Below are 57,671 nucleotides of genomic sequence, written 5' to 3'. Positions count from 1 at the left end.
ACGCCGTCTGCAACCGCCCGGCCGCGGTGAGCGCGATGCTCGCACCGAGCCGGGAATTCGTCGGCCAGACAGATTCCTTGACCGCCTCGCGGTACTCGTGCCCGAAAACCAATTGGCGAAAGACCACTTCGCCCTGGAAGAACTCCCCGCACCAGCTGACTTCGCCGTGTGTGCGCAGGGACAGATCCCGCAGATGCGGCGGCGCGACCACGGAGAGCCCCTCCTCGATCACCGCGCGGAATCCGTAGTAGGCCAGCCGCGTACCGAGCCGGTAACCCCGCGGATCGAATTCCAGAACATTGTGGCGCACAAGATCTTTGGCGATTCGCCGGACAGTCGCCTTGGGCAGCCCGGTCTCGCGAGTGAGTGCCGCGAGCGACATCGCCCCCGACGCGGCCGCGACCGCGTCGGTGATCGCGACGACGCGACCGACCATCGTGTGATCATCATCGGACATGCACGACCACCCGGCTTCCCCGAGAACATGCGGTTCGGTCAGTGTGCGATCGGACACCGACGGTGTCAACGCGATTCGGCCGTTGAGATCCGGTCGGCGCAGGGGATCCTCGAGCCGCACGACGACCGGGAAGAGACCGCCGCCCGGAGACGGCGGAACCTCCGGTCGCGGTGCCGCGCCTCAGCGGTAGCGGCAGTACGTCTCGATCGGCACATCGCTGTAGTGCAGGCCCTTGTCCGCGCAGTCGCGGTACATCCAGCGCAGGCGCGGGGTATCGTCGCCGGGCGTGCCCTGGGCGACCGCATTGCCGATCGCCGAGCCGATGGCCCAGCCGGCGAGCGCACCGATCGGCAGGGTCACGAATACCAGTACGACTCCGATGATTCCGATCAGCCCGATGAGTGCGCCGATGACCGCGCCGATCGCGCCGCCCATCTCGGTGGTCACATTGATGTTCTCCTGTTTCGGCGAGATCATCTCCCAGCCGACCGTTTTCAGCACCAGCTGCTTGCCGGTCGAATCGATGGTGGGCAGCAGTCGCACACCGTGATCGTCCACGTCGATATTCAGCGGGAGGTGCGCGATCCGGGCACCCGTTCGGCTGATCGCGACGATCGCGTCGTCGACCACCGCGAAGGTGCCGTCCACGAGAGTCGCGGTGACTCCATCGTCGGATTTGGTTACGGTGTAATCGATTCCGCCGTCCAGACCGGTCACGACGGCTTCCGGTTGCGCACTCGGATCCGGCGCGCCGTGCGCGAATCCCGCCGTCGCCAATGTCGCCGCAGCGGTCAAGAACACTGTCGCTGTGGCGTGTTTGATGTTCATCACGAACTTCCTCCCCGTGTGCTCCGCCGGGCCGACTGCCGCGGACGCACGGCCGTGATGTTATCGGCCCGGAGCGGGGGAGCCGGCGACGGTCCAGGTCCTCCGAAAACAACTCGCCCCCAACCGGATTCCGGTCGGGGGCGAGTGTCTTGCGCGGAAGGATCAGCCGACGGGGGCGGGCTCCTTCTTCAGGCTGGTGGCCTCGCGGTCGCGCTGCTGCAGCTCGCGCAGCTTGGTGCCCTCGACGTCGATATCGGGGAGAACCCGATCCAGCCACTTCGGAATCCACCACGACCACTTGCCCATCAGAACCAGCAGCGCCGGGATCAGCACCATGCGCACGATGAACGCATCGAGCAGAACGCCTGCGGCAAGGGCGAATCCGAAGGACTTGGCGGTCGCGTCCGATTCCAGGATGAAGGAACCGAACACCGAGATCATGATGATCGCGGCCGAGGCGACCACGCGGGCCCCGTGGTGGTAGCCCGAGACCATGGCCTCCTTGGGTGACTTGCCGTGCACAAACTCCTCGCGCATGCGGGTCACCAGGAACACCTGGTAGTCCATGGCCAGGCCGAATACCAAGCCGATCAACATGATCGGCAGGAAGCTGACCAGCGGATGCGGATCCGCGATGAGGCCCAGCTTGCCCTCCTGGAAGATCAGCACCGTCGCGCCGAAGGTGGCCGCGATGGACAGCAGGAAGCCCAGGGCCGCGGTGAGCGGAACCAGGATCGAGCGGAACACCAGGATCAGCAGCACGAATGCCGCGCCGGCCACGATCGCCAGGTAGGGCACGATCTTGCTGAGCAGCACATGGTCGACGTCCGCGTAGATGGCGGTGGTGCCGGTGATGCCGTATTCCATGCCGTACTTGGCCTTGAGCGTGCCTTCGGCGTCCCGCGCCGTGCTCACCAGATCCTTGGTGGCCTGGTTGTTCGGTCCGGACTTCGGGACCGCGCTGAGCATCGCGCCCTGCTCGTCCTTGCTGAATTCCGGCGCGGTCACGTACTTCATGCCGTCGTAGGACTCCAGCGTGGTGCGCAGCTCGGCGGCCGCGTCCTTGCGCTGGTTCTCCGGCACGTTGCTCAGGTCGGCGACGACCATCAGGGTGCCGTTGCTGCCCTCGCCGAATCCGGCGGTGCGCAGGTCGTAGGCCTTACGCACGGTCGAGTGCGTGGGCAGACTGTCGTCACCGGGCAGGCCGAGGTTCAGGCCCGCGGCCGGTGCGGCGAGCAGACCCAGCACCACGACGCTCAGCGCCAGCGCGGCGGCCGGGTACTTGCCGAGCAGGCGAGCGAAGCGCTGGCCGTTGGTGACCGAATGCTCGTCCTCGGGATCGTGCTGAGCGACCACCGGCAGCTTCGGCTTGAACAGCCACTTGCCGAAGGCGCCCATCAGAGCGGGCATCAGGGTGATGGCGGTCAGCACCGCGAACACCGCGGCGATCGCGCCGCCCAGGCCCATGAAGGTCATGAACTCGACGCCGACGATGGTCAGGCCACCCAGCGCGATGATCACGGTCAGACCCGCGAACACGACCGCGGAACCGGCGGTGCCGAGCGCGACGCCCGCTGCTTCCTCCGGCGAATCCTGCACTGCGAGTTCGTGTTTGTATCGCGAGACGATGAACAGCGCGTAGTCGATCGACAGCGCGATGCCGATCATCGAGGCGAGGAACGTGGTGAAGCTGGGTACCTCGATGATCGAGGTGCCCAGGAAGATCACCGAGGTGGCCGCGCCCAGGCCGATGATGGCGGTGAAGATCGGCACGAAGGCGGCGACGATCGCACCGAACGCGACCATCATGACCACGAGCGCCACGGCCATGCCGATCATCTCGGACTGGCCGCTCGGCTGCTCCTGCTTCATCGCGATGGAGCCGCTGACCTCGACGGTAAGACCGGCGTTGCGGGCTTCCTCGGCCACCTTGTAGGCGGCGTCGCGGTCCTCGTCCTTGATGTCGTTGAACTTGGCGATGGTGAACGGCACATTCAGGACAGCGACCGCGTCCCGCTCGGTGTCGCTCAGCACGTTCAGCGGCGCGGCGGTGCAGGCGGACTGGTCGGGCTTGTCGACCAGGCAGCCCATCTTGTCCGCCTTGGCGACCGGGTTGGTCAGCGGCTTGCCGTGGTCGACGATGCCGAGCTGGTCGAGCTTGGTGATCAGGCCGTCGATCGCGGCGCGATTGGCCGGATCGGTGAGCTTCTGCCCCTGCGGCGCGGCGATCACGTAGGTGCCGGTGACGGCCTCGAACTTGAAGGCGTCGGACGCTCCGGGGAAGTGCTTGTCGAGGATCTCGTTGGCGCGAGCGGACGGCAACTCGGGCATGCTGAAGTCATTGCTCATCGGCTGCTTGAGCTGCGCGCCCAGGCCACCGAGAATCAGGAACAAGACCAGCCACGCGGGTAAAACGATCCACTTTCGGCGGAAGGCGAACTTGCCCCACCGATAGAGGTATACGGACACGAGAAGTCTCCTGCGTTTGTGGGTGGAGCATGCTGAGAATGGGCGCGTAGACAGCACTGCTTGCGGGTGCCCTGCAGCACTCCGCCTCCACGGACGTTTCTGCCTACCGTGCGGTAGGTAGACTACCGAGTCGGTAAGCGGAGGAACAACCTCGGTTTTTTGTGGTCTAGCTCGCACAACTGCCCGGAGTGAGAGGATGAGAGTATGGTTGTCCAGGCTGTATCCGAGCCGGTTGTCGCAGGTAGAAGCACTAAAGACGCGATCCGCGACGCGGCGATCCGGCTATTCTCGAGTAAAGGATTCGAGCAATCGAGCCTGCGCGAGGTCGCGGATGCGGTGGGAATCACAAAAGCCTCCCTCTACTATCACTACGCCTCCAAGGTCGATCTGCTCGACGCCATCATCGAGCCGATGTTCGAGGACATGCAGGTTCGCGTGGACGCCCTCGCCGGCCTCGAGCATTCGCCGGACACGGTCCGTGACGTGCTCACCTCGCATCTGCGCGCGATGCTCGCGCACCGCACCATCGGCGTGCTGTGCATGCGCGACACCGTCGCCATCGTCAACGCCCTGGGCAAACGCCATCCGGACATGATGGAAAACCACCGCACCATGTGCGAATGGCTGGCCGGCCCGGACGCCGACCAGGAGACGATCCTGCGTTCGGCCGCGGCCATGCAGGTTCTCGGGGCGGCGTTCATGTCGAAGGAGGGCGTGCCGGATATGAGTCTGGACGGCGTCGAGCGAGTGCTGCTGGAGGCGGCGCTGAGTGTGCTGAACCGGAAATGATAAAAAAGGGCACAACTGATTCCGGAGAGGCGGCACAGTGCACATCACCGCGAAGGTCGATTACGCGGTGCGCACACTCGTCGAAATCGCCAAGGCACAACCGGATTCGGTGAAGGCGGACGCCATCGTCGCCGCGCAGGACATCCCGCCGAAGGTGCTCGAATCGGTCGTCGCGGATCTGCGTCGCGGAGCTCTGGTCACCAGTCGCCGCGGTCCGGACGGCGGCTACCGGCTGGCCCGCCCGGCCACCGGGATCAGCATCGCCGACGTGATCCGCGCCGTGGAGGGTCCACTCGCCTCGGTGCGCGGCGCGCGACCGGAGGACGTCAACTACGCGGGCGCGGCCGAACCGCTGCAGCGGGTCTGGATCGGACTGCGGGTGAACATTCGCGCGGTGCTCGAGCGCGTCACCATCGCCGATATCGCGCACGACCTGCTGCCGTCCTTCCTGGACGAATTACTCCACGATCCGGACGCCTGGAATCGGCGTCCGGTCGACCGCGGTGGCAACGCCGAATGGCTCGATCTGGACCGACCAGACATCTGACCAAAATCTTCGCGCGGTCTCCCGGGTACAGGCGGTAACCTGCGAAGCATCATGTTGATCAGACTTCTGCGCACCTTCCTGGCGCCGTATCGCACCCAGCTGGCAGGGGTCGTGGTGCTTCAGCTGATCTCGGTCATCGCCATGCTCTATCTGCCGAGCCTGAATGCCGACATCATCGACGGCGGCGTCACCAAGGGCGATATCGGCTATATCTGGAGCACCGGCTTGATGATGCTGCTGGTGACCGGCGTGCAGATCATCGCCCAGTCCTTCTCGGTCTATCTGGGCGCGCAGGCGGCCATGCGCGCGGGCCGCGACATGCGCGCCGCGCTGCTGCACCGGGTCGGCACCTTCTCCGCCCGCGAGGTCGGCGTGTTCGGCGCTCCCTCGCTGATCACCCGCAATACCAACGATGTGCAGCAGGTACAGCTGCTGGTGCTGATGAGCGCGACAATCCTGGTGATGGCCCCGATCATGTGCGTCGGCGGCATCATCATGGCGCTGCGCGAGAGCCTGAGCCTGTCGTGGCTGCTGCTGATCGCGGTACCGGCGCTCGGCCTGTCGATGGCCTTCATCATCGTGCGCATGGTGCCCGGTTTCCGGCGCATGCAGGATCGCATCGACGCGGTGAACCGCGTTCTGCGCGAACAGATCACGGGTATCCGCGTGGTCCGCGCGTTCGTGCGCGAACGGCAGGAGACCTGGCGATTCGGCGTCGCCAACAACGAGCTGACCGATCAGGCGCTGTACGTCGGCCGCTATATGGCGCTGATGTTCCCGCTGGTCATGTTGATCTCCAATCTGACCGCGGTCGGCGTGATCTGGTTCGGCGGTCACTCCGTCGACGACGGCACCCTGCAGATCGGCTCGCTCACCGCGATGCTGTCCTACATCATGCAGATCCTGACGGCGGTCATGATGGCCTCCTTCCTGGCGATGATGGCGCCTCGCGCGGCCGTCTCCGGTGAGCGCATCAGCGCGGTGCTGGACACCGACTCCTCGGTGGCCCCGCCGCGACTGCCGCAGACGTTTCAGGGCGATCCGGGTTCGGTGAGTTTCTCCACCGCCGAGTTCAAGTTCCCCGGCGCGGAAAAGGCTGTGCTGCGCGATATCTCGTTCCAAGTGCGGCCGGGAACGACCACCGCGATCGTGGGCGCGACCGGTTCGGGCAAGACGACCCTGATCAATCTGATTCCCCGGCTCATCGACGTCACCGACGGTGCGGTCTACGTGGGCGGCATGGACGTGCGCCAGCTCGATCTGGAACTGCTGCGCAGCCGGATCGGCCTGGTGCCGCAGAAGGCGTACCTGTTCTCCGGCACCATCGCCTCCAATCTGCGCTACGGCAAACCGGACGCCACCGACGAGGAACTGTGGGAGGCGCTGGAGATCGCGCAGGCCGCCGACTTCGTGCGCGAGATGGGGCAGGGCTTGCAAACGCCTGTGGCACAGGGTGGTACGACGGTGTCGGGTGGTCAGCGGCAGCGACTCGCGATCGCTCGCGCGCTGGTCCGCCGCCCGAACATCTACCTGTTCGACGACTGCTTCTCCGCGCTGGACGTCTCGACCGACGTGCGCGTGCGCGACGCCCTGAAGCCGGTTGTCGGCAAGTCCGCGGTCATCACCGTGGCACAACGTATTTCGACCATTCGCGATGCCGACCAGATCGTGGTGCTCGAAGACGGCGCGATGGCCGGGATCGGCACCCACGACCAACTGATGCGGGACTGTTCGGAGTACAGGGAGATCGTGGAATCCCAGTTCAGCGCGGAGGAGGTCCGATGAGGCCCGGTGCCCCCAGTCCCGGTGCGCCGGACGCGAAGGCGAAGTCCTTCGGCCCCTCGCTCAAGCGCCTGCTCCGTAACCTGGCGCCCGAGCGGTTCTATCTCTCGGTGGTCATGGCGCTGGCCGTGGCCTCGGTGGTGCTCAACACCCTGGGTCCCCAGATCCTGGGCAAGGCAACCAATCTCATCTTCGACGGTGTGGTCGGCAAGCAGTTGGGCCAGGGCCTGCCGCCGGGCACCACCAAGCAGCAGGCCGTCGACGGGCTGCGCGCCTCGGGCAACGACACCTTCGCCGACATGCTGGGCAGCATGAACGTCATTCCCGGTGTGGGAGTGGACTTCTCGGCCGTCGGTCACGTCTTGGCCTGGGTGCTGGCGCTGTACATCGGCGCGTCGGTGTTCGGCTGGTTGCAGGCGTATCTGCTCAATATCGTCCTGAACCGCACGGTCAAGCGGATGCGCGGCGAGATCGAGGACAAGATCCACCGACTGCCGCTGAGCTACTTCGATTCCATGCCGCGCGGCGACGTACTCTCACGCGTCACCAATGACGTCGACAATGTCGCACAGTCGTTGCAGCAGACCATGAGTCAGCTGATCGTGTCGGTGCTGTCGGTGTTCGGCATCCTCGGCATGATGTTCTGGATCTCGCCGCTGCTGGCGCTGATCGCCCTGGCCACCGTGCCGCTGGCGGTCGTGGTGACCGCGCAGATCGCGAAGCGGTCCAAGCCGCACTTCGTGGATCAGTGGAAGCTCACCGGCGAGGCCAACGCGCAGATCGAAGAGGCCTTCACCGGCCACGAGGTGGTCAGCGCGTTCGGTCGCGTCCGGGAGGTCGGCGAGAAATTCGACGAGACCAACGAGAAGCTCTACGACGCGTCCTTCAAGTCGCAGTTCATCTCCGGCCTGATCATGCCCGCCATCATGTTCCTCGGGAACCTGAACTACGTGCTGATCGCCGTGGTCGGCGGTCTGCGGGTGGCCTCGGGTCAGCTGTCCCTCGGTGAGGTGCAGGCGTTCATCCAGTACTCGCGTGGTTTCACCCAGCCGCTCACCCAGATCGGTTCGATGATCAACCTGCTGCAGTCCGGCGTGGCATCGGCCGAGCGCATCTTCGAGATCCTGGACGCGAAGGAGCAGATCCCCGATCCCGAGGACGAGGACACCCGCCCGGTGGAACGCGGCCGGGTCGCCTTCGAGAACGTCTCCTTCCGCTACGAGCCCGAGACGCCGGTCATCGAGGAGCTCTCGCTGGTCGCGGAGCCGGGGCACGTGGTCGCCATCGTCGGACCGACCGGTGCGGGCAAGACCACGCTGGTGAACCTGCTCATGCGCTTCTACGAGGTCGATTCCGGCGCGATCACCATCGACGACGTCGACATCACCCGGATCACCCGCGACCGCCTGCGCTCGCGGATGGGCATGGTGCTGCAGGACACCTGGCTGTTCGGCGGCACCATTCGCGAGAACATCGCGTACGGCGACCCGAACGCGACTCCGGAGCAGATCCTCGCCGCCGCCCGCGCCGCGTACGTGGACCGCTTCGTGCACGCGCTGCCGATGGGCTACGAGACGGTCATCGACGAGGAGGGCTCCGGCGTCAGCGCCGGTGAGAAGCAGCTCATCACCATCGCGCGCGCCTTCCTGGCCAAGCCGTCCATCCTGATCCTGGACGAGGCCACCAGCTCGGTCGACACCCGCACCGAACTCCTGGTCCAGCAGGCGATGGCGGCGCTGCGCCGCGACCGCACCAGTTTCGTCATCGCACACCGTCTTTCGACGATCCGCGATGCCGACACCATCGTGGTGATGGAGAAGGGCAAGATCGTCGAGCAGGGCACCCACGAGACCCTGCTGCGTGCGCGAGGGTCCTACTTCCGCCTCTACAACGCCCAGTTCGCCGCCGCCATCACCGACGGCGAGGGCGAGGGCATCGAGTTCGACGAGGACGCCGTCTCACTCGGCAAGAACTGACCGGTCACCACGCCCGGCACCGACTCGGCCCGCACCCCACGGTGCGGGCCGAGTCGTTCCGGCTGCGAGTATGGGGGCGTGTCTGCTTCCGAGTTCTCCTTCAAGGTCGGTACCCGGCTGGACGGTCATCACGGCCGATCCGGCCTGATCAGCACGCCGCACGGGGACATCGCCACGCCGGCGTTCATCCCGGTCGGTACCAAGGCCACCGTCAAAGCGGTGCTACCGGAGACCATGAAGGAAATCGGTTCGCAGGCGCTGCTGTCCAACGCCTACCACCTGTATCTGCAACCGGGTTCGGACGTCGTGGACGAGGCGGGCGGCCTGTCGAAGTTCATGAATTGGCCCGGGCCGACATTCACCGACAGCGGCGGCTTCCAGGTCATGTCGCTGGGCGTGGGCTTCAAGAAGGTGCTGGCCATGGAGTCGGTCGGCGTGCAGAACGACGATGTGATCGCCAAGGGCAAGGAGCGGCTCGCGCACGTCGACGAGGACGGCGTCACCTTCCGCTCGCATCTGGACGGGTCGAAGCATCGTTTCACCCCCGAGGTGTCGATGGGTATCCAGCATCAGCTCGGCGCGGACATCATGTTCGCCTTCGACGAGCTGACCACGCTGATGAATACCCGTGGCTACCAGGAGGAATCACTCGAGCGCACCCGCCGCTGGGCGCAGCGCTGCCTCGACGAGCACGAGCGCCTCACGGCGGTTCGCTCGCATCGCCCGTATCAGGCCCTTTTCGGTGTGCTTCAGGGCGCGCAATACGAAGACCTGCGCCGCAAGGCATCTCGCGATCTGGAGGCGCTGCGTGGTTCCGGCGGAACGGAATTCGACGGATACGGCATCGGCGGCGCGCTCGAGAAGCACAATCTCGGCACCATCGTGGGCTGGTGCTGCGACGAGCTTCCCGAGCGCAAGCCGCGTCACATGCTCGGAATCAGCGAGCCGGAGGACGTTTTCGTCGCGGTGGAGAACGGCGCGGACACCTTCGACTGCGTGAATCCCTCACGGGTGGCGCGCAATGCGGCCATCTACGTCGACGCGGGCCGGTTCAACATCAACACCGCCCGCTTCAAGCGCGACTTCACGCCCATCGACGACACCTGTGACTGCTACACCTGCGCGAACTACACCCGCGCCTACCTGCACCACCTGTTCAAGGCGAAGGAGATCCTCGCCGCGACGCTCTGCACGATCCACAACGAACGATTCACCATCCGCCTGGTGGACCGGATTCGCGAGAGCATCGACTCGGGCGATTTCCAGGCGTACAAGACCGAGTTCCTCGGTCAGTGGCAGGGGCGAATCAAGGCCCCTGCCAACTGATCTCAACTCTCGAGCGCCGGAACGCCCAGCGGCTGGTAGCTCGGTTCGTGCTTCTTCAGGAAGGCGATCACGCGATAGGTGATCGGCAGCACGATGATCTCGGCCAGCGTCTTCCAGACGAAGCCCACGATCACATAGTTGATGAACTGACCCCACGAGTCGATGCCGATGGCGGTGGCCGCGATCGAGCAGAAGATCAGCGTGTCACCGAATTCGCCGACCACGGTGGAGCCGATGAGCCGCGCCCACAGGTGCTTCTCCCGGGTGCGCTCCTTGATGGCGACCAGGGTCGCGGAGTTCAGCATCTCGCCGACGAAGTAGCCGCACAGTCCGGCCAGCACCAGCTGCGGGGTGGAACCCAGGACGGTGTGGAACGCCTCCTGGTTCTCGTAGAACCCGGCGGCGGGCAGGCCGATGGCGATGGCGAAACAGCCGGTCATCAGCAGCAGGATGGCGAAGCCCATGTAGATGGCCCGGCGGGCGGCCTTGAAGCCGTACACCTCGCTGAGCACGTCGCCGATGATGTAGGCCAGGGGGAACAGGAACCAGGCGCCGTCGGTGGTGATCGGCAGCAGTTCCAGCGGCCCCAGCTTGAAGGACTGGTCGCCGAAGAATTGGACGCCCTTGGTGGCGCAGATGTTCGAGATGATCAGTACTGCCGTGAACAGTGCCACGACCGGTGTGTAGTAGCCCCCCGCGGCCGTAGCGAATGCTGCGTGCTCGGGCGCGGGGTGTCCAGATCGGTCCGAATCGACCGTTTTCGTATCGCTCACCCGAAAAGTATCCCCGGAGTCATGGATGGTTATGGGCTGGTGGGGTGCCCTAGGCTGAGCGAATGACGAATTCCGGCGGTTCCGACGAGTGGTGGAAGCAGTACGGCGGTGAGGGCGTGTCGCCCGACGCCACACCCTCGACGCCGCAGCAACCGGTGCCGCCTCCGGCCGGCTATTCCTCCGCTCCGAATCTCGACAAGTCGGCGATGACACCGCCGCCGCAGTCGCCGTATCCGAGTTACCCTCCGCCGCAGGCGAATCCATCGGGCGGATACCCGCAGCAGGCCCCGGGCGGATACCAGCAGTCCGCGCCGGGCGGATATCCGCAGCAGCCCTCGGGCGGTTTCGGGCAGCCTTCGGGCGGCTTCGCGCAGCAGCCCGCCGGCGGGTACCCGCAGCCGGGCGGTGGATATCAGCAGCCGGGCGCTCCGGCTCCGGGCTACGGCTATCCGGGTTACCAGCCCTACGGCTATCAGCAGCCGTCGACGGGCACCAACGGCATGGCCATCGCCTCGCTGATCGTGTCGATCCTGGGCTTGACCACCCTGTTCTTCTGCTTCCTTCCGATCGGTTCGCTGGTCGGCCTGGTGCTCGGCGTGATCGCGAACAATCAGGTGAAGACCAGTGGTCAGGAAGGCCGCGGCCTCGCGCAGGGCGGTATCTGGGTCGGTGCGGCCGGTTTGGCGCTGGGCGTGCTGATGTGGATCTTCATCGGCGCGGCCTTCCTGGGCAGCTCCGACTTCTGAGTCGAACCCGACGCGAAACGAACAAGCGGGTGCGCATCCGAATGGATGCGCACCCGCTGTGTTCTTGCCCGGCGGATCACATTCGCCGGTCGAAGGCTTTCAGCCCTTGACGACCTGCGTGCCGCCCGCGAACTTGTCGTGCCAACCCTGCTTGTTCGGGTCCTGCTCGATGGTGACCGCGATGTAGATCTGCGCGCCGATGCCGATCAGCCAGCCGAGGCACGGGATCAGCTGGATGATCACGAACAGATTGCGCTTGGCCGATGTGGCCGGGTCGATGCTCGGGGCACCGCCGGGCGCGAGGACGCGCAGGCCGAGCAGCTTCTTACCGAAGGTCGTGCCCTGAGACGTCTCCATCAGGATGAAGTATCCGAACATGATGACCGGCAGCAGGACTTCCCAGACCCAGCCGAGCTTGCCGGGCAGCAGCGCGTAGATGATGCCGCCGGGGATGCCGATGATCAGCCCGTCGATGATGCGGGCCGCGAAGCGGATCCACAGATCACCCGGTACCGCACCACCGAATCCCGGTGCGCCGTAACCCTGCTGGCCCGGGAACTGCGGCTGCTGGCCGTAGGGCTGCTGCCCGTAGCCCGGCTGCTGGCCGTACGGCTGCTGCTGGCCGTACGGGTCGGACTGCTGCCCGAACTGCGGCTGCTGGCCGTAAGGATCGGAGGGCTGCTGCTGGCCGTAGCCCGGCTGCTGCTGCCCGTAGGGATCGGGCTGCTGGCCGTACGGCTGCTGCGGCTGCTGGCCGTAGGGGTCGGACTGACCGTAGGGCTGCTGCGGCTGCTGCCCGTACGGTTGGCCCTGCGGGTACGGCTGCTGACCGTACGGCTGCCCGCCCTGCGGATACTGGTTGGGGTCGTACCCACCGCTCGTCATTGTGTCGCCGTCCTCGTTAGAATTCTGGTTCGGGTCTCTGGTCGAGTGCGTACGTTACGGACACGTACTGGGTTGCCTCAAGCCGTTCGGGTCGAGTGTCCAGGGTTCTCGGGGAAGGTTTTCCGGTTGGAATTGCTCGAGTAACCCACTGCTCGAGTTTGCGCCTCGATAACCCAATGATGCGGCAAGCAGCCCCACCACGTCTTCTCGAGTTTCCCCGAGTGCCAGTCGATCGCGCAGGGTGACCGCGCCGTCACGTTTTGCCAGGCGTTGACCGGCGGTATTGAGCACCAGCGGTACGTGCGCGTAATTCGGCACCGCGACGCCGAGCAGAGTTGCCAGATACGCCTGGCGCGGTGTGGAAGAGAGCAGGTCGTCGCCGCGTACCACCTGATCGATGTGCTGATCGGCGTCGTCCACGACCACTGCCAGGTTGTATGCGGGGGTACCGTCGCCGCGGCGCAGCACCAGATCGTCGACCGCGCCCCGGTAGAGGCCGTGCAGCTCGTCGGTGATCTCGAATTCGGTGACGCCCGCGCGCAGGCGCAGCGCTGCGGGCCGGCCCTGGGTCCGCCGCTGGGCCCGCTCGGTGTCGGTGAGATCGCGGCAGGTTCCGGGGTACGCGCCCATCGGTCCGTGCGGCGCGGTCACCGCCTGTTGAATTTCCTTTCGCGTGCAGAAGCATTCATAGGTGAGTCCGGCGGCGGTCAGCCGGTCGATGGCGGCTTCGTACAGCGGCGAACGCTCGGATTGGCGGACCACCGGCGGATCCCAGTTCAGTCCGATGGCCGCGAGGTCCTCCAGCTGGCGTTCGGCCGATCCGGCCTTGACGCGATCGAGGTCCTCGATCCGCATGAGGAAACCGCGGCCGGTCGATCGCGCGAACAACCAGGCGAGCAGCGCGGTGCGCAGATTCCCCAGGTGCAGATCTCCGGACGGGCTGGGCGCGAAGCGCCCGTATCCACTCGCTCGCGCGGCCGGGGACGGTTCGGCGGCGGTCGCGACCGTCGGCGCCGCGGGGGAGGTGCGAAGTTTGCCGGGGGACACGTCAGCCCATGCTAGGCGGCGAGTCGCAGGCCCGGCTCTCCGCGCGTGTTCGCACCCTTCGCAGGGTGTCGTGCGTTGTTGCGATTGCGTCGCTTCGCATCGTGCGTGTGCGCGGACAGTGCGTCTGCGCGGTCAGTGTGAAGTTGTGAGTCGGGGCCGAAGTTCCTCCTCGGCGATGGATTTCCCCTGGTCGATCGCGGTGAGCAGCGCTTCGGCGCGACTCACCAAACCGGCGGAATCGATGTGGTGCGGCGGCGGGCCGTACTCGGTGAGACGCAGCGTCGCGCGCGTGAGAAGCGTGCGAGCGCCCTTCGGATTTCCACGTTGAATGTGGGTCAGGCCAACGGCGTACTGTGCGAGGCCCTGCCACAGCGACTTCTCCGCGAATGGGCCGTTCTTCCACGCGGCCTCGAGCACCTCGTGTGCGTTGAACGCGAGACCCTCGTCGAGCAGGCGTTGGGCGTACTCGAGCGTCTCGGGAGCGGAAAGCTCGAGGTCGTCCGGTATCCGTGGGATGCCGGTACTACCCGCCGGAAGAGGTCGCCCGAAACGGTCACGCGGTCGGGCATTTCGGGCACGTCCGACATCGTCGCGGTCGCGTTCGGGGTTGTCCTGCGCGTCATCGGCCATGGGTCCATGATCCCGGACGCGCTCGCGGGCCCCGAATCGGCAGTTTGCCCGAAGGTCCGCTAATGCACCGACAACAATTTTGCGACTTTCAGTTCGAGTGTTATTAAGTCCTCCGCTATTTTTCTGCAAATGATTTGCTGGCTAACCTTGCCCTAAATTTGCTGGTTGAAAACGAAAGAATGCGATCTCCTAATGACGAACCCTGCTACTCTCGAGCGCGGGAAACGCCATCGGGGGTGCATTCCCATCGTGAAGTGCAGAAAGAGGGTTGTACGGGGAGGTTGCGTGCAGCCGTAGGAGCACAAGTGGCTCTGCGAATCCGCAGGATCTCAGAGTCGCCAAGATCGATGCCAGCAATGTTTCGTGCTTGACGCAGCAAAGGAGCTAGAACCGTGAAGGTGGATTGGTCCAGCGCCGTTTGGCGCAAGAGCAAACACAGCGGCCCCAACGGCAACTGCGTGGAGGTCGCGTTTCTCGGAGACGGAAACGTAGGCGTTCGCGACAGTAAGGACGACGGCCGTGGACCGGCTTTGGCTTTCACCCCGGGTGAGTGGGATGCGTTCCTCTCGGGCGTATCCGACGGGGAGTTCAGGAGGGCCTGAGCACGGCTCAGTCTGAACAGGGAACAGGAGCCCCGGGTCGCAGAGGACTCGGGGCTTTTCGCTGTTCTAGGCGCAGCGCCGTGCAGAGCGCGGCGATCTTCTACCTGTGATGCCCGTTCCCGGACTCGACCTCCTGCACCCGTCGCAGCACGGCCAGCTGCTGATGCTCCGCCGCGTGGTCGTTGACCCGGTTCGTCTCGATCTCGGCCGGTGGATCGGCGCGGAAGAAACTCCCGCTGCCGGGTCGGCCGGCGATGCCCAGCTCGTTCATCTTGCGTGGCACCCGAGCGCCCTGATACTCCAGCGGAATCGGGTGCCCGTGCTCGTCGACGGGCCCGAGCGGCTGATGGATTTCGATGTACTCACCGTGTGGAAGCCGTCTGACCACACCGGTTTCGATCCCGTGCTCGAGGATCGCGCGGTCGCCGCGTTGCAGGCCCAGACACAGCCGGTAGGCGATGAAGTAGGCCAGCGGCGGCAGCAGGAGCAGTCCTATCCGGAATATCCAGGTCGTCGCGTTGAGCGAGATGTGGAATTGCAGCGCGATGATGTCGTTGACACAGGCCAGGGTGAGCACCAGGTAGAAGCTCAGCGCCATGGCCCCGATCGCGGTGCGCACCGGCACATCTCGTGGTCGCTGCAGCAGGTTGTGCCTGACCTCGCGGTCGCCGGTCAGCCGCTTCTCGATCCACGGGTACGCGATGAGCAGTGTGAATATCAGCGGCATCATCAATGCGACGGAGAACGATCCGGGAATGGTGTGCCCGAAGATGTAGATCTCCCAGGCCGGGAACAGGCGCAGGAAGCCGTCGGTCCACATCATGTAGAAGTCCGGCTGGGTGCCCGCGGAGACCTGAGAGGGGTTGTAGGGACCCAGGTTCCAGATCGGATTGATCTGCAGCAGGCCGCCCATGATCGCCAGGATGCCGAGCGTGAAGGCGAAGAACGCGCCCTGATCCAGCGAGAACACCGGCACGATGCGGGTGCCGACCACATTGCGTTCGGTTCGGCCGGGGCCGGGGTACTGGGTGTGCTTCTGGTACCAGACCAGCGCGATGTGAGCGCCGATGAGCGCCAGCATGATTCCGGGTATCAGCAGCACATGCGCGATGTACAGCCGCGGAATGATGATGGTCCCGGGGAAGTCCCCGCCGAACATCAGCCAGTTCAGCCACGTCCCGATGATGGGGGAGCCCATGGTGATTCCGGAGAACGCGGCCCGCAGCCCGGTGCCCGAGAGCAGATCGTCCGGCAGCGAGTAGCCGAAGAATCCCTCGAACATGGCCAGTATCAACAGGATCGCGCCGATCACCCAGTTGGCCTCGCGTGGTTTGCGGAACGCTCCGGTGAAGAAGACGCGGCACAGATGGATGATCATGGACGCGGAGAACAAGAGTGCGGCCCAGTGGTGCACCTGGCGCACGAAGAGGCCGCCGCGCACGTCGAAGGAGATGTCGAGCGCGCTTTCGTAGGCGCGGGACATGGTCACGCCGCGAAGTGGTTGAAAGGACCCGTTGTAGCGGACTTCGGTCATCGACGGGTCGAAGAACAAGGTCAAATACACGCCGGACAGCAGCAGAATGATGAAGCTGTAGAGCGCGATTTCTCCGAGCAGGAAAGACCAGTGCGTCGGAAACACCTTGTTGATGGATCTTTTGAGGAATGGCGCCGCGCGATACCGCTCATCCGCCGAATCGGCCTGTACTGCCAGACGTCCGGCAGTTCGGTGTGGAGTTGCCATTGCTGTCACCCCGCCCCCGGGAGAGTTCTGAAAGGCTTCTACTACACACGGTAGCACCCGGAGTGACCGGTCAGTACAGCGTTTCGCTATGGTCGTCCGGTGAATTCTCTGGCGCCGCGGGACGCCACCATGTACTGGTTGTCCGCGCGAACCCGCAACGATCTCTTCCTGCTCTACGCCTTCGCCGATGCCGGTGAGTCCGATGCCGCGTTGCGCCGAGTCGTTCACACCCGGGTCGCCGGAATTCCGGATTTGCTGACGCGCGTGCTGGACACCCCTGCAAACATTGCGTATCCGATATGGGTGCCTTGCGAATTCGCCGACACCCAGTTCGTCGTCCATTCGCTTCCCGATCCGACCTGGTCCGCCGTGCGGGACGCCCTGGGTGCGCTGCTCGCCACCGGCGTCCGCGCGAACGAGCGCCCGTGGCGACTGCACGTATTCCGCGACGTTCGCGACGCACCGGGATTCGCCTCCGGCGAGCCCGCTCTCATCGCGGTCCTGCAGCTCTCGCACGCCCTCGCCGACGGCCGCCGCGCCTCGGCCCTCGCCCGAGCGCTCTTCGGTTCGGGCACAACCGATTACGTCCTCGACGGTGCTGGGCGCGAGAAACGTGGCGAAGATGCCGTCGTCCTCACAGCTGTTGCGAACGCACTTCTGCGATTCCCGATCGCCATGGCCCGCACCGTCATACGCGGCCTGAACGCCGAACGAGCCCGCCGCGAACTGGCGGCGCTGACGCAGGCGGGGGAGCTGCCGCCGCCCGCTCCGGGCGTGCCGCCCAACCTCCTGAACGGCGACGGATCGGACCCGTCCACCCACGCCGTTCGCATGATCGTCTGCGACGCGGACCGCCTGCGCACCCCCGGCCACACCGTCACGACGACGGCCCTGACCGCGATTTCCCTTGCCCTGCAACGCTATCTGGCCCGCCACGACGCCCCCGCCGACTCGCTGCGCGCCCAGGTCCCCATGGCCGCCACCGCGCCGGGCCCCGAGCGCAACACCTACCGCGACCTCTCCATCGACCTGTCCGCCGACATACCGTCCATCCCCGATCGGGCCGCCGCGATCGCAGCCGCCCTGGCCTCGGCCCGCACGCGCGCACAACACCCGCTTCAGCGCGCCCAGTCCCGCGCCACCGATGCCATCCCCGCCCCGATCCTGCACCGCGACGTCACCCACTTCCCCGTGCACGCCCTCCCCGAACAACTCTCGGGCCACACCGTGGTCTCCAGCGTGCACCGCGGCCCCGCCGACCTGAGCTTCGGCGGCGGCCCGGTCCGCTTCACCGCGGGCTTCCCCGCCCTGGGCGCGGTCATGCATCTCACGCACGGCATCCACGGCCTGGGCGACACCATCACCCTCTCCCTGCACGCCGACCCGGCCACCCTCCCGGACCTCGACGCCTATGCCGCACTGCTGGAGGAGGCCGTTGGAGAGGTCGCCGTCGCGCTGCGGTCCGGCTCGCCCGATTGACCGAGAGCCCGATCGGTCGAGCAGCGGTGGAGGTCGCGAACATCACGTGCGCGCGCGTATTCGACATCGGTCACGACCGGGCGCGGATTGTCGAGTGCGTCACGGCTGATGCCCGGATGCGGGAATGACGAAGGCCCCGGCTCGGACTGAGTCCGGCCGGGGCCTTCGTGAGCGGAGGATAGGGGATTTGAACCCCTGAGGGCGTTAACCCAACCCGCGTTCCAGGCGAGCGCCATAGGCCACTAGGCGAATCCTCCGTGGAGCAATATACCGGCTGACCCCCCGAACTCACCAAACGGGGTGGTCGGAGGACGGTTCTGGGGGATTTGCGCTACTTCTTCCTAGGCCCGTCCGCTACTTCTTCTTCAGCCCGTCGAGTGCCTGCTGGGCCTGCTGCTTGGCGACCTGGGCGACCTCGTCCTTGCTCAGGTTCTCGCCCTGGCCGAGGCGGATGCGCAGGTTCACCTTGACCGAGGCGTTGTCGTCCTTGGCGGCGACGGTGTAGTCGATCGTGGTCCAGTAGGTGTAGTTGTCGGTCTGCGAGGCCCAGTACGCCTCGGTGCCGAGTCCAGCGACGTCTCCGGAGGCGCGGCCGCTGCCGGTGGTGCCGGTGTCGAACTGCTTCCAGGTGTCGTAGCTGGGGCGGTTGTAGGCGCTGGAGGAGCCGCTCAGGAAGTCGACGTCGAGGGTGAGGTCGGCGGTGTCGGTGGTGTATTTGTCGGTCGGACTCTGCTTTTCGTAGCCGGCCTTGCAATCCATCCGGCCACCCGAATAGTCGGTGGGCTGGGTCTCGGAGTGCTCCGGGGTGCCCTTGGAGTTGGTGGCCCACTTGGTCAGCACCGTGGGATCGACGATGCTGCACGCGTTCGTGATGCCGCTCATCGAGTACTTGCCGTCGGCGCTGTTCTTCTTGTCGTCACCGAACGGGTTGACCGACTTGTCCTTGCCGGTCAGTGCGAGCACGCCGATGCCGATGCCGACCAGTACGACGAGGCCGATCGCGCCGCCCACGATCCAGCCGGTCTTGCTGCCGCCGCCTCCGGGCGGCGGCGGAGTCGGATAGCCGTAGCCGCCGCCGTTGGGCGGGGGAGTGGCGAACTGCTGCTGCGGGGCGAACTGCGGCTGCGGTGCGGAGAACTGCTGTTGCTGCGGCGCGGAGTACTGCGGTTGGGGCCCGGAGTACTGCTGCTGCGGCGCCGAGTACTGCTGCTGCGGCGCGGAATACTGCTGCTGCGGTGCGGAGTACTGCTGCGGTGCGGGCGGAATGGGCTGTGCGGGAGGCTGGTACGGCGGCGTCGTGGCCGCGCCGTAGTTCATCATGGTCGGGTCGGTGCCGGTGAGCGGCGCCGAGGGCTCGCCGCCGGTCGGCGCGGTGGCCCACCACTGTGCGGTTTCCTGATGCTGTTCGGGATCCTGTTGGCCGCCCGATCCTGGATTCGCGCTCGTCACTTGTGGTTTTCCCCTCCGTACTGAGCGGGTTCCCCCGCAGTCCGGACAGATCGTAACGACCCGGCGCGACGCGAGCATCCGTGAGCCGCTACACTGGCCGACGGATCCAGCGCGGCGCGCATCCTGTGAACTCCCCCAGGGCCGGAAGGCAGCAAGGGTCAACGGGCTCTGCCGGGTGCGCTGGGTCCCCTTCAATTTCACGGGGGTTCGGTCCCGTATATACCTGACAATTCAGCTCAGCCCCCTAGTAACGTGGGCGGTCGGGCCGCGTACGCGCGGTCCGCACCAGATTCCCCTCGCCCTGGAAAGGCTGTCAGGATGCCTCGGCAAACGCAGATCGGTTTGATGAGCCATGCGGAGCTCGTGTCGGAACACGAAACGCAGACCGCGAACTACGCGAAGCTCAAGACCGAGAAGCTCACGCTGGACATCACGCGCGGTAAGCCCGCGCCCGAGCAGCTGGACCTGTCGCTGGAGCTGCTGTCGCTGCCGGGCAATGACGACTATCGCGATGCCAACGGCACCGACACCCGCAATTACGGCGGCCTGCACGGTCTTCCGGAGTTGCGCGCCATCTTCGGTGAACTGCTCGGCATCCCGGTCTCGAACCTGCTGGCCGGCAACAATGCCAGCCTGGAGCTGATGCACGACGTGATCGTGTTCTCCATGCTGTACGGGAACCCCGATTCCGAGCGCCGCTGGGTGGACGAGCCGGTGCTCAAGTTCCTCTGTCCCGCACCGGGTTACGACCGTCACTTCGCGATCACGCAGGCCCTCGGCTTCGAGATGATCCCGATCCCCATGGGCCACGACGGCCCGGACGTGCACGCCATCGCCGAACTGGTGGCCTCGGATCCGGCGATCAAGGGTCTGTGGGCGGTGCCCAACTACTCCAACCCGACCGGCGTCACCTTCTCCGAAGCCGTTACGCGCGAACTGGTTTCGATGCCGACGGCGGCGCCGGACTTCCGGCTCTTCTGGGACAACGCCTACGCGGTGCACCCCCTGGTCGACGACGCGGATCCGGTCCTGGACGTGCTGGGCATGGCCGCGGCGGCCGGAAACCCCAACCGCCCCTACGTTTTCGCCTCCACCTCGAAGATCACCTTCGCGGGTTCGGGGGTGAGCTTCTTCGGCGGCTCCACCGCCAACCTGGAGTGGTACCTGAGCCATGCGGGCAAGAAGAGCATCGGCCCGGACAAGGTGAACCAGCTGCGGCACCTGCGCTTCTTCAAGGACGCCGCGGGCGTGCGCGCACACATGCAGAAGCATCGCGAAATCCTGGAGCCCAAGTTCAAGCTGGTGCTGAAGATCCTCGAGGATCGCCTGGGCGCCTCGAAGGTGGCGTCCTGGACCGAACCCAAGGGCGGGTACTTCATCAGCCTGGATGTGCTGGAGGGCACCGCTGCCCGGGTGGTGGCTCTGGCCAAGGAGGCGGGTATCGCCCTCACTCCGGCCGGTTCGTCCTACCCGTACGGGAAAGACGTGGAGGACAAGAACATTCGCATCGCGCCGAGCTTCCCGTCGCTGTCGGATCTGGAGAAGTCGATGGACGGGGTGGCGACGTGCGTGCTGCTGGCCGCCACCGAGAAGGTGCTGGAGACCCAGTCGTAGGTCGTCTCGAACGATGAAGGCGCGCACCGGATCACGGTGCGCGCCTTTTCGTTTCGAGTATCAGGCGGGCTTGTGCGCGGAGACGGCGAAGATGGTCACCGACAGGTGCGCGTCACCGCTCGCGGCACCGGCGGCCAGATCGGCGAGCAACTGATCGCGCTGCTGCTCGGTGATCGCCCCGCGTGCCACCGCCATCTCCGCGATGCGGGTCACGAGCGCTCCCGCGCCCACGCCGGTGTCCTGTACCAGCGCGTGCGAGCCGATGTCGTCCACGACCAGCCCGGCGGCCGTCAGCTGTCCGGCGAGGCGTCGTCCGGCGAAGGGGTTGGTGGTTCCGGCGATCATGGTCTCGATGACCTCGTGCACGACGTGCCGATCGCCCGGATGCACGATGGCGGTGCCCCAGTCGCTGTCCATGACGACCACCCGGCCGCCCGGCTTGAGTACGCGTGCGATCTCCCCGGCCGCGCGGGCGGGACCGGTCAGATGCTGGAAGACGCGCTCGCACAGCGCCGCGTCGAAGGTGTCGCTGCCGAACGGCAGCCCGTAGGCGTCGCCGGAGACGAATTTCGCGGTGGAGTGGTGCTGCTGGGCGCGACGTTCCGCGGCGGCCAGCAGACCGGGGTCGGGTTCGACGCCGACCGCGGTGCCGCTCGGTCCCACGGCGTCGGCGAAGACCAGTGCCTCCGAGCCGGTTCCGGAGCCGATGTCGACGGCGCTCTCGCCGGGTCGCACCGCGAGCGCGTCGTGCGCCCAGGTGCGGAGCCTGCGGATTCCGGGTAGCGCCGCCTGCAGATCGTGCACGTCGACCAGTTGGTCCTGGCCGTCGCGGTCGAAACGGTCCGGTCGCAGTCCGGCGCTGTCCGATGCGCCTGCGCTGCGCTCCCGCGAAGAGACGCCGGATTGCGGCGAAGATCCCACTGAAGAATTAGCCATGATGTCGGGCATGCGGCCGAGCCTAGTCTTTTGCGCGCCGCCGCGTGACCCGCGTCACCTGGGACAGGGGCGGATGGGATGATCTGTCCATGGTGAGCCGCACAGTGTGTATTGCGCAGGATCCCGACGCCGACGCGCTCCTTTCCACGGACGATTTCGCCCTGCTGGTCGGCATGGCCCTGGATCAGCAGTTCCCGATGGAGCATGCGTTCCGAGGGCCGCAGAAGATCGCCGACCGCATGGGCGGGTTCGATATCCGCAAGATCGCGGCCGCGGATCCCCAGGAATTCGAAGAGCTGGCGGCCACTCCGCCGGCCATCCACCGTTACGGACGTTCCATGGGACGCCGGGTGCAGGAACTCGCCCACTTCATCATCGATAATTACGACGGCGACACCTCCGCCCTGTGGACCTCCGGCGACCCCGACGGCAAGGAACTCCTGAAGCGTCTCAAGGCCCTGCCCGGCTTCGGTGATCAGAAGGCCCGGATCTTTCTGGCGCTGCTGGGCAAACAGGAGGGCATCGAGGCGAAAGGCTGGCGCGAGGCGGCCGGCGCCTACGGCGAAGTCGATTCCCGCCGCTCGGTGGCCGACGTGACGGACGCCGAATCCCTCGCTCAGGTAAGGGAATTCAAGAAGCAGGCAAAGGCCGCGGCCAAATCCAAGTGACCCCCCCGAACGGGCCCCTATCGGATCAAGCTGGTTTTTAACCTCCAACAAGCTGTGGATTTGCTTAATGCTTTGCCGCGTTCGGGTTTGTTCTACAGCGGCGAGGAAGCAGTACCAAATGAAGATGAGGAAGTTCGCCGGGGTTGCGGCACTGGTGATCACGGCGCTCGGCGCGGCGACGGGCACAGTCAACGCCGCTCCGGTCACAGCTGATGACGGAGTCATCAACTACACCAACACCATTACCGAGAAGAACGCCATCGTCACTACCGATGCGGGTTCGCTGGTGGTCGAGGACGGTGTGTTCAAGGTCAAGGCGGCCAACGGCACCACTGTCGCGGGCACCGAATTGAACTTCCGGCTGGACGATTTCGTCTTCCCGATCGCGGCGGAGATCTCCGATCACACCGCGATCCTGACCCCGCAGTTCGACGAGGCGCACGCGGTCTACAAGCCGGTGGCGCTGCCTTACGAGAACCAGGCTCCCTGGAAGAACGACTACGACCGTGAGGTCGCGGCCTGGTCCCGTCTGACCAGCACCATCTCCGCGGGTGCGACCATCGGCACCCTGGTCGGTGGTATCGGCGGCGCGGCCCTGGGCTGCGTCATCGGCTTCGGTCTCGCGGGTGTCGCGACCGCTCCGCTGGCCGCGCTGTTCGGCGCCGGTCCGATCGCCGGATGCCTCGGTGGCGCGGCGGCGGTCGGTTTCCTCGGCACCGTGGCGGGCCAGGTCTTCGTGACCGCTCCGGTCGCGATCCTCGCCGCTGTGCAGTACTTCTCCACGATCAACCAGCCGTCGATCCAGCCGGCCAAGTAATTCCAGGCGCACCACGAATTCGAAGGTGGCCCGCGGAGCCCTCGCAGATGTTCATCGGCGAGGCGCCCGCGGGCCACCTTTCGTTCGTGCGGTCAGGATTCGATTCTCGGGTTCCACCCTGCGGAAGAACCTGATGAGGAATCTGAACACGATGCTGTCGAAGAAATTCGCCGCGACCGCGGCACTGTTGATCGCTGCCCTTGGTGTCGCGTCCGGAACCGCGGGAGCGGCTCCCGAGGCCGCCGACGCCGGCGTGATCAACTACACCTCCACCAACACCCCGACCAACACCATCATCAACACCGATGCCGGTTCGATGGTCGTCGAGGATGGAATCTTCAAGATCAAGGCCGCCAACGGCACCACCGTTGCCGGCACCGAGCTCAAGGTTCAGGTCGACGATTTCGTCTTCCCGATCGCGGCCGAGATCAAGGATCACACCGCGATCCTGACCCCCGAGCTGGACATGAACAAGGCCGTCTACAAGCCGGTCAACCTGCCGTTCGAGAACGTTGCGCCGTTCAAGTCGGAGTACGACCGCGAACAGGCCGCCTGGAAGCGCATGGTGGACACCATCTCGATGGGCGCCACCGTCGCGACCCTGGTGGGCGGTCTGTCCGGTGCGGCTCTGGGATGTGTCGCGGGCGCTGCCCTCGGCGCGACACTGACCGGCGCGCTGTCGCTGATGTTCGGCGCTCTGCCGGGCGGAATCGCCGGTTGCGTCGCGGGTATCGCGGCGGTCGGTTTCCTGGGCACCCTCGCGGGCCAGCTTTTCATCACGGCCCCGGTCGCGATCATGGCCGCGGCGAACTACTTCATCACGATCAACCAGCCTTTCGTGGCTGCCAAGTAAATACCGCGATATTCGCGGAACAGCGACCTCCGTCCGCCATGCGCCGGACGGGGGTCCTCGCTGTCACTTGTTGAAATCAGCCGGATTTCAAGACTCCCGCCTGCTTCCCTTTTGCTCGATTATTGCGGCCGCACTGCATGAGAGATGAGGGAGCAGTCGAAGTGAAGATGAAGAAGTTCGCCGCTGTAGCGGCACTGGTTTCCGCCACGCTCGGAGTTACCGCCGGGACCGTGAACGCGGCCCCGAATTCCGATGCGGGCGTTATCAATTACACCGCCGAGAACACCGAGACCCAGGCGATCATTCGAACCGATGCCGGTTCCATGGTGGTCGAGGACGGTGTATTCAAGGTGAAGGCCGCCGACGGCACCACGGTCGCGGGCACCGAATTGAGTCTCCGGGTCGACGATTTCGTCTTCCCGATCGCGGCGGAGATCTCCGATCGCACCGCGACCCTGACCCCGCAGATCGACGAGGCGCACGCGACCTACAAGCCGGTTGCCCTGCCGTACGAGAACCAGGCCCCCTGGAAGAGCGAGTACGACCGTGAACAGGCCGCCTGGAACCGCCTGAAGGACACCGTCGCCCTGGGCGCCACCATCGGCACCGTGGTCGGCGGCATCGGCGGCGCGGCAGTCGGTTGCGTCATCGGCTTCGGCCTCGCGGGCGTCGCGACCGCTCCGCTGGCTGCCCTGTTCGGCGCCGGCCCGATCGTCGGCTGCCTCGGTGGCGCTGCGGCCGTCGGATTCCTCGGCACCCTCGCGGGCCAGATCTTCGTCACCGCCCCCGTAGCCATTCTGGCCGCCGTTCAGTACTTCACCACCATCAACCAGCCCTTCGTGGCCCCGGCCAAGTAGCCTCGGCCCGAACCTCACGAACCCGCCCGGTAGTCCCACCGGGCGGGTTTCGTCGTCTGCGGCTTCGGCAGGGGTGTTAAGGCTCAGGGTGAGTCGAAATCTGTTGTGGGAGGGGCGCGAGTGTTGTCCTGGAAGGAGCCCGGTGTCGGTGCCGGGGATCGGAAGGGGCTGTTATGGGTGAGCTCACGGTGATCCGCGGCGCGGCGACGGCGCTGGAGTCTGTGGACGGGCACGATTTGCGCAAGACGTTCGGCCACTTTCCGTCCGGAGTGGTGGCGGTGTGCGCGCAGATCGGCGGAAAGCCGCACGGGCTGGTGGTGAGCACGTTCGTTCCGGTGTCGCTGGATCCACCGCTGGTGTCGATCTGCGTGCAGTACTCCTCGGAGACGTGGCCGCGGCTGGAGCAGGCGAGTTTGATCGGGCTGAGTCTGCTCGGGAGCGAGCAGGAGGAGGCCGCGCGGAACCTGAGTTCCCGTAGCGGGGATCGGTTCCGGAACGTGGATCTGCACACCGGTGACGGGAACGCGGCGTTCATCGGCGGGGCCTCGGCGTGGTTGGAAGCGTCCGTGTACGAGCAGGTTCCGGCCGGCGATCACGCGGTGGTGCTGCTGCGCGTGCATCGGTTGAGCACCCATCCCGATACCGAACCGCTCGTGTTCCATCGCAGTGCGTTCCGGGCTTTCGGGGCTCCGGACTCCCGCCATATCGCCAGCTGATCAGCCGCGCTGATCCCTTGAACGCCCGGCTCGCCGGGGGACACCTCGAACCCGCCCGGTCCGCCGCTTCCGGGCGGGTTCGTCGTATACCCGGGGCCCTGCGTATTCCCGCACACCGCAATTGAATTCACGATGAGCATGACCGGCGACACGGACCACGCCGCTTCGTATCGTCGTCTTCACCATCCAGAGCGATCGAGAGACCTGGCTCGCAGACGTCGCAGCAACCCCCTGAACGTAGGTGTCGGGTGCTTCCCGCCAGGACCGATGGAGGAAGAATCCATGAGCACCCTGGCCGCATCCACCGGTACTCGGGCGGAACCGCCCGAGCGATCGGCGGCGACCGAGCCCGAAGACGACGACTCCGCATTGCCGGTCGCCCGCACCCGCCACCCGTGGCGGTGGGTGACGGGCGCGATCGCGCTGATCCTGGTCGCACAGTTCGCGCACGGCCTGATCACCAATCCGGGCTGGGACTGGTCCACCTTCGGGCAGTACATCACGGCCTCCTCGGTGCTGGCCGCGCTGAAGGTGACCCTGGAGCTGACCCTGTGGGGAACTCTGCTGGGCTTCTTCATCGGCATCTGGCTCGCCATCGGCCGTCTGTCCAAGAACCCTGTGCTGCAGGTCATTTCCTGGATCTACATCTGGGCGTTCCGATCGATCCCGCTGATCGTGCAGCTGCTGTTCTGGTTCAACCTGGCGTACCTGTACAAGACGGTGTCCCTGGGCATTCCGTTCGGCCCGGAGTTCGTGCACTTCGACACGAACAATGTGCTGAGCGGCTTCACCGCCGCCGTCATCGGCCTGGCGCTGCATCAGGCCGCGTACTCGGCGGAAATCATTCGCGCCGGCATCATCTCGGTGGATCAGGGGCAGTGGGAGGCGGCCAAATCGCTCGGTCTGCCGTGGCGTCGCCAGTTCTTCACGATCATCGCGCCCCAGGCCATGCGCGGCATCCTGCCGAACGCCGCGAACGAGGTGATCAGCCTGTTCAAGGGCACCTCGATCGTCTCGACGATGGCGATCGCGGAGTTGTTCTACCAGGTGCAGGTGATCTTCGGCCGCAACGGCCGGGTGGTGCCGCTGCTCATGGTCGCGACGGTCTGGTACATCGTGCTCACCACCGCGCTGAGCATCGTGCAGTACTACATCGAACGGCACTACGCGAAGGGCAGCGTGCGCGAACTGCCGCTCACCCCGTGGCAACGGGTGCGCGCGTCCTTCGCCGGAATTCAGCGGAAGGCGGCCGCACGATGAGCGAGTACGCGGTCGAATTGCGTGGCATCAGAAAGTCTTTCGGCGCGCAGGAGGTGCTGGGCGGAGTGGATCTTTCGGTCCGCTCCGGCGAGGTCACCGTGATCCTGGGCCCGTCCGGCTCCGGTAAGTCGACCCTGCTGCGCACCATCAATCACCTGGAGAAGGTGGATGCGGGCACGGTCCGGGTGGGCGGCGAGCTGGTCGGCTACCGCCGTAAGGGCGATCGCCTGCACGAGCTGCCCGAACGCGAGATCCTGCGGCAGCGTTCGCGCATCGGCTTCGTGTTCCAGAACTTCAATCTCTTCCCGCATCTCACGGTCCGGGAGAACGTGGCCCTCGCGCCGATCGCGTCGCAGCATCGGCCCAAGGCCGAAGCGCAGGCCGAGGCCCTGGAGCTGCTGACCCGAGTGGGCTTGGCGGACAAGGCCGACGAGTACCCGCGCCGCCTCTCGGGCGGTCAGCAGCAGCGCGTCGCGATCGCCCGCGCCCTGGCGCTGCGACCCGAGGTGGTGCTGTTCGACGAACCCACCTCGGCGCTGGATCCGGAACTGGTCGGCGAGGTGCTGGACGTCATCCGCGATCTGGCGAGCGGTGGCGCGACCCTGGTCATCGTCACCCACGAGGTCGGTTTCGCCCGCGAGGTCGCCGACACCGTGGTGCTGCTGGACGCCGGCCGCATCGTCGAGCAGGGCCCGCCGCGGCAGGTCCTGGATGCCCCCGAGCACCCGCGCACCAAAGCCTTTCTCGCACACGTGCTCTGACGCGTTCGAACACCAAGTTAGGAAATCCAATGTCTTTGTCGAGCCGTCGTAGACGGATCACCGCCCTGGCGGCGCTCGCCGTGATCGGCCTGTTCGCCAGTGCTTGCGGCAATGGCGACGGTGGCGGCGACACCGTGCGCACCGCGAACGGGCACACCTATGATCTGTCGCCGGAGCAGCCCGGCCGTATTCACGCCGCCAAGGTCGACTCGATCGCGGCGCAGGTCCCGGCCGCCATCCGCGATCGCGGGACGCTCATCGTCACGGGTGCGGCGCAATCGTCGCCGCCGCTGCGCTCCTACGCCACCGACGATCGCACCGTGGTGGGCTCCGAGGTGGACTTCGCGAACCTGTTCGCCGACATCCTCGGCTTGAAAGTCGATCTGCGAACCGCGGATTGGGCGCAGAACTCGGTGAAGGTCGATTCCGGCGAGGTGGACGCGTTCATCTCGAACGTGACGGTCACCGAGGAGCGCAAGGAGAAGTTCGACTTCGCCACCTACCGCCTGGACAATCTCGCCTTCGAGGTGCCCAAGGACGCGAACTGGACCTTCACCGGCGACCGGAAGGTGCTGGCGGGGAAGCGAATCGGCGTCAGCGCGGGCACGAATCAGGAACAGCTGCTGGTGAAGTGGGACCAGGACAACGTCGCCGAGGGCCTGCCCAAGGTCGACATCGTCTACTTCCAGCAGGTCACCGACTACTACCTCGGCCTGTCCTCCGGGCGCCTCGACGCCTACCTGGGGCCGAACCCGTCCGCGCAGTACCACTCGGCCACCGCCGGTCAGACCAAGGTGGTCGGCAATATCTCCGGTGCGGGCGATGCCCTGCAGGCCGAGATCGGCGTCCTGACCAAGAAGGACAACGGCCTGATCGGCGCGGTACAGCAGGCGATTCAGTACGCCATCGATCACGGCACCTATCAGCAGGTCATCGAGCGCTGGGGTCTGAACGACGAGACCGTCGCCCAGTCCCGGATCAATCCGCCCGGCCTACCCAAGCGGAAGGGCTAGCGGCGTGAAGTTTCTCCAGCTCACGCTGATCACACACACTCCGGATCCGGTCACCGGCGTGACCGAGACAGCGCGTCAGCGGCTGCGCCGTGCGGTCGAGAGTGCCTGTCTGGCAGAGGAACTCGGCTACGACGGGTTCGCGGTGGGGGAGCGGCACGAGGATCCGTTCATCTCGGCGGCTCCGCCGGTGGTGCTGAGCCACATCGCGGCCCTCACCCAGCGGATCGCGCTGTTCACCGGCGTCACCACGCTGAGCCTGCTGGACCCGGTGCGGGCCTTCGAGGATTACTCCACGCTCGACAATCTCTCGGACGGCAGGCTCGAGCTCATCATCGGCAAGGGCAACGGTGCGGCGCAGGCGCAGCTGTTCCACGTCACCACCGATGACCAGTGGGACCGCAATCGCGAAGGGTACGAGCTGTTCCGCAAGCTCTGGGACAGCGAGAACGTCACCTGGAGCGGTCGTTTCCGGCCGTCGCTGACCGAGGCCAAAGCCCTGCCGCGCCCGCATCAGCCGCGCCTGCGCATCTGGCACGGCAGCGCCACCAGCCGCGAATCCGCGGATTACGCCGCGCAGCACGGTGATCCGCTGTTCTCGGCGAACGTCACCTATCCGATCGACTCGTACGCGGAACTGGTCGACCACTACCGCGAGCGATGGGCGGCCTACGGGCACGATCCGGCCGAGGCGCTGGTCGGCGCGGGCACCGCGGGCTTCCTGATCACCCCCGATTCGCAGACCGCGGTGGACGCCTACCGCCCGATCTTCGAGGCCAGACAGGCGGTGGCGCGAAAGTTCAACCAGCCCATCGTGTTCGAGTCGGTGGAGGATTTCGTGGCGCGCTCCTCCGCGCTGATCGGCAGTCCGCAGCAGGTGCTGGACAAGCTGTCCCGCTACCACGAGCGGCTCGGTCACGAGGTGGTCCACTTCAGCGCCGACGGTGACGGTCGCACCGAGAAACAGCACCGCGAAAGCCTCGAACTGTTCCAGGCCCAGGTCGCACCAGAGCTGCGCCGCCGCATTCCGAGCCGTTCGCTCGGAGCCGATCGTTACCCCTCCGGAGATCTCACGTGAATCGTTCCATCGTCCAGGCCGCCAAGCGCCCCATCGCGATCGCCGGTGCGCTGGCCGCCACCCTCACCCTCGCCGCGTGCGGCGGGGACAGTGGCGGCAGTGCCGACGACGCCGGTCCGCCGCAGTCCGGCGGCACCCTGCGCTACGGGCTGTCGCTGCCCGCGACCTGCTCGGACCCGGCGCAGTCCACCGCGAATCAGACCATCTACGTGGTGCGCCAGGTGGTGGACTCGCTGCTGGATCAGGATCCGGAGACCGGGGCGCTGAAGCCGTGGCTGGCCGACAGCTGGTTCGTCAGCGCGGACGCGAAGTCCTTCAGCTTCCACCTCAAGGAGAACGTCACCTTCAGTGACGGCACCCCGCTCACCCCGGACGTGGTGCGCCAGAACTTCGACTCGGTCGTCGCGCTCGGCAGTGTGAAGTCGCCGTACGGCGCCACCTACCTCGCGGGGTACGCCGGTGCTACCGCGGTGGACGCGCGCACCGTGCGGGTGGACTTCAAGTCGCCGAACGCGCAGTTCCTGCAGGCGGTCTCGACTCCGCAGCTGGGCATCCAGTCCGCGGCCACCGTCACCAAGTCGGCCGATGACCGCTGCCTCGGCACCAACATCGGCACCGGCCCGTTCACCTACGCGGAGTGGAAGCAGAACACCTCCGCCACGCTGGCCAAGCGCACCGGATACACGTGGGGCTCTTCGGTGTTCGCCAACAAGGGCGACGCCTACCTGGACAAGATCGTCTTCACGGTCGTCCCGGAATCGGGCGTGCGCACCGGCAGTCTCTCCTCCGGGCAGCTCGACGCCATCAGTGACGCACTGCCGCAGGATGTCCCGCAGATCGAGGGCGGTGGCGGCAAGGTGCAGTTCACCGCCAACCCGGGTATCCCGTTCGGCCTGCAGCCCAACGTGACTCGCGGCCCGCTGCGCGATTCCGCGGTCCGGGCGGCCCTGCTGACCGCGATCAACCGCCAGGAACTGGTGGACACCGTCCTCGGCCCGCAGTTCAAGACCGCCACCAGCGTGCTGGCCTCGCGCACCCCCGGGTACGTGGACCTGTCCTCGCGCCTGAAGTTCGACCAGAGCGCTTCGAAGAAGATCCTGGACGATGCCGGCTGGGTGCCCGGTAGCGACGGCATCCGCGTCAAGGACGGGCAGCGACTGTCCGCGAATGTGGTCTTCTCGGCGGTGTTCGCGGGCAATCAGGCGATCCTCGAATTGATTCAGCAGCAGCTGCGCCCGCTCGGCTTCGAACTGAAGCTGGAGCCGGTCTCGCAGGCGGAGAACACCGCCCGGCAGAACAGCAAGGACTTCGATTTCATCTACTACAACACCAGCCGCGCCGACGGCGACATCCTGCGTACCTTCGCGGTGGACGGGCGAAACCTCAATGCCCGCGGCCCGTCGGAGAAGCTGGACACGCTGCTGACCCAGGAGCTGGCGACCACCGACGCCGCCGCGCGCACCCGCATCATCAACGACACCCAGGGCGTGGTGCTCGACGAGGGCCTGTGGATCCCGACCATCGAACTCTCGCAGGCCATCGGCGTGGCCAAGGGCGTCGCCGGAGTGAGTTTCGACGCCTCGGCGCGCCTGCAGTTCCACGACACCTGGGTCAGGCGGTAATCCCGTGCGCCGGTACGTGATCGGACGGATCCTGCAGGCGGCGGGAGTGCTGTGGGCGGCTTTCACCCTGTCGTTCCTGGTGCTCTTCGCGCTGCCCTCGGATCCGGTGGCCATCGCCGCGGACTCCGCCCCCGGGACCCCGGTGGACGCGGCGGCCGTCGCGGAACTGCGCGCCAGATACGGTTTCGATCAACCGATCTGGGTGCAGTACTGGAACGCGCTGTCCCATGCGGTGCGCGGCGATCTGGGCCACTCCATCGGTACCGGCCAATCCGTCACCGGCGCGCTCGGTGACGCTCTGCCCTCGACCCTGGCGCTGGCCTCGCTGGCGCTGACCCTGGCCGTGCTCGGCGGGTCGGCGCTGGCCCTGATCGCCGCATACACCGAACGCCCGTGGCTGCGCGGGGTGCTCACCGCGCTGCCGTCGGTCGGCGCGGCCATGCCCACCTTCTGGGTGGGACTGATTCTGCTGCAGGTGTTCTCGTTCCGGCTGAAGCTGGTTCCCGCGTTCGGCGGCACCAGTTTCAGCGCCACCGTGCTTCCGGCCGTCACCCTCGCCATACCGGTGGGCGCGGTCATCGCGCAGGTGCTGTACGCCAGCCTCGCCAATACCTGGCGACAGCCGTTCGTGGAGGTCGCCTTCGCCAAGGGCGCGTCACGCTGGTGGGTGCAGCTGCGTCACGTACTGCGTCCGGCTTCCGGTGCGGCGCTGACGGTGACGGGACTCTGGGTGGGCACCGTGCTGGCCGGATCGGTCGTGGTGGAGACCGTGTTCTCGCGCGGCGGCATCGGCCGCCTCACGCAGGAAGCGGTGCTGCGCCAGGACATTCCGGTCGTGCAGGGCATCGTGACCTTCGCCGCCCTGGTGTTCGTGACGGTGAACCTGCTGATCGACCTGGTCCAGCCGGTCCTGGACCCGCGCGTGGCGCGCGCTTCCACCGGCAGGGAGCGAGCTCATGCCTGACCACGTTGTCACCTCCCCTCGAAAGGAGCACCGCCATGACTGACGGGTTGTCGCCGCGGGCCGCGCTGTCGCTGCCGCAGCGCATGATTCGCCGCGTACAGGCTCTCGCGCACCGGTTGGGCGACGCCGGTTTCGCGGGGAGCCATGACCTTGCGGAGAACCCGGGCCACCGCGGCGGCCCGGCATACGGCGACGACGTGTTCGGCTACTTCGAGGACCAGCTGCACGGCGGCGAGCGTGGACTGTGGCGCAGCGAGTTCCGGTCGCAGCGCAAGGTGATGTTCCTGTCGCATGCGCTCGTCGATCCCGGTATCGCCTACTGGTACGCCGATGAGGAGTCCTCCGATGCCTGAGGAGAGTTCGAATGTCTGAGGCAGTGGCGCTGCGTGAATCCACCGCGCTGCCCTCGATCGCGTGGCGGACGGGCTGGAAATGGTTGCGGAGCAATATCGCTCTGGTGGCCGCCGGTGCGGTGCTGCTGCTCGTGCTCGGGTGGGGCCTGGCGCCTTCACTGTTCGCGAGCAGGGATCCGCTGGTCGGTGTTCCGGCGCAGAAGCTGCGGGGACCCAGTGCCGAGCACTGGTTCGGCACCGACAATCTGGGGCGCGATCTCTACACCCGGGTGGTGCACGGCGCGGCGCTGTCACTGACCGCGACGGTGTTCGCGGTCCTGCTGGGTCTGGTCTTCGGTGCGCTCATCGGCCTGATCTCCGGAATGTCCGGGGGCGTCGTTGACGCGGTGATCAGCCGCATCGTGGATACGCTGCTCTCGATTCCGGAGCTGTTGCTGTCGCTGGCCACCATCACCGTGCTCGGAGTGGGCACGCGCAATGTGGCCATCGCGGTGGGCCTGGCGCTCATCGCGCGGTTCGCCCGGGTCATGCGCGGTGAGGTGCTGCGCGTGCGGCAGGCGCCCTACGTGGAAGCCGCGTTCGCCTCCGGAGTGCGCTGGCACACGGTGCTGTTCCGGCATGTGCTGCGCAATGCCTACGGTCCGGTCGCGGCGCTGGTCGTGGTGGATTTCGGTGTCTCGGTGCTCGCGGTCGCCTCGCTGAGCTTCCTCGGCTACGGCGCGGTCCCGCCTACCCCGGAGTGGGGGACGCTCATTTCCGAGGGCCGGAACTTCCTGGCCACGGCGTGGTGGCTGACCACCCTGCCCGGTCTGGTGATCGTCGCGCTCGTGCTGGCTACGCAGCGGATCGCGCGTGCGGTGAACAAGGACGGTGCCCGATGAGCAGCCGGACAATCGAGAACGGGACCGAACGCGCGGTGCGGCCGCGTCCCGAGAGCGCCGGCGCGGCGCTGCTGAGCATCGAGGACCTCCGGGTCGAGTACCAGGGGAGCACCGGGATCACCGCGGCGGTGACCGGGGCGTCACTGCAGGTGCGGCGGGGCGAAACGGTCGCGCTGGTGGGTGAATCCGGTTCGGGGAAGTCCACTCTCGCGCACGCGGTGATCGGACTTCTCAACGGCGGCGCGATCACCGGCGGTGAGATCACCTTCGCCGGGGATCGGATCGAGCGCGCCTCGCAGCGGGTGCTGCGCGGAATACGCGGCGCGCGTATCGGTTTGGTGCCTCAGGACCCCGGAACCTCGCTGAATCCGGTGCTGCGCATCGGGGATCAGGTCGCGGAGGTGCTGCGCATCCACGGTCGCGCCGATCGGCGCACCGCGCGCATCGAGGCCGTGCGGATCCTCGAGGAGGCCGGACTCGATCGCCCCGAGCTGCGCGCGCGCCAGTATCCCCAGGACCTGTCCGGCGGCCAGCGTCAACGCGTGCTGATCGGCATCGCCCTGGCCTGCGGGCCGGAACTGGTGATCGCCGACGAGCCCACCAGCGCCCTGGATGTCACCGTGCAGCGGCGCATTCTGGACCACCTGGAACAGCGGACCCGCGAATCGGACGCCGCGGTCCTGCTCATCACCCACGACCTGGCCGTCGCCGCCGAGCGCGCCGACCGCATCGTCGTCATGCAGCACGGCCGCATAGTCGAAACCGGAACGGCCGCAGAGGTACTGGGCCGGCCCCAGCACGAGTACACCCGGCGCCTGGTTCAGGCGGCCCCGAGCCTCGACGACGCGTTGCGCCCCCGCGCAGCGGAGGGCGCCGCCGCCCGTGCGCACGCGGGCCGAGAGACTCAGGGCCACAACGGTTCACCGGCTCGGTCCGTGGTCCAAGGTTCCGAGGGACTGGCTTCGCGGGCCGCGGCCCAGGGCTCGACTCCGCAGGCCGGTGTGTCACAGGCTGCGGTTGCACAGGATTCGGCCCTGGAGGGCGCAGCATCACACGTTGCGGTCACCCAGGACTCGGCTCCGCAGGACGCGGTGTCAGGGGTTGCGGTTGCACAGGACTCGGCGCCGCAGGACGCGGTGTCGCAGGAGGTCGTCCCACAGACGACAGCCCCACAGGCCGCAGCATCCCACACAGGTTCGCGGGCGGTCGGGGCGCGGAACGTCGAGGGGCAGGCGGCGCGATCGGACGGTGATCCGCTGCTGTCGGTAACCGGTCTGCGCAAGACCTTTCACATCGCGCGCGGGGTGACGCTGACGGCGGTGAACGAGGTATCGCTCAGCGTGGGGCGGGGTGAGACGCTCGCAGTCGTGGGGGAGTCGGGGTCGGGGAAGTCGACCACGGCACGGATTCTCGCGCGGCTCGCGGAGCCGGATGCGGGCACGATCACCTTCGACGGCCGGGACATCACGCGGTTGCGCGGAGCGGGATTGCGGGAGCTGCGGCGGCGGATCCAGGTCGTCTATCAGAACCCGTACGTCTCGCTGAATCCGAAGCTGACCGTGGGCAGGATCGTCTCGGAACCGTTGGAGGCGTTCGGGATCGGTGATCGGCGCTCGCGCCGGGAGTCGGTCGGGGAACTGCTCGAACAGGTCGCCCTGCCGCGCGAGTACGCGCAGCGGCGTCCCGCCGAACTGTCCGGCGGACAGCGGCAGCGGGTGGCCATCGCGCGTGCGCTCGCCCTGCGGCCGGAACTGGTGGTGCTCGACGAACCGGTCTCCGCGCTGGACGTCTCGGTGCAGGCGCAGATCCTCGAACTGCTCGAGCGATTGCGCTCGGAGTTGAACCTGGCCTACCTGTTCATCTCACATGACCTCGCGGTCGTGCGACGCCTGGCCGATCGGGTCGCCGTCATGCGGGAGGGCGTGATCGTCGAAACCGCCCGCACCGCGGACCTGTTCGCGAATCCACAGAACGAATACACGCGCGATCTCCTGTCCGCCGTGCCCGCTCCGCGCATTCGTGACGCGAGTTCCGGTCGGCAGGACGCCGACGGATCCGCCCCTCTGGAAAGGACCGCGTGATGGCGAAGAACACACCCCTGCTGCTGGGTCTGGAACTGTCCGGCACCGGGGCGCACCCGGCGTCCTGGCGTCGCGCCGACTCCCGGGCCGAGGAACTCTTCAGCCCCGACTACTGGGTGGACGCGCTGGGGGCCGCGGACCGCGCGGGCATCGATCTGGCCTTCGTGCCCGATTCCTTCGCGCTGCAGCCGGTCGGCGCGCGGGGACGGCTCGACGCGGTGGCCGTGACCGCCCGCGTCGCCGCGCTCACCCGCCGGATCGGACTGATTCCACAGGCGACCGTGACGCACACCGAGCCGTTCCACCTGTCCAAGGCGATCGCCAGCCTCGATTTCGCGAGTGCGGGCCGGGCGGGCTGGGAGGTCGGGGTCTCCGCCGCTGAGGCGAAGCTGTTCGGCCGGAAAGCGGAGCAGGACAGTCATTCCCGCTGGTTCGAGGCCGACGAGGCGATCGAGGTGGTGACCCGGCTCTGGGACAGCTGGGAGGACGACGCCGAGATCAGGGATACCGCGACCGGACGCTTCGTCGACCGCGAGAAGCTGCACTACATCGACTTCACCGGCGACAACTTCGCGGTGAAGGGCCCGTCCATCACCCCGCGCTCCCCGCAGGGCCAGCCGCTGGTGAGCGTGCGTGCCGCCGAGACGCACAGCGCGCGGACAGCGGTGCAGCGCGCCGACCTGATCCGGATCGTCGCACCGGATCTGACCACGGCCGCCGCCGTCCGGCGTGAGCTGCGGGCCGCGATCACGACGGCGGGCCGGGACCCGGATCAGGTTCGGGTGCTGCTGGACATCGATGTGCACCTGGCCGCCACTGTCGACCAGGCCGCCGCCGAGGTGGCGCAGCTCGAGGAATGGATCGCGACCGAGGCCCCGCGCACGGTATTCCACATCGGCACCGCCGACGAACTGCGCGGCATTCTCGCGCAGATCCACACCGGCGGCGTCGCGGACGGCGTGGTGCTCCGGCCGCTCGCACTCACCGCCGTCCTTCCCTATCTGACCGAATTGGCCCCCGCCGCGACCGGACGGTCCGAGGCCGCACCGGAGGGCTCCGCGCCCACCCTTCGCGAGCGTCTCGGTCTCCCGCGCCCCGCCAATCGTCACGTCCACGCCTGAGGAGAAGCATGCCTGAACAGCGGATACGCAAGCAGATTCACCTCGCCGCCCACTTCCCGGGCGTCAACCACCACACCGTGTGGACGGACCCGGAGTCCGGCAGTCAGATCGATTTCGACTCCTTCGTACATCTGGCGCGGACCGCCGAACGCGGACTCTTCGACTTCTTCTTCCTGGCCGAGGGGCTGCGGCTGCGCGAGCATCTGGGCCGGGTGCACGATCTGGACGTGGTGGGCCGCCCGGACACCTTCACCGTGCTCAACGCCCTCGCCGCCGTGACCACCCACCTCGGCTTGGCCGGGACCATCAACACCACCTACAACGAGCCCTTCGAGCTGGCCAAGCAGTTCGCCTCGCTCGATCACCTCTCCGGCGGCCGCGCGGCGTGGAACGCGGTCACCTCCTCGGACGCCTTCACCGGCGAGAACTTCCGTCGCGGTGGGTATCTGGAGCACACCAAGCGCTACACCCGGGCCGCTGAGGTGGTGGACGCGACCCGCGCGCTGTGGGACAGCTGGCCCGCCGACGCGCTGGTCGTGGACCGCGAGAACGGCGTCTTCGCGCAGCCCGCGCGCGAAGTGCGTTTCTCCAGTGAGCAATTCGAGATCGAGGGCGAGTTCGTCCTGCCGGGCAGCCCGCAGGGGTACCCGGTGCAGATCCAAGCCGGGGACTCCGACGAGGGCCGCGAATTCGCCGCGGCCAAGGCCGATGTCATCTTCAGCGCGCACGGTGAACTCGAGGACGGCAGGCGCTTCTACGCCGACGTCAAGGATCGTCTCGCCAAGTACGGACGCTCCCGCGAGGATCTCAAGATTCTGCCCGCCGCCGGTTTCGTGCTCGGCGATACACCCGAGGAGGCGCGAGCGAACGCCCAGCGCATCCGGCGGCAGCAGGTGAGTCCGCAGACCGCCATCGCGTTCCTTGAACAGGTGTGGGGCCGTGACCTTTCTGCTTACGACCCGGACGGACCGCTGCCGGAGATCGATCCGGTCGAGAACGTGAACATCACCCGCGGCCGGGTCCGGCACGCCAAGGATCCGCGCGCCATCGCCGAAGCCTGGCGGGCGAAGTCCGAGGCCGAGAACCTCTCCATACGCGAACTCATCATCGAGACCACCGCGCGGCCCCAGTTCATCGGCACCCCGCGTCAGGTCGCCGCCGATATCGACCGGCACGTGCAGACCGACGCGTCGGACGGTTTCGTGCTCGTCCCACACCTCACACCCGCCGGCTTCGACGAATTCGTCGAGAAGGTGGTTCCGGAACTCCAGGACCTGGGCAGTTTCCGCACCGAGTACACCGGCTCGACCCTGCGCGACCACCTCGGTCTGCGCAATCCGCACCACAGCACCGAAGGAGTTCGCGCATCATGACCGCCACAGTCACCGAATTCGACCAGCAGTGGTCCACCTTCCGCGCCGAACGCGCCGCCTGGGCGAGGCAGCCGCTGGGCTGGCTGAGCCTCACCGGCCTGCACTGGCTCGGCGTGGACGCGGAAACCTTCGACGGGGTGCCCGGCAGCTGGCGTGCCGACGCCGAGAACGTCCATCTGACCGTCGATTCCGGGCAGGAGTTGCGACTCGAGGGTGAATTGCTTTCCGGCGCGGTGGAATTGACCCCCGGTGAGGGCAAGCCCGGCCTGGAGCTGCGGACCGGCGAGCGGTTGATCGAAGTCATCCGGCGCAGTGGTCGATTCGCGCTCCGGATTCACGATCCGGCCGCCCCGGCGCTGGCCGCGTTCACCGAGATTCCCGTCTACCGGCCCGATCCGGAGTGGGTGGTCACCGGCCGCTTCACGCCGTACGAGGTCGCCCAGGTCGTCACCACCGGTGCGGTGGTCGACGGGCTGAGTCATCACCACACCGCCGGTGGCACGGTGACCTTCGAGTTCGACGGCGTCGAACACGAGCTCGTGGTGTTCGGTTCTCACCTGCTTGGTCAGCACGTGCTGTTCACCGACGGCACCAGCGGCATCACCACCTACGGTGGCGCTCGCCGCCTGGATCTGACCCGGCCCGCCGCCGACGGCACCGTGGTCCTGGACTTCAACCGCGCGGTGAACCTGCCGTGCGCCTTCAGCGACTACGCGACCTGCCCGGTCGCGCCACCCCGAAATCGCCTCGGCATCAGCGTCGAAGCGGGCGAGAAGGATCCTCGGCAGGAGCACACGGCATGACCATTCCACTCTCGGTGCTGGACCTGTCCCCGATCAGCGCGGGGTCCACCGCCAGGCAGGCGCTGCGCAACACCATCGATCTGGCGCAGCAGGCCGAGCGCCTGGGCTATCGCCGGTTCTGGATCGCCGAGCACCACTTCGTGAAGGTCGCCAGCTCGGCATCGACCACGCTGATCGGGCTGATCGCGGCGGCCACCGACTCCATTCGGATCGGCACGGCCGCAGTGCAGTTGGGCCATCACACCTCCGCGGCCGTGGTGGAGGCGTTCGGCACGGTCGACGCGCTCTACCCGGGCCGGCTGGATCTGGGTCTCGGGCGCTCGGGACATCGCGGCAATGCCTTCCGGTCCGCCGGTGTACCGCCGGTGCCCACGAAGGAACGCCCCACTGTCGTGCGTGACGGCGTGGTCATCCCGCCGCCGTTCATTCCGGGCCAGTACCTCGACACCACCCGTCTCGCAGCGGGTTTGGAGACGCTGCAACTGCCGGGCGCGCAATCGCTGCCGTACACCGAACAGGTGGCGCAGATCCAGGCGCTGCTCGCGGGCACCTTCACGGTCGGTGACGGTGTCGACCTGCATGCGGTGCCCGGTGAGGGCGCGGACATCCAGGTCTGGCTGTTCGGCAGCAGCGGAGGCGAAAGCGCGACGCTCGCAGGGAAACTGGGGCTGCCGTTCGCGGCGAACTATCACGTCTCGCCCGGCACCATCGTGGAGACCGTCGAGGCGTATCGCGCGGCCTTCCGGCCCTCGGAGCGCTTCGCGCGTCCCTATCTGGTGGTGTCGGCCGATGTGGTGGTCGCCGACGACGACGCGACCGCGCAGCACCTGGCCTCCACCTACGGGCACTGGGTCTACAGCATCCGCAGCGGTGCGGGCGCGGCGGAATACCTCGACCCCGATACCGCTCCGCCGCTGGCCGATCGGCAGCGCCGACTCGTCGACGATCGGGTGAACACCCAGTTCGTCGGATCCGCCGCCACCGTGACCGAACACCTGCACGCGCTCCAGCAGCTCACGGGCGCAGACGAATTGGTGATCACCAGCGTCACGCACAAGCACGAGGATCGGCTGAACTCGCACCGCCTGCTGGCCCGCGAGTGGGGGCTGTCCCACGTGCGCGCCGCCTGAACAGACCGTCCGCCGGGTGGTGATGCCCCGGTGGACGGTCCAGAACTCGCATCGCCACGCCGTGGAACGGGGACTCCGTACGGCGGGGTGATGTGGGAACCGCACCGCGCGCAGGGCCTCGCGCGCGTGCGGATCAGGGCCGGGCCCGGACACGTGGACCTGTCCGGGCCCGGCCCGCTCCATGCCGACCCAGCGGTATCGGCCTGCGAGCTCCCCGTCACGCGTAGCGTCGATACGGTGACAGTTCTCGAGACCGAGCGACTCCGGCTACGCCCTTGGACCGCCAGCGAATCGGATATCGCACTGTGGATGGGGTTGCATACGGACTCCGAGGTGACCGAGTTCCTGGGTTCGTACAACTGGGAGTCCACCGTGGAACGTCTCACCGCGATGGAGAAGCTCTGGACCACCCGTGGACACGGGCAGTTCGTGGTCGAATCCCGGGCGGACGGCCGGTTCCTGGGTCGTGCGGGCCTCAACTACTGGCCGCAGTTCGACGAGGTGGAGGCCGCGTGGACCTTCCGCCGTGAGGCCTGGGGGAACGGTTACGCCACCGAGGCCGCGAAAGGCTTCCTGGAGTGGGGCTTCCGGACCCTGCCCGTGCCGTACATCGCGGCCATGATCCACCCCGACAATCTGCGTTCCAAGCGGGTGGCCCTGCGGCTGGGATTCACCGTGCTGCGCTCGGACATCTTGAACAAGCATCCGGTGATCGTGCACGCGCTGTATCGCCCGGAGTCCTGAGCGCCAACGGGTTTCGCGATCGGTCTTCGAATCGAGATCGGTCCCGAGCCGCGCAGTGTCCCGAACTGCACCAGCCCCGAACCGCACCAGTCCCGAACCGAGAGCAGCGCCCGAGCCGGAACTCTCCCGCGAATCGAGAAGTCCCCGCCGGTTACTTCCGGCGGGGACTCGAGGCGTCGGGGTCTCCTCACCGGACCCCGCTCCTGCCTAGCGCGTGCGAATCGCGCGGCGCATGGCCGAGAGCGGATCGGCGTAGAACACGCTGAGCGAGGTGACCGCCGCGGCGAATTCCTGTACCCGTCCGCCGAACCGGCTGATCCGCAGATCTGCCGCCGGCAGCGTGGTGCTTTCGGCGAAAGCCTTTGCCACCCGCTCCATTCCGGGCCGGTAGCCGGTGAACGCCTGTCCTCCGAGTACTACGCGATCCGGGTTGAACATGTCACGCACCAGCGCCGCGGTGCGGCCCAGGATCTCGGCGCGCTCGAGGAGCAGTTCGCGGGCCGGGTCGTTGCCGGAGTCGGCGAGCCGGTACAGGTCCGCGATCACCGGACGGCGCGGGGCCTCCGGCTTGGGCAGAATGCCCTTGCGCACAGCGCGTTCCAGCAGCGAGCGCTCACCGATGGTGGCCTCCAAGCAGCCACGCCGGCCGCAGGAGCAATCCACATCCGAGCCGGTGGGCAGGTGCGCGATGGAGCCCGGGCCGTTGGCGGGAGTGTGCACCCGATCGTGCAGAGTCACTGCCACACCGGCGGTTTCGCGAGCGTAGATGTAGAGGCTGCTGCCCGGACGAGTCTCCTCGCCCGGATCGCGGCCCGCGAGCAGCAGCTCGGCCGCGGCCATCGCCTCCACGTGCGCGGAGACCGAGACCGGCAGATCGAGAATGCTGCTGAAGATGGCGGCCACCGGAGCGGCCTGCCAATCCAGGCGCGGATGGTCCACGACGCCGCCCGCCGGATCCACCCGGCCGGCCAGCGCGACGCCGGTCCACAGCGGCTTGCGGCGCGGCAGGCGATCCAGGAACGCCTTGGCGCTGCGGGCCACTATGGTCAGCGCCGCCTCGGAACCCGTTTGCGGAGTGGCGATTTCGAGCCCGCCGAGAATCCGGCCGGACAGATCCGCGGCCACGATGCGGGTGACGGTGAAGCCGATGTGCACGCCGACGGTGACGTACGAGTCGGTGTCCACCTCGAACGGCACACGCGGCCGTCCGACCGCGCCGGACGCGGTCAGGTCGGCGCGCTCACGCAGCAGCCCCGCCGAAAGTAGCGAGGACACTTGGCGATTCACGGTCGCGATGCTCAGACCGGTGGTCTGGGCGGCGACATCGCGGAAGATCGGGCCGCGGGTGGCGGACCGCAGTACAGCGGCGGCGGGGTTGTCGGTGATCCGCAGCTCCGGCGGTACCGCGGGGCGAGCCGGAGCCAGACGTGCGGTGGCAACCGAGCCGGTGGTAAAGGAACGCTCGAGCGTGGGACTGGACATTCAGAGATCCTTGCTGCCGTCCCGCCTGATCACAGGGGGGACAAATGCCTACACGAAGATTTCAGCGATGCAGCGAGGTGGCCCCGGCGATTTTCGTCAGCGACGAAATCAGCGATTCGGAGATCAGTACCCGGCTGCGCGACGGGAGGGACAACACAGTTCCCTCTGACGCGGCAGCCGCACACCCAGCGCGACGGTCACGTATGTGACTCGCGGGGCGGAGGGGCGACTGGAAGACATGGGATCAAATTAGCATTCCGCTCGCCCTGAACGGAAGGCGCGAACGACCGCACCGGTCTTGTACGGGTCCGGAGGCGCTCTCACCCCAAACCCTACGCACAGCCTCCCTCCAGGCCGAATCTTTTGTGCCGGTAAGGAATTGCCGATCGTCGGATGCGTCCCCGCGGTCCGGCCGAAAGTGATCGACGCCACGACTTCCTCCCACATCTCGAGAAAAGTTCGCCGCGTTCCACACCACTCCTGGACCTGGCCGAGCACACGCATTCCGATCAGCGTGATTTCAAGGCCCAGGTGAGCGGCCCGGGTGGCGCAATAGCCCGGAACCACGCCATATCGGCAGGCCGTGTGATCGGGGGACCGGCGCATATCCTCACCGCCCGGTCCCGGGCGCGGGTGAGCTCGGACCTGGTATCGGCCGCCGAACTACATTGTGAAGCCGCAGGTCAATGGCGGAAAGGAGATGAGATGACGCCGGAACCGATACCGCCGCGCACCCCGATTCGCCGGGCCGATCGAGCCCGCCAGGTGGCGGATGTATTGCGCCAGCAGATTCACGCCGAGGCATTCGAGGGGTCGCTGCCGTCGGAACAGGAACTGTCCGCCGACTTCAGTGTGTCGCGGAACACGGTTCGCGACGCCCTCGCGCTCCTGAAGGACGAGGGGCTGATCGAACGCGCCCCCAAGGTCGGCACCCATGTGGCCCGCCGCAAATACGACCACGGCCTGGACGCCCTGCTCGGGCTGAAGGAGACCCTGCGCGGGCACGGCGAGGTACACAACGAGGTGCGGGCCGCGACGTGGGTCGTCCCGCCGCCGGCCGTCGCGCGCAAGCTGCGCCTGGAACCCGGGCAGCAGGCCGTCTACATCGAGCGGCTGCGCTACTTCGGCGATCTCCCGCTGAGCCTGGACCTGACCTACCTGGTACCGGACATCGGCGAGCAGGTGATCACCCGGGATCTGGAATCCAACGATGTGTTCGCCCTCATCGAGCAGATCAGCGGCGGCCCGCTCGGCTCGGCCGATCTCGCCCTGGAGGCGATCACCGCCGACGCCCATTCGGCCGCGACCCTGCTCATGCCCGAGGGCGGCGCACTACTGCTGCTCGAACGACTCACCAAGCTCGAGGACGGCCGCCCGGTCGACCTCGAATACATCCGGATGCGCGGCGACCGGATCACCATGCGCGGCAGCCTCACCAGGCCGCCGGAGAACACCGATTGGAGGCTGATCTGAATGGCCCTGGTCAATCAGCGCACCGATGTGCCGGTAACCATCGACGAATCACTCTGTATCCAAGGCTGCACGCTGTGCGTGGAGATCTGCCCGCTCGACTCGCTGGCGATCAACCCCGAGAACGGCAAGGCGTTCATGCACGTGGACGAGTGCTGGTACTGCGGGCCCTGCGCCGCCCGCTGCCCCACCGGTGCGGTCACGGTCAACATGCCGTTCCTGCTCCGCTGAAAACCGTTCTCCGCAACGCACGTTTCGTCGCACCCCTGTCTCCACGCACGACTGCACGGGCCGCTCGGCTCGAAACTCGAGGATTCTGATGAAGTACCGCCATGCCCGCAGCGCTCCGCGCCGTGGCTCCAGCGCCCCGCGCCGTGGCTCCAGCGCCCCGCGCGGAAGCCGGGTCACCACTCGTATCGTGCGGGTCGCGGCGACGGCCGTCGCCGCCGCGCTCGCCCTGACCGTGTCCTCCTGCTCGCTGGAGAGCACCGCGAGCGGTGACACCGTCAAGGTCGTCATCGGCTACCAGTCCAAGACCATCAACACCGTCACGGCCGGAACCCTGTTGAAGGCCAAGGGATTCCTCGAACAGCGCCTGGACGCCCTGAGCAAGAACGGCGGCACCAAGTACCAGGTGGAGTGGCAGGACTACGACACCGGCGCGCCGATCACCGCGCAGATGGTGGCGGAGAAGATCGACATCGGTTCGATGGGCGATTACCCGCTGCTCATCAACGGCTCCCGCACCCAGGCCAACGAGCGCTCGCAGACCGAACTGGTCTCCATCACCGGGTACAACCCCAAGGGCGCGCTGAACATGGTCGTGGTCGCGCCGAATTCCCCGGCGCAGTCCATCAAGGACCTTGCGGGACAGAAGGTCTCGGCGAGCGTAGGGTCGGCCGGGCACGGTACGCTGGTGCAGGCGCTGACCCGGGCCGGGATCGATCCCAAGTCCGGTGTCGAGGTGCTCAATCAGCAGCCTCAGATCGGTTCCTCTGCTTTGGAATCGGGTCAGGTGGCCGCGCTGTCGCAGTTCGTGGCCTGGCCCGGACTGCTGGTGTTCCAGAACAAGGCCAAGCTGCTGTACGACGGTGCGGAACTGAACGTTCCGACCTTCCACGGAGTGGTAGCGCGGCGTGACTACGCGAAGCAGCATCCGGAGGTGCTGAATGCCTTTGTGCAAGCCCAGCTCGACGCGACCGATTTCATCCACAAGCAGCCCTTGGAAGCGGCAAAGATCGTCGCGGACAACTCCGGGCTGGCCCAGGAGGTCGTGTACCTGTACAACGGGCCGGGCGGCACCTCCTTCGACGCCACTCTGAAGCCGAGCCTGATCTCCGCGTTCAAAGACGATGTGGCGTACCTGAAGTCGATCGGCGACTTCGCGGATCTCGATATCGACAAGTTCGTCGACCCGACCGTGCTGAAGCAGGTCTACCGGGACCGCGGCCTGAACTATGACGCCGAGTCGGCGAACGCCGCGAACCCCGCGCCGCTCACCGGCACCGACGCCCTCACCAACCAGCCGGTGAACAATCCGGCGCTGGCGAGCGAGATCTGGTTCGCGGGTCAGGATGCCACCCAGGCCGCCGCCGACCCCACCAGCCTGCTGCGCGCGATCAAACAGGCTCGCGCGCAAGGCAAGACGGTCCGGGTCGCGTACGTCCCGGACGCCGAACTGGGCACCCGCTGGTTCGCCGACAAGGCCCTGTGGGTCCGGGACGGCGAGACCTACCTGCCCTTCACGACCTCCGCGGCCGCGCAGCGCTACCTCGCCGGACACCCGTCCGGCGTGAACGTCTCGTACGAGCAGGCCGTCAGCGAGGTCCGGCAGTGAGCGCGCGATCGGCGAGGGAGCGCGCACAGAGCCCCCGGGGAGCCGGAAGATGAGTACCACCGCCGTGATTCGATCGGCCGACATCGTCGATCGCCCGGCCGAGCAGACCGTGGCGAAGGCCCGGGGCTCGCGAGCCCGGCTCGTGGTGTGGCGCTCCCGAGTGATCCGCACGGCCTCGGTACTCGCGGCGATCGGGGCCTGGCAGTTCTTGACCGCCAACAATATTCGGCTGTGGGTGCGATTCGACACGCTGCCGACCGTGACCGAGATCGTGCGAGCGTTCCGGCATCAGCTCGGCACCGACGCGTTCTACCTGGACCTCGGACAGTCGCTGATCCGGATCCTCACCGGTTTCGGCCTGGCGGCGGTGTTCGGCGTGAGTATCGGTGTGGCGCTGGGACGTTCACGCTGGTTCTCCGACATCCTGGGCCCGCTCACCGAGCTGGCGCGGCCGGTTCCGGCCATCGCCATCGTGCCGGTGGCGATCCTGATGTTCCCCGATGACGAGGCCGGGATCGTGTTCATCACCTTCGTGGCCGCGTTCTTCCCGGTCATGGTGTCCACGCGCCATGCGGTCAAGGCGCTGCCGACCATCTGGGAGGATTCGGTGCGCACCCTCGGCGGCAGCCGCTGGGACGTGCTGCGCCAGGTGGTGCTGCCGGGCAGCCTGCCCGGCGTGTTCAGCGGATTGTCGGTCGGCATCGGTGTGGCCTGGATCTGCGTCATCTCCGCCGAGATGATCTCCGGCCGGCTCGGTGTCGGCTATCGCACCTGGCAGGCGTACACGATCGTGGACTACCCCGGCGTCTTCGTCGGCATCATCACCATCGGCGTGCTCGGCTACCTCACCTCGGCCGCCGTCGAACTGATCGGCCGCCGGGTCACCCACTGGCTGCCGCGAGTGCAGGAGGTCGTGAAATGACCGGTACCGGAATGAGTCTGGCGCTGAACGACATCCACCTCTCCTACGGCGGCGCGCCGGTGATCGCCGATCTGTCGCTGACCGTGCGGCCCGGCGAGATCCTGGTGCTGACCGGACCGTCCGGGTGCGGCAAGTCCACCGTGCTGCGCGCCCTGGCCGGACTGCTGAGGCCGGACGGGGGGAGCGTACTGGCCGACGACACGGCGGTGACCGGGACGAACCGGGACCGCGCGGTCGTCTTCCAGGACAACGCGCTGCTGCCGTGGCGTACCGTGCGCTCGAACATCGAACTGGCGCTGAAGCTGCGAGGTGAACCTCGGTCCGGCCGACGCCAGGTGGCCGAGCGGTGGATCGAGGAGATCGGCCTCACCGGTTTCGGCGACTACCTACCCAAGAGCCTCTCGGGCGGCATGCGACAGCGCGTGCAGCTGGCGCGCGGACTGGCGGGCGCACCCCGCGCGGTCCTGATGGACGAGCCGTTCGGCGCGCTGGACACCCAGACGCGCAACACCATGCAGCGCCTGCTCATCGAGACCTGGCGAACCCATCCCACCACCGTCGTGTTCGTCACCCACGATGTGGACGAGGCGCTGCTGCTCGGGGATCGGGTCGCCGTGCTCGGCCGGGCGGGCGAACCATTGCGAGCCCTGCTCGACGTGGCGCAGCCGCGCGAGGTGGGTGTGGAGCGTTCCGCACTGCGGGCCGAGATCATCACGGCCCTGGATCATTCGGGCGATCTCGCCACCCTGTAGCGAGTGCGCCGCCCCGGGCGGCCCGCGCCGTCCGCCCTGTCGCTCCAGCGGCGTGCGAAGCCCTGCCGCCGCGCCCCGGAGCCCGTCCCCAGTGAACTTCTAGACCGAATGTTGGTGTGCTGATGGAGATTCCCGATCTGGCCGAGACCACCCGTCTCGACTGCGACGTGCTGGTCATCGGCGGTGGCACCGCGGGCACCATGGCCGCGCTCACCGCCGCCGAGCAGGGCGCGAACGTGATCCTGATGGAGAAGGCGCACGTGCGGCACTCCGGCGCGCTGGCCATGGGCATGGACGGTGTGAACAACGCCGTCATTCCCGGCAAGGCCGAGCCCGAGGACTACGTCGCCGAGATCACCCGCGCCAACGACGGAATCGTCAACCAGCGCACCATCTATCAGACCGCCACCCGCGGCTTCGCCATGGTGCAGCGGCTCGAGCGCTACGGCGTGAAGTTCGAGAAGGACGCGTACGGTGAGTACGCCGTGCGGCGCGTGCACCGCTCCGGCTCGTACGTGCTGCCCATGCCCGAGGGCAAGGACGTCAAGAAGGCGCTCTATCGCGTCCTGCGCCAGCGCACCATGCGCGAGCGCATCCGGATCGAGAACCGGTTGATGCCGGTGCGGGTGCTCACCGAGAACGGCCGCGCCGTGGGGGCCGCCGCATTGAACACGCGCACAGGCGAATTCGTCGCCGTCGCGGCCAAGGCCGTGATTCTGGCGACCGGCCCGGCCGGGCGGCTCGGATTGCCCGCGTCCGGATATCTGTACGGCACCTACGAGAATCCCACCAACGCGGGCGACGGGTACGCCATGGCGTACCACGCGGGGGCGGAACTCTCGGGCATCGAATGCTTCCAGATCAACCCGCTCATCAAGGATTACAACGGTCCGGCCTGCGCCTATGTCGCCAATCCGTTCGGCGGCTATCAGGTCAACGCGCTCGGTGAGCGCTTCGTCGACTCCGACTACTGGTCCGGCGCGATGATGTCGGAGGTGAAGCGGGAGATCGAATCCGCGCGCGGCCCCATCTATCTCAAGGTCTCACACCTGCCGACCGAGACCCTCGACGCGCTCGAGGGCATTCTGCACACCACCGAGCGCCCCACACGAGGCACCTTCCACGCCAATCGCGGTCACGACTACCGCAGCCACGACATCGAGATGCACATCTCCGAAATCGGTTTGTGCAGCGGACATTCCGCGTCCGGCGTCTGGGTGGACGAGAACGCCCGCACCACCGTCCCCGGCCTGTACGCCGCCGGTGACCTGGCCTGCGTGCCGCACAACTACATGATCGGCGCGTTCGTCTACGGCGACCTGGCCGGTGCGCACGCCGCCGGCACCCTCGCGGACGTCCCGGCTCCGGCCGAGCTGCCCGCCGATCAGCTGGCCGACGCACACGAACTGATCTACCGCCCGCTGCGCAATCCGGACGGCCCGCCGCAGCAGCAGGTCGAATACAAACTCCGCCGCTTCGTGAACGACTATGTGGCGCCGCCCAAGACGGCCACCAAGCTGTCCCTCGCCATCGAGACCTTCGACCGGATGGCCGAGGAGATCGCCGGTATGGGCGCGCTCACCCCGCACGAACTCATGCGCTGCGCCGAGGTCACCTTCATTCGCGACTGCGCCGAAATGGCCTCGCGCTCCTCGCTCACCCGCACCGAATCCCGCTGGGGGCTCTACCACGAGCGCGCCGATCTGCCCGAGCGCGACGACGTCGAATGGCGCTACCACCTGAACCTGCGCAAGGGCGAGGCCGGGGAGATGGAGTTCCTCAAGCGCCCCGTCGCGCCGTATTTCGTGCCGGTGCCCGGACTCGACGATCTGCCCTCGGCCGATGACACCGTCATTCCGGTCCAGCAGCCCGCGCTGGTCGGCACCCCGCCGAACCTGGGCGGGGACGTGCAGTCCCACGGTGTCACGACGGTGGACGCCACACCGAAACAGACTGTCGCCCCGCGCATCGCGCTGCTGCTGAGCCTGGATTCGCCCGGCGCCGACGAACTCGCCTCGTTCCTGGAGGATCCCGATCCCCAGGTCAGGGCGACCGCGATCGCCGTGCTCACCGAGGGCACCCCCGACGGTTTCGACGACAGCCTGATCGCCGCGCTCGGGGACGCCGCCATCGAGGTGCGGGCCGCCGCGGTGAGCGGACTGCGTGAGCTGGTCGAAATCCTGCCCGCCGCGAACGGTCTCGCGGCGCACGCGGACTCACCGGACCCGGTCGTGCGCGCCGCGGTCGTCGACCTGTTGCGCGCGCTGCGCACGGGCACCTCCGAACTGTTCACCAGGGCGGCCCTCGATTCCGATCACCGGGTCCGCATCGAGGCCGTGAGCGCACTGGTGTCCCTGGATGAGTGGGCCACGCTCACCGTCTCGGCGCACGACGACAACCGCGAGGTTCGCATCGCCGCCGCGCGCGGCCTGGCCACCATCGGTCTCGGCGGGGTGGACGCCGTGCGCACCCTCACCGCCGACCGTGACCCGCTGGTGCGCGCCGCCGCCCTCACCGCCCTCGCCCGACTCGGCACCCCCGACGATGTGGCGACACTGGCCGCCGCGCTGAAGGATTCGGCCTGGCAGATCCGCGAGGGCGCGGCGCGCGGGCTGCCCGCGGTGGGTCCGGACCTGGCCGCCGAACCGCTGACCACCGCCCTGGCCGATGTCCATCCGGACATTCGCAAGGCCGCGGTCCTGACCCTGAGCACCTGGCCCGAATCCGAATCCGCGCGCCGAGCCCTGCAATCGGCCCTGGACGACTCCGATGCCGACGTGCGCGCCTACGCCCGCCGCGGCCTGGCGGTCCACGCCGGAGCCTGATCATCCGTGCGGCCGGGTCGGCTGGGCGCCACACCTGCCGGTCGGTGTGGGCGCTGGGCACGTCCCGGCGGCCGCCGCTGTTCGGTGCATTGCCTTCGGTAAGCCATTGCCGCTCAGCGCTGTTCGAGGTGCGGCCGTGTGGGAACGTCGGCCCCCGTGTCACCGATCAGTTCGAGGTCGTGAACAAGCCTTCCAGCGCGGTGATGAAGTAGGGGAAGTGGGCGGCGAAGCGGTGCAGGTTGCGGTCGCCGTCGAAGCCGCCGAACCAGTAGACCCCCGGCTGGCCGTCGTCGGTGGGATCCAGGTCGCGGAAGGTGCGGACCCACTGATCGGTCTTGCGGCCCGCCACCATGAACGGGAGGCCCCGGGAGAACACCATCTCCTGATCCGGAGCCGGAAGTCGCTGCGGCACCACCGCGTCCAAACCGCGCTGCATCGCCTGGATCCGTCCGGTCAGTTCGCGGCCGAGTGCGGTGCGGGACGGCAGATAGCGCGGCAGGAACAGCGCCGCGACACCACCGAGCGCGATCGCCACCCCGACCAGGGCATGGCGCTGCGCGCCGAAGGCCAGGCCCGCCAGCACGCCGCCGCCGATCACGATGAGCGCCACACCCAGCCAGAACTCGTAACCCCGCCGGGTGCGGTCGACGAAGGTGCCGTGCTCGACGGAATCGTCGATCAGCGCCTTGCGCACCGCGCTCGCGGGCACCCGGCCGCGCAGCTCGGACAGCAGCACCGACTCCTTGCCCTCGGGCAGGATCGCCGCGTACACCGCTCGCTCGTAGGCGGTCAGATGCTCGTCCGGGGGGTTGACCGGTGAGATCCGCCAGTCCGATCCGTCCACGACGGTCACCCAGATGTAGCTGCGCACAGCCAGATCCACCACCGTGGCGGCCAGATCGTTGGGATCCACGTAGCCGTCGAGCAGCAGCCCGGCGGTACCGGGCAGGATGCCGTCCGGCGAGGTGAAGTGCACCCGGTTCCCGTCGGGGACGATCGGATCGAGCACCTCGGAACTCTCGGGCGCGGTGCGGCGGCCCCAGAACACGTACGCCGCCGCCGCGATCAAGCCCGCCAGCAGGATCCCGAAGGCCGCCAGCACAGTTCCGGTGATCGAGAAGGCGCCCGGCGCGTTGTCGTCCAGGATGTCGGCATTGGATTTCACCGTGCCCGGCGGCACCTGCAGCGTCACGTCGATGACGTCACCCTTGCGCAGATCGGTCTTGGCCAGGTGCGCGATGCCGTCGGGCTCGACCCGGATATCCGCGCAGTCCTGCGGCTTTCCGGGCGGCCCGATGGTGCACTTGGTCACGCCCATCCGGAAATCGGGACTCGTCACATTGACGTCGATGGAGGCCACATCGGTGTTCAAGACGCCGGTCCAGTGGAAGACCTGCGCTCCGCTCGCATCGGTGACGGTGTTGTGCACCGTGTACTCGAAGGTCGCCACGCCCTCCCGGGCGTCGACGGTGAACAGGTCATCGGAGATTGTCGCGTCACCGTCACCGGTTGCCTTCACGTCGCTGACCCGGAAGTTTCGCTCCACGCCCTCGGAAACCTGGACGCGAAGGGGCAGCACCTGCCGGAATTGGCTCCCCGCAGGCACTTCCACGGTTTCCACGACTCGCAGCAGACCGTCGTCGCCGAGATTCACATCCGCGGTGATCCGCACACCCTCGGACTGTGCGTGTGCTGCCGGCGCGGCTACACCCGCCAAGGCGAGTAGCAGCGCCACGAGGGCGCCCCCCCGAAAAATCTGCATGGAAGGCTACTTTAGACAGCTTGCTATTCTTCCTCAGCGGCTGTCGGCAAACGCTAAGGAACGAGGGGGTGCGGGGGATGACTCGCCCACCGTCCGGAAACGGACCGATTCCCCCGGGCGGACGCCCGCCCCATCCGGGTCAGCGGCCGGTCCCGCCGCCACCACCCGGATACGGCCAGCGCCCCGGATATCCGCAGCAGCCCGGACCCGGCCAATCCGGATACCCCCAGCAACAACCCGGTCGGCAACCGGCTCCCGGTTACGGCCGTCCGCCCGGATACGGCCAGCCGTCCGGATATCCGCAGCAGCCGGGACAGGCGCCGCGCCAGGGTTTCCCGCCGCCCGCCTACGGCCAGCAGCCCGGATACCGTGCCTCCGGCCAGGTTCCGCGGCAACCGGCCTACCGCCCGCCCATGCCGCCGCCGCCCGCGTACGCGCAGGCAGGCGCGCCACCGCCGGTGCGCCCGGCGCCGCCGCGCCGGGGCCGCTGGGCCTCGATCCTGGTCATCCTCATCCTGGTGATCTCCACGTTCCTGGTGCGCGCCGCGGTCCGAACCGGCTTGAACGCCTTCGGTTCCGGTGATTCGGTGCAGACCACCTACGCGCCCACACCCGGTGGCGAGAGCGCGGGAGTCGCTGCGACCGTGGACAATCCGCTCCTGGCGGGTGAAGACCTCACCCTGGTGCCCGCGAACTGCAAGTACACGCCGTGGAGCACCGAGGTCGGCACCGCCCGCACATTCTTCGAGACCGCCGCCACGTGTCTCTCGAACGCGTGGAAGCCGGTCTTCGACGAGATCAACCTGCCGTTCGAGGCGCCCAAGGTGAACGTCTCCGCCGACACCAACGGCATCACCACCCTGTGCACCGGCAACAGCTCGAACTTCGCCGCGTTCTACTGCTCCGCGGACCAGACCATCTACATGCCGATCAGCCAGCTGCAGACGGACCTGTTCAAGAACGACTGGGTCGTCTACCTGTCGGTGTTCGCGCACGAGTACGGGCACCACGTCCAGGCCCAGTCCGGCATCCTCGGCAAGGTGCACCAGCAGCGCCGGGACGCGGGCACCCGCTCGGACACCGGCCTGGAACTCTCGCGCCGAACCGAGCTGCAGGCCAACTGTTTCGACGGCATGTACCTGGCTTCCTCCAAGGGCGGCGGTGCGCTCACCACCGCTCAGATCGGCGTCGCGCGCACCGATTCCTATCATCGCGGCGACTCGGCGGGCGACATGCGCGACCACGGCACCTCTCAGAACGGCGGAGCCTGGTTCGAACTCGGTTTCGACAAGAACCGCACGGCCCAGTGCAATACCTTCTCGGCCTCGGGCAAACAGGTCAGCTGACCCGCCCCCGCTGCCATGCCGTGGGTCCGCGACATTCTCGAAAAGCATCAGGACCGGGGCGGATTGCCCCGGGCCTGATGGCTTTTCGTGCGGATGACCCCTGCGGATGACCTCTGCTGATGACTCCGAAGAGCCGGGTAACTCAGTGCTTGAAGGGCGACTTGTTGTGCGGCGAATGTCCGCTCACGCCTTCGGCGTACGCGGTCTCCGCGTGCAGCGCGAAGTCGATGCCGCCGACCTCTTCCTCACGGCTGATCCGGAATCCGATCAGCGCGTCGATCAGCTTGCCCAGCAGGAACGACACGACGAACGCGAAGGCCGCCACCGCGAGCACGCCCACCGCCTGCTTGCCCAGCTGACTCGGCCCGCCGCCGAAGAACAGGCCCCGCGCGCCACCGGTCATGACCTCGCTGGCGAGCAGTCCGATCAGCAGCGTGCCCACGATGCCGCCCATGAAGTGCACGCCGACGACGTCGAGCGAATCGTCGAAGCCGCCCTTGAACTTCCAGCTCACGGCGAACGAACACACCACGCCCGCAACCAGACCCACGACCAGCGCGCCGAGGGTGGTCACCGAACCGCAGGAGGGCGTGATCGCGACCAGACCGGCCACCGCGCCCGAGGCCGCGCCGAAGGTGGTGGGGCGGCCGTCGCGGATCTGCTCGACGACGAGCCAGCCCAGCATGCCCAGGCAGCCCGCGATCAGTGTGTTCAGGAAGACCGCGGAGGCGATTCCGTCCGCCTTCAGCGCCGAGCCGGCATTGAATCCGAACCAGCCGAACCACAGCAGACCCGCGCCGAGCAGCACGAACGGAAGATTGTGCGGACGCATGGCGTCCACCTTGAATCCGACGCGCGGACCGAGCACCAGCGCCAGCGCCAGTGCCGAAGCGCCCGAGGCGATCTCGACGACCAGGCCACCCGCGTAATCCAGTGTGCCGAAACCGGCCAGCCAGCCGTCCGGCGTCCACACCCAGTGCGCGATCGGTGCGTACACCAGCAGCGCCCACACCGGAACGAAGATCATCCACGCCGAGAACTTGGCGCGATCGGCGATGGCGCCGGACACCAGGGCCACGGTCAGGATCGCGAAGGTCAGCTGGAAGGTGATGTACAGCAGCTCCGGCACACCGGTGTTGGCGGCCGTGTCGGTCACGTGCACGGTCGTCGGATCGATGCCCGACAGGCCGATATGCCCGAGATTGCCGATGATGCCGCCGCCCGCGTCATCGCCGAAGGCGAGGCTGTAGCCGAAGACCACCCAGGCCACCGTCACCAGCGGAATCGAGATGAAGCTCATCATCAGCATGTTCAGCACGCCGCTGGAGCGGACCATGCCGCCGTAGAAGATCGCCAAGCCCGGCGTCATGAGCAGCACCATGGCCGTGGCCGCGAGCAGCCAGGCCGTGGCGGCCGGGTCGATGGTCGGATTCATCGGTAACTCCTTCCGCGCGCAGAAGTCTGATGACTAATTCGCGTTGCGTGGAAGTTACCGAATCCTCACGTTTCGGCGCTGTTACAAAAATGAGGACTTGGATACGTGTCTGTAACAGCGCAGACCTGCGCTTACCCCGCTCGGGGAGCGGATGAGCGCGGCACGTCAGGCGCGGGCGGTTCGGTTTTTACGGGTCAGAGCGCGCAAGCCGCGCGGACCGGGCATCGGCAGGCCGTCCTCGGTGGCCGTCCATTCGGCGGTGCTGAGCCACTGCTGCTGCGCCCGGGCGTCGGCTGTGTCGTTGAACACTCGGCGGCCGCGGTCGTCGCGCAGCTCGAACGCCATCACCGACCAGCGCGGCGGACGCCCGTGCTCGGCCAGTTGATCGCGCAGGTATGCCGTGACCAGTACGCCCAGCGTGTTCACCGGACGCAGCGACACCCGGTTTCCGTACCGTGCGGCATGGAAACGCCTTCCGGCACACAGGGATCGGGGAGTCGCGTTGTAGGCGATCCAGCCGGCGCGCTGCGCCCTCTCGATCAACCACAGATGCTTGATCGCGGACGGCGGGATGTCGCCGACGCGATCGCGGATCAGCGCGATGACGGGTTCGGAGAGCAGAATGTCGCGGCGTGTGGGCCCGGTGCCGTGCGCCGACCAGTACATATCGGTCTGCTGGGCCAGGACCCGGCCGAAATCCTCGACGCTGCGCTGGGCGCGGCGGCCCAGGCGTTCGATGCGTTCGGCCTCGGCGCGCATGTCGTTCTGCACGATGAGGGTTTCGATGGCTGCCAGGGTCGGCACCTGACCGCGCTGCAGCAATTCCAGGATCGCGGCAGCGGTGGCGGGGTCGGCAGCGGCTGACACCGGTAGCGAATCTCGCTTGATGTCGTAGTCCTGCGGATTGATGGCGCGACTGAGCAATCCGACTGCGGCGGAATCGCCGGCGAACTCCGTGCTCATGAGCCAGGCTGCGGCGATGTCGTCATACGACGGCACTTGGGCGTCCTAAGGGAGATTGGGTTGGTTGTGCCCCGGTCGGGATGAGGGACCGGCCGGGGCCACCAACCTGATGAAGGTTTGGCTACCGAAGTTGCCGATGTCCACGGTAGCCAAACGATTGCGATCTTGCCGCATCGCTTGACTGGATCGTTATGTCCGGTCTGCGCAGTTGAAACCGAACGCGCATCAGCAAATGGGGATCGTGCGTAGACGTGGCATCCGGCAATGTCGGACCCTATCCCGCGCTGAGAATTTGCTCGGCCTCCTTCGCCCACCCCGGTTCCGCGCTGCGCCGAGCCGGAGGGCGAACGGTTTGTATGTGACTTGGCTCACATATGACTTCGGGGCGTCGGGACGCGGCCCGGTCGGAGGAGGCGCGCAGGGATGTCGGGCAGTCCCGGTACCCTTCTGCCGTGGCTCTGTACCGGAAGTACCGACCGGCAACGTTCGCTGAAGTGGTGGGGCAGGAGCACGTCACCGATCCCCTGAGCATCGCTCTCGACACCGGGCGGATCAATCACGCGTACCTGTTCTCCGGCCCGCGCGGATGCGGCAAGACCTCCTCCGCGCGGATTCTCGCGCGCTCGCTGAACTGCGTCGAGGGCCCGACCTCCACGCCGTGCGGGGTCTGCTCGTCGTGTGTCGCTCTCGGCCCCGGCGGGTCCGGCAACCTCGACGTCATCGAACTCGACGCCGCGAGCCACGGTGGCGTCGACGACACCCGCGAACTACGCGACCGCGCCTTCTACGCCCCCGCCGAGTCCCGCTATCGCATCTTCATCGTCGACGAGGCGCACATGGTGACGACCGCGGGCTTCAATGCCCTGCTGAAGATCGTGGAGGAGCCGCCCGCTCACCTGATCTTCGTGTTCGCCACCACGGAACCGGAGAAGGTCCTGCCGACCATCCGCTCCCGCACGCATCACTACCCGTTCCGGCTGCTGCCGCCCGCCACCATGCGCGGGCTGCTCGGCAAGATCTGCGAGCAGGAGCACGTCGCGGTCGAGGAATCGGTGTACCCGCTGGTCATTCGCGCGGGTGGCGGCTCGCCTCGTGACAGCCTCAGCGTGCTGGACCAGCTGCTCGCGGGTGCGGGCGACGAGGGTGTCACCTACCCCCGCGCGGTCTCGCTGCTCGGGGTCACCGATGTGGCCCTGATCGACGACGCCGTCGATGCCCTCGCGGCCTCCGACGGCGCGGCCCTGTTCGGCACCATCGACCGCGTCGTGGAGGCCGGGCACGACCCGCGTCGTTTCGCCACCGATCTGCTCGAACGGCTGCGCGATCTGATCCTCATGCGCGCCGTTCCCGATGCGGTCGAACGCAATCTGGTCACCGGCCCCGGCGACATCCTCGACCGGATGCGCGACCAAGCCGCCCGCCTCGGCCCCGCCACCCTGGCCCGGCACGCCGAACTCCTGCACGAGGGCCTCGGCGATATGCGCGGTGCGACGGCGCCCCGCCTCCTGCTCGAGGTCATCGCCGCCCGCATGCTCCTGCCCGCCGTCTCCGACGCCGAGACCGCCACGCTGCAGCGCCTCGAAACCCTCGAGCGCCGAGTGGCGAGCGGTCCGCTCCCGTCTGCCGCCCCCGGCGCCGCGTCCACCCAATCCGGTTCGGCCCCAGCGCCTTCGGCTCCGGCTCAGCCCGCCGCGCCTGTCGCCGGTGGG

50 protein-coding genes, 1 tRNA gene, 1 other RNA gene and 1 riboswitch (1 of these 53 running past the window's edge) are annotated in these 57,671 nt (G+C 67.3%); of the genes, 37 read left to right on the top strand and 15 right to left on the bottom strand.

The genetic code is table 11. The annotated features are described in order from the left end of the window. The 3 genes from NJ1_RS19375 to NJ1_RS19365 form a co-directional block, all read right to left on the bottom strand. Window positions 1-436, bottom strand: partial view of an IclR family transcriptional regulator gene (locus NJ1_RS19375; RefSeq protein ID WP_169813170.1) — the 5' portion only. Its footprint begins 356 nt before the window's first position; only the first 436 of its 792 coding nucleotides appear in the window; its start codon is at window positions 434-436; its stop codon lies beyond the left edge, outside the window. Between the two features lie 201 nt (window positions 437-637). Next, window positions 638-1,285, bottom strand: coding sequence for a DUF8020 domain-containing protein (locus NJ1_RS19370; RefSeq protein WP_067696235.1), 648 nt, complete (start codon window positions 1,283-1,285; stop codon window positions 638-640). A 162-nt stretch (window positions 1,286-1,447) separates the two neighbouring features. Next, window positions 1,448-3,754: an MMPL family transporter gene (locus NJ1_RS19365; RefSeq protein WP_067696231.1), complete on the bottom strand. Its 2,307-nt coding sequence runs from the start codon at window positions 3,752-3,754 to the stop codon at window positions 1,448-1,450. Between the two features lie 204 nt (window positions 3,755-3,958). Here NJ1_RS19365 and NJ1_RS19360 point away from each other — a divergent pair, with 204 nt between their 5' ends. The 5 genes from NJ1_RS19360 to tgt all read left to right on the top strand — a co-directional run bounded on the left by NJ1_RS19360 (window position 3,959) and on the right by tgt (window position 10,174). Next, a complete protein-coding gene (locus NJ1_RS19360; protein WP_067696229.1) occupies window positions 3,959-4,543 on the top strand; it encodes a TetR/AcrR family transcriptional regulator in 585 nt (194 codons plus the stop codon). A 37-nt stretch (window positions 4,544-4,580) separates the two neighbouring features. Next, the gene (locus NJ1_RS19355; RefSeq protein WP_067696227.1) at window positions 4,581-5,090 is read left to right on the top strand and encodes an RrF2 family transcriptional regulator; all 510 of its coding nucleotides are present in this window, start codon (window positions 4,581-4,583) and stop codon (window positions 5,088-5,090) included. A gap of 51 nt (window positions 5,091-5,141) precedes the next feature. Next, a complete protein-coding gene (locus tag NJ1_RS19350; protein WP_067696225.1) occupies window positions 5,142-6,875 on the top strand; it encodes an ABC transporter ATP-binding protein in 1,734 nt (577 codons plus the stop codon). Further along, window positions 6,872-8,848 carry an ABC transporter ATP-binding protein gene (locus tag NJ1_RS19345; protein ID WP_084478510.1) on the top strand — a complete coding sequence of 659 codons (1,977 nt, stop codon included), beginning with the start codon at window positions 6,872-6,874 and terminating at the stop codon, window positions 8,846-8,848. The genes NJ1_RS19350 and NJ1_RS19345 overlap by 4 nt, the downstream gene beginning before the upstream one ends. A 78-nt stretch (window positions 8,849-8,926) precedes the next feature. Further along, window positions 8,927-10,174 (top strand): tRNA guanosine(34) transglycosylase Tgt, encoded by a 1,248-nt coding sequence (gene tgt / locus NJ1_RS19340; protein WP_067696222.1) that lies wholly within the window; start codon window positions 8,927-8,929, stop codon window positions 10,172-10,174. A 2-nt stretch (window positions 10,175-10,176) separates the two neighbouring features. Here tgt and NJ1_RS19335 read toward each other — a convergent pair whose 3' ends face one another. Then, window positions 10,177-10,947 carry a queuosine precursor transporter gene (locus tag NJ1_RS19335; RefSeq protein WP_067696219.1) on the bottom strand — a complete coding sequence of 257 codons (771 nt, stop codon included), beginning with the start codon at window positions 10,945-10,947 and terminating at the stop codon, window positions 10,177-10,179. Window positions 10,948-11,009: 62 nt separating this feature from the next. On the opposite strand from NJ1_RS19335, the gene NJ1_RS19330 reads away from it, so the two are divergent. Further along, window positions 11,010-11,693, top strand: coding sequence for a DUF4190 domain-containing protein (locus tag NJ1_RS19330; RefSeq protein ID WP_067696217.1), 684 nt, complete (start codon window positions 11,010-11,012; stop codon window positions 11,691-11,693). 99 nt (window positions 11,694-11,792) lie between these two features. Here the strand turns inward: NJ1_RS19330 and NJ1_RS19325 are convergent, their stop codons facing one another. The 3 genes from NJ1_RS19325 to NJ1_RS19315 form a co-directional block, all read right to left on the bottom strand. Next, window positions 11,793-12,578: an RDD family protein gene (locus NJ1_RS19325; RefSeq protein ID WP_067696215.1), complete on the bottom strand. Its 786-nt coding sequence runs from the start codon at window positions 12,576-12,578 to the stop codon at window positions 11,793-11,795. Window positions 12,579-12,632: 54 nt separating this feature from the next. After that, window positions 12,633-13,625 carry a tRNA glutamyl-Q(34) synthetase GluQRS gene (gene gluQRS / locus NJ1_RS19320; RefSeq protein ID WP_084478509.1) on the bottom strand — a complete coding sequence of 331 codons (993 nt, stop codon included), beginning with the start codon at window positions 13,623-13,625 and terminating at the stop codon, window positions 12,633-12,635. A gap of 132 nt (window positions 13,626-13,757) precedes the next feature. Beyond that, window positions 13,758-14,255 (bottom strand): DUF309 domain-containing protein, encoded by a 498-nt coding sequence (locus NJ1_RS19315; protein WP_067696214.1) that lies wholly within the window; start codon window positions 14,253-14,255, stop codon window positions 13,758-13,760. A 392-nt stretch (window positions 14,256-14,647) separates the two neighbouring features. Here NJ1_RS19315 and NJ1_RS38250 point away from each other — a divergent pair, with 392 nt between their 5' ends. Further along, complete coding sequence (locus NJ1_RS38250; protein WP_084478508.1) at window positions 14,648-14,857, top strand: DUF397 domain-containing protein; 210 nt, start codon at window positions 14,648-14,650, stop codon at window positions 14,855-14,857. A gap of 100 nt (window positions 14,858-14,957) precedes the next feature. On the opposite strand, the gene qcrB is transcribed toward NJ1_RS38250, so the two are convergent. Continuing rightward, on the bottom strand, window positions 14,958-16,598 hold the full coding sequence (gene qcrB, locus NJ1_RS19310) for a cytochrome bc1 complex cytochrome b subunit (protein ID WP_067696210.1): 1,641 nt from the start codon (window positions 16,596-16,598) through the stop codon (window positions 14,958-14,960). Between the two features lie 99 nt (window positions 16,599-16,697). Between qcrB and NJ1_RS19305 the strand changes: the two genes are divergently transcribed. Next, window positions 16,698-18,077 carry a WS/DGAT domain-containing protein gene (locus tag NJ1_RS19305; RefSeq protein ID WP_084478507.1) on the top strand — a complete coding sequence of 460 codons (1,380 nt, stop codon included), beginning with the start codon at window positions 16,698-16,700 and terminating at the stop codon, window positions 18,075-18,077. 172 nt (window positions 18,078-18,249) lie between these two features. On the opposite strand, the gene NJ1_RS19300 is transcribed toward NJ1_RS19305, so the two are convergent. Next, window positions 18,250-18,334, bottom strand: a tRNA-Ser gene (locus tag NJ1_RS19300). A 97-nt stretch (window positions 18,335-18,431) separates the two neighbouring features. Beyond that, window positions 18,432-19,526 carry a hypothetical protein gene (locus NJ1_RS40850; RefSeq protein WP_067696208.1) on the bottom strand — a complete coding sequence of 365 codons (1,095 nt, stop codon included), beginning with the start codon at window positions 19,524-19,526 and terminating at the stop codon, window positions 18,432-18,434. Window positions 19,527-19,625: 99 nt separating this feature from the next. Between NJ1_RS40850 and ffs the strand changes: the two genes are divergently transcribed. Both ffs and NJ1_RS19285 read left to right on the top strand, forming a co-directional pair. Further along, window positions 19,626-19,720, top strand: an RNA gene (gene ffs, locus NJ1_RS19290) — signal recognition particle sRNA small type. 124 nt (window positions 19,721-19,844) lie between these two features. Further along, complete coding sequence (locus NJ1_RS19285) at window positions 19,845-21,140, top strand: aspartate aminotransferase type Ic (protein WP_067696206.1); 1,296 nt, start codon at window positions 19,845-19,847, stop codon at window positions 21,138-21,140. Window positions 21,141-21,200: 60 nt separating this feature from the next. Here NJ1_RS19285 and NJ1_RS19280 read toward each other — a convergent pair whose 3' ends face one another. Continuing rightward, complete coding sequence (locus NJ1_RS19280; protein WP_084478547.1) at window positions 21,201-22,076, bottom strand: methyltransferase domain-containing protein; 876 nt, start codon at window positions 22,074-22,076, stop codon at window positions 21,201-21,203. A gap of 92 nt (window positions 22,077-22,168) precedes the next feature. Between NJ1_RS19280 and NJ1_RS19275 the strand changes: the two genes are divergently transcribed. The 19 genes from NJ1_RS19275 to NJ1_RS19185 all read left to right on the top strand — a co-directional run bounded on the left by NJ1_RS19275 (window position 22,169) and on the right by NJ1_RS19185 (window position 41,168). Further along, window positions 22,169-22,744 carry an HhH-GPD-type base excision DNA repair protein gene (locus tag NJ1_RS19275; RefSeq protein ID WP_067696720.1) on the top strand — a complete coding sequence of 192 codons (576 nt, stop codon included), beginning with the start codon at window positions 22,169-22,171 and terminating at the stop codon, window positions 22,742-22,744. Window positions 22,745-22,862: 118 nt separating this feature from the next. Continuing rightward, window positions 22,863-23,561 carry a DUF8020 domain-containing protein gene (locus NJ1_RS19270; RefSeq protein ID WP_067696202.1) on the top strand — a complete coding sequence of 233 codons (699 nt, stop codon included), beginning with the start codon at window positions 22,863-22,865 and terminating at the stop codon, window positions 23,559-23,561. A gap of 151 nt (window positions 23,562-23,712) precedes the next feature. Next, entirely contained in the window at window positions 23,713-24,414 is a 702-nt protein-coding gene (locus NJ1_RS19265) for a DUF8020 domain-containing protein (protein WP_067696717.1), read from the top strand. 161 nt (window positions 24,415-24,575) lie between these two features. Next, complete coding sequence (locus NJ1_RS19260; RefSeq protein WP_067696199.1) at window positions 24,576-25,271, top strand: DUF8020 domain-containing protein; 696 nt, start codon at window positions 24,576-24,578, stop codon at window positions 25,269-25,271. A 173-nt stretch (window positions 25,272-25,444) separates the two neighbouring features. Then, window positions 25,445-25,987, top strand: a complete 543-nt coding sequence (locus NJ1_RS19255) for a flavin reductase family protein (protein WP_067696197.1) — start codon at window positions 25,445-25,447, stop codon at window positions 25,985-25,987. Window positions 25,988-26,166: 179 nt separating this feature from the next. Next, window positions 26,167-26,261, top strand: a riboswitch (SAM riboswitch). A gap of 8 nt (window positions 26,262-26,269) precedes the next feature. Beyond that, on the top strand, window positions 26,270-27,247 hold the full coding sequence (locus NJ1_RS19250) for an amino acid ABC transporter permease (RefSeq protein ID WP_067696189.1): 978 nt from the start codon (window positions 26,270-26,272) through the stop codon (window positions 27,245-27,247). Beyond that, window positions 27,244-28,008: an amino acid ABC transporter ATP-binding protein gene (locus NJ1_RS19245; RefSeq protein ID WP_067696186.1), complete on the top strand. Its 765-nt coding sequence runs from the start codon at window positions 27,244-27,246 to the stop codon at window positions 28,006-28,008. Before NJ1_RS19250 ends, NJ1_RS19245 begins: the two co-directional genes overlap by 4 nt. 29 nt (window positions 28,009-28,037) lie before the next feature. Continuing rightward, window positions 28,038-29,021 carry an ABC transporter substrate-binding protein gene (locus NJ1_RS19240; RefSeq protein ID WP_067696182.1) on the top strand — a complete coding sequence of 328 codons (984 nt, stop codon included), beginning with the start codon at window positions 28,038-28,040 and terminating at the stop codon, window positions 29,019-29,021. A gap of 4 nt (window positions 29,022-29,025) precedes the next feature. Next, on the top strand, window positions 29,026-30,096 hold the full coding sequence (locus tag NJ1_RS19235) for an LLM class flavin-dependent oxidoreductase (protein ID WP_067696181.1): 1,071 nt from the start codon (window positions 29,026-29,028) through the stop codon (window positions 30,094-30,096). After that, window positions 30,093-31,718, top strand: coding sequence for an ABC transporter substrate-binding protein (locus NJ1_RS19230; RefSeq protein WP_067696178.1), 1,626 nt, complete (start codon window positions 30,093-30,095; stop codon window positions 31,716-31,718). The genes NJ1_RS19235 and NJ1_RS19230 overlap by 4 nt, the downstream gene beginning before the upstream one ends. Window positions 31,719-31,722: 4 nt before the next feature. Further along, on the top strand, window positions 31,723-32,682 hold the full coding sequence (locus NJ1_RS19225; RefSeq protein WP_067696175.1) for an ABC transporter permease: 960 nt from the start codon (window positions 31,723-31,725) through the stop codon (window positions 32,680-32,682). Between the two features lie 35 nt (window positions 32,683-32,717). Beyond that, on the top strand, window positions 32,718-33,035 hold the full coding sequence (locus tag NJ1_RS19220; protein ID WP_067696172.1) for a hypothetical protein: 318 nt from the start codon (window positions 32,718-32,720) through the stop codon (window positions 33,033-33,035). Between the two features lie 11 nt (window positions 33,036-33,046). Continuing rightward, window positions 33,047-33,916 carry an ABC transporter permease gene (locus NJ1_RS19215; RefSeq protein ID WP_084478506.1) on the top strand — a complete coding sequence of 290 codons (870 nt, stop codon included), beginning with the start codon at window positions 33,047-33,049 and terminating at the stop codon, window positions 33,914-33,916. Next, on the top strand, window positions 33,913-35,997 hold the full coding sequence (locus tag NJ1_RS19210; protein WP_067696169.1) for a dipeptide ABC transporter ATP-binding protein: 2,085 nt from the start codon (window positions 33,913-33,915) through the stop codon (window positions 35,995-35,997). The genes NJ1_RS19215 and NJ1_RS19210 overlap by 4 nt, the downstream gene beginning before the upstream one ends. Beyond that, entirely contained in the window at window positions 35,997-37,118 is a 1,122-nt protein-coding gene (locus NJ1_RS19205; RefSeq protein ID WP_067696166.1) for an LLM class flavin-dependent oxidoreductase, read from the top strand. The genes NJ1_RS19210 and NJ1_RS19205 overlap by 1 nt, the downstream gene beginning before the upstream one ends. An 8-nt stretch (window positions 37,119-37,126) precedes the next feature. Then, complete coding sequence (locus NJ1_RS19200) at window positions 37,127-38,491, top strand: NtaA/DmoA family FMN-dependent monooxygenase (protein WP_067696163.1); 1,365 nt, start codon at window positions 37,127-37,129, stop codon at window positions 38,489-38,491. Then, complete coding sequence (locus NJ1_RS19195) at window positions 38,488-39,294, top strand: DUF1684 domain-containing protein (protein WP_067696159.1); 807 nt, start codon at window positions 38,488-38,490, stop codon at window positions 39,292-39,294. The genes NJ1_RS19200 and NJ1_RS19195 overlap by 4 nt, the downstream gene beginning before the upstream one ends. Beyond that, complete coding sequence (locus NJ1_RS19190) at window positions 39,291-40,424, top strand: LLM class flavin-dependent oxidoreductase (protein WP_067696157.1); 1,134 nt, start codon at window positions 39,291-39,293, stop codon at window positions 40,422-40,424. Before NJ1_RS19195 ends, NJ1_RS19190 begins: the two co-directional genes overlap by 4 nt. A 237-nt stretch (window positions 40,425-40,661) precedes the next feature. Then, window positions 40,662-41,168 carry a GNAT family N-acetyltransferase gene (locus NJ1_RS19185; RefSeq protein WP_067696154.1) on the top strand — a complete coding sequence of 169 codons (507 nt, stop codon included), beginning with the start codon at window positions 40,662-40,664 and terminating at the stop codon, window positions 41,166-41,168. A gap of 207 nt (window positions 41,169-41,375) precedes the next feature. Here the strand turns inward: NJ1_RS19185 and NJ1_RS19180 are convergent, their stop codons facing one another. Continuing rightward, window positions 41,376-42,650, bottom strand: coding sequence for an ROK family protein (locus tag NJ1_RS19180; protein WP_067696151.1), 1,275 nt, complete (start codon window positions 42,648-42,650; stop codon window positions 41,376-41,378). A gap of 705 nt (window positions 42,651-43,355) precedes the next feature. On the opposite strand from NJ1_RS19180, the gene NJ1_RS19175 reads away from it, so the two are divergent. From NJ1_RS19175 to NJ1_RS19150, 6 genes are all read left to right on the top strand, one after another. Beyond that, a complete protein-coding gene (locus tag NJ1_RS19175) occupies window positions 43,356-44,123 on the top strand; it encodes a GntR family transcriptional regulator (RefSeq protein WP_067696148.1) in 768 nt (255 codons plus the stop codon). Beyond that, on the top strand, window positions 44,124-44,351 hold the full coding sequence (locus NJ1_RS19170) for a 4Fe-4S dicluster domain-containing protein (protein ID WP_067696144.1): 228 nt from the start codon (window positions 44,124-44,126) through the stop codon (window positions 44,349-44,351). Window positions 44,352-44,439: 88 nt separating this feature from the next. Continuing rightward, window positions 44,440-45,957 carry an ABC transporter substrate-binding protein gene (locus tag NJ1_RS19165; protein WP_084478504.1) on the top strand — a complete coding sequence of 506 codons (1,518 nt, stop codon included), beginning with the start codon at window positions 44,440-44,442 and terminating at the stop codon, window positions 45,955-45,957. A gap of 49 nt (window positions 45,958-46,006) precedes the next feature. Then, window positions 46,007-46,879, top strand: coding sequence for an ABC transporter permease (locus tag NJ1_RS19160; RefSeq protein WP_084478503.1), 873 nt, complete (start codon window positions 46,007-46,009; stop codon window positions 46,877-46,879). Then, a complete protein-coding gene (locus NJ1_RS19155; protein WP_067696141.1) occupies window positions 46,876-47,631 on the top strand; it encodes an ABC transporter ATP-binding protein in 756 nt (251 codons plus the stop codon). The genes NJ1_RS19160 and NJ1_RS19155 overlap by 4 nt, the downstream gene beginning before the upstream one ends. Before the next feature lie 122 nt (window positions 47,632-47,753). Continuing rightward, window positions 47,754-50,456, top strand: coding sequence for a fumarate reductase/succinate dehydrogenase flavoprotein subunit (locus NJ1_RS19150; protein WP_067696138.1), 2,703 nt, complete (start codon window positions 47,754-47,756; stop codon window positions 50,454-50,456). 166 nt (window positions 50,457-50,622) lie between these two features. Here the strand turns inward: NJ1_RS19150 and NJ1_RS19145 are convergent, their stop codons facing one another. Continuing rightward, entirely contained in the window at window positions 50,623-52,218 is a 1,596-nt protein-coding gene (locus tag NJ1_RS19145) for a DUF2207 family protein (protein ID WP_067696135.1), read from the bottom strand. A 77-nt stretch (window positions 52,219-52,295) separates the two neighbouring features. Here NJ1_RS19145 and NJ1_RS19140 point away from each other — a divergent pair, with 77 nt between their 5' ends. After that, entirely contained in the window at window positions 52,296-53,564 is a 1,269-nt protein-coding gene (locus NJ1_RS19140; RefSeq protein WP_245717464.1) for a neutral zinc metallopeptidase, read from the top strand. Between the two features lie 142 nt (window positions 53,565-53,706). On the opposite strand, the gene NJ1_RS19135 is transcribed toward NJ1_RS19140, so the two are convergent. Both NJ1_RS19135 and NJ1_RS19130 read right to left on the bottom strand, forming a co-directional pair. Beyond that, the gene (locus NJ1_RS19135) at window positions 53,707-54,999 is read right to left on the bottom strand and encodes an ammonium transporter (protein ID WP_067696131.1); all 1,293 of its coding nucleotides are present in this window, start codon (window positions 54,997-54,999) and stop codon (window positions 53,707-53,709) included. Window positions 55,000-55,164: 165 nt separating this feature from the next. Then, window positions 55,165-55,998, bottom strand: a complete 834-nt coding sequence (locus tag NJ1_RS19130) for a hypothetical protein (RefSeq protein ID WP_067696126.1) — start codon at window positions 55,996-55,998, stop codon at window positions 55,165-55,167. A 416-nt stretch (window positions 55,999-56,414) separates the two neighbouring features. Here NJ1_RS19130 and NJ1_RS19125 point away from each other — a divergent pair. Beyond that, window positions 56,415-57,671 (top strand): DNA polymerase III subunit gamma and tau (locus tag NJ1_RS19125; protein WP_157574089.1); only part of this gene is annotated, 1,257 nt, incomplete at its 3' end.

This window comes from Nocardia jejuensis NBRC 103114 (genome assembly GCF_001613145.1).
Taxonomy (GTDB): Bacteria; Actinomycetota; Actinomycetes; order Mycobacteriales; family Mycobacteriaceae; genus Nocardia; species Nocardia jejuensis.
This window is presented reverse-complemented; position numbering and strand designations above follow the sequence as displayed.

Coding starts and splice junctions, on each gene's coding strand:
- NJ1_RS19370 (WP_067696235.1), bottom strand. CDS start 1,285: ATGAACATCAAACACGCCACAGCGACAGTGTTCTTGACCGCTGCGGCG.
- NJ1_RS19360 (WP_067696229.1), top strand. CDS start 3,959: ATGGTTGTCCAGGCTGTATCCGAGCCGGTTGTCGCAGGTAGAAGCACT.
- NJ1_RS19350 (WP_067696225.1), top strand. CDS start 5,142: ATGTTGATCAGACTTCTGCGCACCTTCCTGGCGCCGTATCGCACCCAG.
- NJ1_RS19345 (WP_084478510.1), top strand. CDS start 6,872: ATGAGGCCCGGTGCCCCCAGTCCCGGTGCGCCGGACGCGAAGGCGAAG.
- NJ1_RS19330 (WP_067696217.1), top strand. CDS start 11,010: ATGACGAATTCCGGCGGTTCCGACGAGTGGTGGAAGCAGTACGGCGGT.
- NJ1_RS19325 (WP_067696215.1), bottom strand. CDS start 12,578: ATGACGAGCGGTGGGTACGACCCCAACCAGTATCCGCAGGGCGGGCAG.
- NJ1_RS19315 (WP_067696214.1), bottom strand. CDS start 14,255: ATGGCCGATGACGCGCAGGACAACCCCGAACGCGACCGCGACGATGTC.
- qcrB (WP_067696210.1), bottom strand. CDS start 16,598: ATGGCAACTCCACACCGAACTGCCGGACGTCTGGCAGTACAGGCCGAT.
- NJ1_RS19285 (WP_067696206.1), top strand. CDS start 19,845: ATGCCTCGGCAAACGCAGATCGGTTTGATGAGCCATGCGGAGCTCGTG.
- NJ1_RS19280 (WP_084478547.1), bottom strand. CDS start 22,076: ATGGCTAATTCTTCAGTGGGATCTTCGCCGCAATCCGGCGTCTCTTCG.
- NJ1_RS19270 (WP_067696202.1), top strand. CDS start 22,863: ATGAAGATGAGGAAGTTCGCCGGGGTTGCGGCACTGGTGATCACGGCG.
- NJ1_RS19265 (WP_067696717.1), top strand. CDS start 23,713: ATGCTGTCGAAGAAATTCGCCGCGACCGCGGCACTGTTGATCGCTGCC.
- NJ1_RS19255 (WP_067696197.1), top strand. CDS start 25,445: ATGGGTGAGCTCACGGTGATCCGCGGCGCGGCGACGGCGCTGGAGTCT.
- NJ1_RS19250 (WP_067696189.1), top strand. CDS start 26,270: ATGAGCACCCTGGCCGCATCCACCGGTACTCGGGCGGAACCGCCCGAG.
- NJ1_RS19245 (WP_067696186.1), top strand. CDS start 27,244: ATGAGCGAGTACGCGGTCGAATTGCGTGGCATCAGAAAGTCTTTCGGC.
- NJ1_RS19240 (WP_067696182.1), top strand. CDS start 28,038: ATGTCTTTGTCGAGCCGTCGTAGACGGATCACCGCCCTGGCGGCGCTC.
- NJ1_RS19220 (WP_067696172.1), top strand. CDS start 32,718: ATGACTGACGGGTTGTCGCCGCGGGCCGCGCTGTCGCTGCCGCAGCGC.
- NJ1_RS19215 (WP_084478506.1), top strand. CDS start 33,047: ATGTCTGAGGCAGTGGCGCTGCGTGAATCCACCGCGCTGCCCTCGATC.
- NJ1_RS19210 (WP_067696169.1), top strand. CDS start 33,913: ATGAGCAGCCGGACAATCGAGAACGGGACCGAACGCGCGGTGCGGCCG.
- NJ1_RS19205 (WP_067696166.1), top strand. CDS start 35,997: ATGGCGAAGAACACACCCCTGCTGCTGGGTCTGGAACTGTCCGGCACC.
- NJ1_RS19200 (WP_067696163.1), top strand. CDS start 37,127: ATGCCTGAACAGCGGATACGCAAGCAGATTCACCTCGCCGCCCACTTC.
- NJ1_RS19195 (WP_067696159.1), top strand. CDS start 38,488: ATGACCGCCACAGTCACCGAATTCGACCAGCAGTGGTCCACCTTCCGC.
- NJ1_RS19190 (WP_067696157.1), top strand. CDS start 39,291: ATGACCATTCCACTCTCGGTGCTGGACCTGTCCCCGATCAGCGCGGGG.
- NJ1_RS19180 (WP_067696151.1), bottom strand. CDS start 42,650: ATGTCCAGTCCCACGCTCGAGCGTTCCTTTACCACCGGCTCGGTTGCC.
- NJ1_RS19175 (WP_067696148.1), top strand. CDS start 43,356: ATGACGCCGGAACCGATACCGCCGCGCACCCCGATTCGCCGGGCCGAT.
- NJ1_RS19170 (WP_067696144.1), top strand. CDS start 44,124: ATGGCCCTGGTCAATCAGCGCACCGATGTGCCGGTAACCATCGACGAA.
- NJ1_RS19165 (WP_084478504.1), top strand. CDS start 44,440: ATGAAGTACCGCCATGCCCGCAGCGCTCCGCGCCGTGGCTCCAGCGCC.
- NJ1_RS19160 (WP_084478503.1), top strand. CDS start 46,007: ATGAGTACCACCGCCGTGATTCGATCGGCCGACATCGTCGATCGCCCG.
- NJ1_RS19155 (WP_067696141.1), top strand. CDS start 46,876: ATGACCGGTACCGGAATGAGTCTGGCGCTGAACGACATCCACCTCTCC.
- NJ1_RS19150 (WP_067696138.1), top strand. CDS start 47,754: ATGGAGATTCCCGATCTGGCCGAGACCACCCGTCTCGACTGCGACGTG.
- NJ1_RS19145 (WP_067696135.1), bottom strand. CDS start 52,218: ATGCAGATTTTTCGGGGGGGCGCCCTCGTGGCGCTGCTACTCGCCTTG.
- NJ1_RS19140 (WP_245717464.1), top strand. CDS start 52,296: ATGACTCGCCCACCGTCCGGAAACGGACCGATTCCCCCGGGCGGACGC.
- NJ1_RS19135 (WP_067696131.1), bottom strand. CDS start 54,999: ATGAATCCGACCATCGACCCGGCCGCCACGGCCTGGCTGCTCGCGGCC.